The 56979-nt window shown below is 72.4% G+C and carries 48 protein-coding genes (1 of these 48 running past the window's edge); 21 read left to right on the top strand and 27 right to left on the bottom strand.

The annotated features are described in order from the left end of the window. From ACFWJW_RS17880 to ACFWJW_RS17855, 6 genes are all read right to left on the bottom strand, one after another. Window positions 1–1170, bottom strand: the 5' portion of a protein-coding gene (locus ACFWJW_RS17880) for an SDR family NAD(P)-dependent oxidoreductase (RefSeq protein WP_387241629.1). It extends 6003 nt beyond the left edge of the window; the window shows 1170 of its 7173 coding nt (coding positions 1–1170); it begins with the start codon at window positions 1168–1170; its stop codon lies off the left edge, out of view. Between the two features lie 485 nt (window positions 1171–1655). Beyond that, window positions 1656–2699, bottom strand: a complete 1044-nt coding sequence (locus ACFWJW_RS17875; protein ID WP_387241626.1) for a 2-hydroxyacid dehydrogenase — start codon at window positions 2697–2699, stop codon at window positions 1656–1658. Window positions 2700–2737: 38 nt separating this feature from the next. Continuing rightward, the gene (locus tag ACFWJW_RS17870) at window positions 2738–3364 is read right to left on the bottom strand and encodes a histidine phosphatase family protein (protein WP_387241623.1); all 627 of its coding nucleotides are present in this window, start codon (window positions 3362–3364) and stop codon (window positions 2738–2740) included. Then, complete coding sequence (locus tag ACFWJW_RS17865; protein WP_387241621.1) at window positions 3361–4869, bottom strand: FGGY-family carbohydrate kinase; 1509 nt, start codon at window positions 4867–4869, stop codon at window positions 3361–3363. The genes ACFWJW_RS17870 and ACFWJW_RS17865 overlap by 4 nt, the downstream gene beginning before the upstream one ends. Further along, window positions 4862–6433 carry an FGGY family carbohydrate kinase gene (locus tag ACFWJW_RS17860; protein WP_387241617.1) on the bottom strand — a complete coding sequence of 524 codons (1572 nt, stop codon included), beginning with the start codon at window positions 6431–6433 and terminating at the stop codon, window positions 4862–4864. The genes ACFWJW_RS17865 and ACFWJW_RS17860 overlap by 8 nt, the downstream gene beginning before the upstream one ends. A gap of 13 nt (window positions 6434–6446) precedes the next feature. Continuing rightward, the gene (locus ACFWJW_RS17855) at window positions 6447–7772 is read right to left on the bottom strand and encodes an MFS transporter (RefSeq protein ID WP_387241614.1); all 1326 of its coding nucleotides are present in this window, start codon (window positions 7770–7772) and stop codon (window positions 6447–6449) included. A 277-nt stretch (window positions 7773–8049) separates the two neighbouring features. Here ACFWJW_RS17855 and ACFWJW_RS17850 point away from each other — a divergent pair, with 277 nt between their 5' ends. Then, window positions 8050–8835, top strand: coding sequence for a DeoR/GlpR family DNA-binding transcription regulator (locus ACFWJW_RS17850; protein WP_387241611.1), 786 nt, complete (start codon window positions 8050–8052; stop codon window positions 8833–8835). A 68-nt stretch (window positions 8836–8903) separates the two neighbouring features. Here ACFWJW_RS17850 and ACFWJW_RS17845 read toward each other — a convergent pair whose 3' ends face one another. Then, window positions 8904–9752, bottom strand: coding sequence for a helix-turn-helix transcriptional regulator (locus ACFWJW_RS17845; RefSeq protein WP_387241608.1), 849 nt, complete (start codon window positions 9750–9752; stop codon window positions 8904–8906). A gap of 150 nt (window positions 9753–9902) precedes the next feature. Here ACFWJW_RS17845 and ACFWJW_RS17840 point away from each other — a divergent pair, with 150 nt between their 5' ends. Beyond that, window positions 9903–10664, top strand: a complete 762-nt coding sequence (locus tag ACFWJW_RS17840) for an SDR family oxidoreductase (protein ID WP_387241605.1) — start codon at window positions 9903–9905, stop codon at window positions 10662–10664. Between the two features lie 76 nt (window positions 10665–10740). On the opposite strand, the gene ACFWJW_RS17835 is transcribed toward ACFWJW_RS17840, so the two are convergent. The 5 genes from ACFWJW_RS17835 to ACFWJW_RS17815 form a co-directional block, all read right to left on the bottom strand. Continuing rightward, window positions 10741–11463: a hypothetical protein gene (locus ACFWJW_RS17835; RefSeq protein ID WP_387241602.1), complete on the bottom strand. Its 723-nt coding sequence runs from the start codon at window positions 11461–11463 to the stop codon at window positions 10741–10743. Further along, window positions 11460–12611 carry an FAD-dependent monooxygenase gene (locus ACFWJW_RS17830; RefSeq protein ID WP_387241599.1) on the bottom strand — a complete coding sequence of 384 codons (1152 nt, stop codon included), beginning with the start codon at window positions 12609–12611 and terminating at the stop codon, window positions 11460–11462. The genes ACFWJW_RS17835 and ACFWJW_RS17830 overlap by 4 nt, the downstream gene beginning before the upstream one ends. After that, complete coding sequence (locus ACFWJW_RS17825; protein ID WP_387241596.1) at window positions 12608–14629, bottom strand: LodA/GoxA family CTQ-dependent oxidase; 2022 nt, start codon at window positions 14627–14629, stop codon at window positions 12608–12610. The genes ACFWJW_RS17830 and ACFWJW_RS17825 overlap by 4 nt, the downstream gene beginning before the upstream one ends. A 175-nt stretch (window positions 14630–14804) precedes the next feature. Beyond that, the gene (locus tag ACFWJW_RS17820; protein WP_387241593.1) at window positions 14805–15272 is read right to left on the bottom strand and encodes an acyl-CoA thioesterase; all 468 of its coding nucleotides are present in this window, start codon (window positions 15270–15272) and stop codon (window positions 14805–14807) included. A gap of 191 nt (window positions 15273–15463) precedes the next feature. Beyond that, complete coding sequence (locus tag ACFWJW_RS17815) at window positions 15464–16693, bottom strand: S1 family peptidase (RefSeq protein WP_387241590.1); 1230 nt, start codon at window positions 16691–16693, stop codon at window positions 15464–15466. Between the two features lie 103 nt (window positions 16694–16796). Here ACFWJW_RS17815 and ACFWJW_RS17810 point away from each other — a divergent pair, with 103 nt between their 5' ends. Further along, window positions 16797–17339 (top strand): cell wall hydrolase, encoded by a 543-nt coding sequence (locus ACFWJW_RS17810; protein WP_387241587.1) that lies wholly within the window; start codon window positions 16797–16799, stop codon window positions 17337–17339. Between the two features lie 60 nt (window positions 17340–17399). On the opposite strand, the gene ACFWJW_RS17805 is transcribed toward ACFWJW_RS17810, so the two are convergent. Next, a complete protein-coding gene (locus tag ACFWJW_RS17805) occupies window positions 17400–18758 on the bottom strand; it encodes a hypothetical protein (RefSeq protein WP_387241584.1) in 1359 nt (452 codons plus the stop codon). Window positions 18759–18960: 202 nt separating this feature from the next. Between ACFWJW_RS17805 and ACFWJW_RS17800 the strand changes: the two genes are divergently transcribed. Then, entirely contained in the window at window positions 18961–19500 is a 540-nt protein-coding gene (locus ACFWJW_RS17800; RefSeq protein WP_387241581.1) for a hypothetical protein, read from the top strand. Window positions 19501–19540: 40 nt separating this feature from the next. Here ACFWJW_RS17800 and ACFWJW_RS17795 read toward each other — a convergent pair whose 3' ends face one another. From ACFWJW_RS17795 to ACFWJW_RS17770, 6 genes are all read right to left on the bottom strand, one after another. After that, the gene (locus tag ACFWJW_RS17795) at window positions 19541–20701 is read right to left on the bottom strand and encodes an acyl-CoA dehydrogenase family protein (protein ID WP_387241578.1); all 1161 of its coding nucleotides are present in this window, start codon (window positions 20699–20701) and stop codon (window positions 19541–19543) included. Beyond that, window positions 20698–21972, bottom strand: a complete 1275-nt coding sequence (locus tag ACFWJW_RS17790; RefSeq protein WP_387241575.1) for an acyl-CoA dehydrogenase family protein — start codon at window positions 21970–21972, stop codon at window positions 20698–20700. The genes ACFWJW_RS17795 and ACFWJW_RS17790 overlap by 4 nt, the downstream gene beginning before the upstream one ends. Continuing rightward, window positions 21969–22967: an NADPH:quinone oxidoreductase family protein gene (locus ACFWJW_RS17785; protein WP_387241572.1), complete on the bottom strand. Its 999-nt coding sequence runs from the start codon at window positions 22965–22967 to the stop codon at window positions 21969–21971. The genes ACFWJW_RS17790 and ACFWJW_RS17785 overlap by 4 nt, the downstream gene beginning before the upstream one ends. A 179-nt stretch (window positions 22968–23146) precedes the next feature. Further along, window positions 23147–24217 (bottom strand): glycosyl hydrolase family 18 protein, encoded by a 1071-nt coding sequence (locus ACFWJW_RS17780; RefSeq protein ID WP_387241569.1) that lies wholly within the window; start codon window positions 24215–24217, stop codon window positions 23147–23149. Between the two features lie 102 nt (window positions 24218–24319). Then, on the bottom strand, window positions 24320–24802 hold the full coding sequence (locus ACFWJW_RS17775; RefSeq protein ID WP_387241566.1) for a hypothetical protein: 483 nt from the start codon (window positions 24800–24802) through the stop codon (window positions 24320–24322). Beyond that, window positions 24799–25473, bottom strand: a complete 675-nt coding sequence (locus ACFWJW_RS17770) for a winged helix-turn-helix transcriptional regulator (protein ID WP_387241563.1) — start codon at window positions 25471–25473, stop codon at window positions 24799–24801. The genes ACFWJW_RS17775 and ACFWJW_RS17770 overlap by 4 nt, the downstream gene beginning before the upstream one ends. Window positions 25474–25587: 114 nt before the next feature. Between ACFWJW_RS17770 and ACFWJW_RS17765 the strand changes: the two genes are divergently transcribed. From ACFWJW_RS17765 to ACFWJW_RS17735, 7 genes are all read left to right on the top strand, one after another. After that, the gene (locus ACFWJW_RS17765; RefSeq protein ID WP_387241560.1) at window positions 25588–26799 is read left to right on the top strand and encodes a pyridoxal phosphate-dependent aminotransferase; all 1212 of its coding nucleotides are present in this window, start codon (window positions 25588–25590) and stop codon (window positions 26797–26799) included. 348 nt (window positions 26800–27147) lie between these two features. Next, window positions 27148–28425 (top strand): ergothioneine biosynthesis glutamate--cysteine ligase EgtA, encoded by a 1278-nt coding sequence (gene egtA / locus ACFWJW_RS17760; protein ID WP_387241557.1) that lies wholly within the window; start codon window positions 27148–27150, stop codon window positions 28423–28425. After that, entirely contained in the window at window positions 28422–29744 is a 1323-nt protein-coding gene (gene egtB / locus ACFWJW_RS17755) for an ergothioneine biosynthesis protein EgtB (protein WP_387241554.1), read from the top strand. Before egtA ends, egtB begins: the two co-directional genes overlap by 4 nt. Window positions 29745–29781: 37 nt before the next feature. Further along, the gene (gene egtC, locus ACFWJW_RS17750; protein ID WP_387241551.1) at window positions 29782–30537 is read left to right on the top strand and encodes an ergothioneine biosynthesis protein EgtC; all 756 of its coding nucleotides are present in this window, start codon (window positions 29782–29784) and stop codon (window positions 30535–30537) included. Then, entirely contained in the window at window positions 30534–31496 is a 963-nt protein-coding gene (egtD, locus tag ACFWJW_RS17745; protein WP_387241548.1) for an L-histidine N(alpha)-methyltransferase, read from the top strand. The genes egtC and egtD overlap by 4 nt, the downstream gene beginning before the upstream one ends. 148 nt (window positions 31497–31644) lie before the next feature. Continuing rightward, complete coding sequence (locus ACFWJW_RS17740) at window positions 31645–32580, top strand: phosphatidylinositol-specific phospholipase C (protein WP_387241545.1); 936 nt, start codon at window positions 31645–31647, stop codon at window positions 32578–32580. Between the two features lie 301 nt (window positions 32581–32881). After that, window positions 32882–34009 carry a trypsin-like serine peptidase gene (locus ACFWJW_RS17735; RefSeq protein ID WP_387241542.1) on the top strand — a complete coding sequence of 376 codons (1128 nt, stop codon included), beginning with the start codon at window positions 32882–32884 and terminating at the stop codon, window positions 34007–34009. On the opposite strand, the gene ACFWJW_RS17730 is transcribed toward ACFWJW_RS17735, so the two are convergent. Further along, window positions 33981–35015 (bottom strand): phosphatidylinositol-specific phospholipase C domain-containing protein, encoded by a 1035-nt coding sequence (locus ACFWJW_RS17730; RefSeq protein ID WP_387241539.1) that lies wholly within the window; start codon window positions 35013–35015, stop codon window positions 33981–33983. The two genes, ACFWJW_RS17735 and ACFWJW_RS17730, sit on opposite strands and share 29 nt — an antisense overlap. Window positions 35016–35189: 174 nt before the next feature. Here ACFWJW_RS17730 and ACFWJW_RS17725 point away from each other — a divergent pair, with 174 nt between their 5' ends. Next, window positions 35190–35753 carry a DUF2165 domain-containing protein gene (locus ACFWJW_RS17725; RefSeq protein ID WP_387241536.1) on the top strand — a complete coding sequence of 188 codons (564 nt, stop codon included), beginning with the start codon at window positions 35190–35192 and terminating at the stop codon, window positions 35751–35753. 49 nt (window positions 35754–35802) lie between these two features. Here the strand turns inward: ACFWJW_RS17725 and ACFWJW_RS17720 are convergent, their stop codons facing one another. Further along, the gene (locus tag ACFWJW_RS17720; protein ID WP_387241533.1) at window positions 35803–36402 is read right to left on the bottom strand and encodes an SUKH-4 family immunity protein; all 600 of its coding nucleotides are present in this window, start codon (window positions 36400–36402) and stop codon (window positions 35803–35805) included. 173 nt (window positions 36403–36575) lie between these two features. After that, window positions 36576–39764, bottom strand: coding sequence for a cytochrome P450 (locus ACFWJW_RS17715; RefSeq protein ID WP_387241529.1), 3189 nt, complete (start codon window positions 39762–39764; stop codon window positions 36576–36578). A gap of 105 nt (window positions 39765–39869) precedes the next feature. On the opposite strand from ACFWJW_RS17715, the gene ACFWJW_RS17710 reads away from it, so the two are divergent. The 4 genes from ACFWJW_RS17710 (at window position 39870) to ACFWJW_RS17695 (ending at window position 43007) form a co-directional block, all read left to right on the top strand. Then, window positions 39870–40577: a PAS domain-containing protein gene (locus ACFWJW_RS17710; protein WP_387241526.1), complete on the top strand. Its 708-nt coding sequence runs from the start codon at window positions 39870–39872 to the stop codon at window positions 40575–40577. Between the two features lie 77 nt (window positions 40578–40654). After that, the gene (locus tag ACFWJW_RS17705; protein ID WP_387241523.1) at window positions 40655–41116 is read left to right on the top strand and encodes a universal stress protein; all 462 of its coding nucleotides are present in this window, start codon (window positions 40655–40657) and stop codon (window positions 41114–41116) included. A gap of 98 nt (window positions 41117–41214) precedes the next feature. Continuing rightward, window positions 41215–41430 (top strand): dodecin, encoded by a 216-nt coding sequence (locus tag ACFWJW_RS17700; RefSeq protein ID WP_387241520.1) that lies wholly within the window; start codon window positions 41215–41217, stop codon window positions 41428–41430. A 125-nt stretch (window positions 41431–41555) separates the two neighbouring features. Further along, window positions 41556–43007, top strand: coding sequence for an amino acid permease (locus ACFWJW_RS17695; protein ID WP_387241644.1), 1452 nt, complete (start codon window positions 41556–41558; stop codon window positions 43005–43007). A gap of 75 nt (window positions 43008–43082) precedes the next feature. On the opposite strand, the gene ACFWJW_RS17690 is transcribed toward ACFWJW_RS17695, so the two are convergent. Both ACFWJW_RS17690 and ACFWJW_RS17685 read right to left on the bottom strand, forming a co-directional pair. Further along, window positions 43083–43559 carry a hypothetical protein gene (locus ACFWJW_RS17690; RefSeq protein WP_387241517.1) on the bottom strand — a complete coding sequence of 159 codons (477 nt, stop codon included), beginning with the start codon at window positions 43557–43559 and terminating at the stop codon, window positions 43083–43085. Between the two features lie 250 nt (window positions 43560–43809). Beyond that, window positions 43810–44811: an ArsR/SmtB family transcription factor gene (locus ACFWJW_RS17685; protein ID WP_387241514.1), complete on the bottom strand. Its 1002-nt coding sequence runs from the start codon at window positions 44809–44811 to the stop codon at window positions 43810–43812. A gap of 100 nt (window positions 44812–44911) precedes the next feature. Here ACFWJW_RS17685 and ACFWJW_RS17680 point away from each other — a divergent pair, with 100 nt between their 5' ends. Continuing rightward, the gene (locus ACFWJW_RS17680; RefSeq protein WP_387241511.1) at window positions 44912–46081 is read left to right on the top strand and encodes an MFS transporter; all 1170 of its coding nucleotides are present in this window, start codon (window positions 44912–44914) and stop codon (window positions 46079–46081) included. 56 nt (window positions 46082–46137) lie between these two features. Here ACFWJW_RS17680 and ACFWJW_RS17675 read toward each other — a convergent pair whose 3' ends face one another. Beyond that, on the bottom strand, window positions 46138–50055 hold the full coding sequence (locus ACFWJW_RS17675) for a leucine-rich repeat domain-containing protein (RefSeq protein ID WP_387241508.1): 3918 nt from the start codon (window positions 50053–50055) through the stop codon (window positions 46138–46140). Window positions 50056–50382: 327 nt separating this feature from the next. Between ACFWJW_RS17675 and ACFWJW_RS17670 the strand changes: the two genes are divergently transcribed. Next, the gene (locus ACFWJW_RS17670; RefSeq protein WP_387241505.1) at window positions 50383–51120 is read left to right on the top strand and encodes a class I SAM-dependent methyltransferase; all 738 of its coding nucleotides are present in this window, start codon (window positions 50383–50385) and stop codon (window positions 51118–51120) included. Window positions 51121–51167: 47 nt separating this feature from the next. Here ACFWJW_RS17670 and ACFWJW_RS17665 read toward each other — a convergent pair whose 3' ends face one another. After that, entirely contained in the window at window positions 51168–52109 is a 942-nt protein-coding gene (locus ACFWJW_RS17665) for a LysR family transcriptional regulator (RefSeq protein WP_387241502.1), read from the bottom strand. A gap of 119 nt (window positions 52110–52228) precedes the next feature. On the opposite strand from ACFWJW_RS17665, the gene ACFWJW_RS17660 reads away from it, so the two are divergent. Next, entirely contained in the window at window positions 52229–52669 is a 441-nt protein-coding gene (locus tag ACFWJW_RS17660; RefSeq protein WP_387241499.1) for a 4-oxalocrotonate tautomerase family protein, read from the top strand. A 242-nt stretch (window positions 52670–52911) separates the two neighbouring features. Beyond that, a complete protein-coding gene (locus ACFWJW_RS17655; RefSeq protein ID WP_387241496.1) occupies window positions 52912–55296 on the top strand; it encodes a GH92 family glycosyl hydrolase in 2385 nt (794 codons plus the stop codon). On the opposite strand, the gene ACFWJW_RS17650 is transcribed toward ACFWJW_RS17655, so the two are convergent. Beyond that, window positions 55261–55899: a LysE family transporter gene (locus tag ACFWJW_RS17650; protein ID WP_387241493.1), complete on the bottom strand. Its 639-nt coding sequence runs from the start codon at window positions 55897–55899 to the stop codon at window positions 55261–55263. The two genes, ACFWJW_RS17655 and ACFWJW_RS17650, sit on opposite strands and share 36 nt — an antisense overlap. Window positions 55900–56012: 113 nt before the next feature. Here ACFWJW_RS17650 and ACFWJW_RS17645 point away from each other — a divergent pair, with 113 nt between their 5' ends. Beyond that, on the top strand, window positions 56013–56975 hold the full coding sequence (locus ACFWJW_RS17645; RefSeq protein WP_387241490.1) for a LysR family transcriptional regulator: 963 nt from the start codon (window positions 56013–56015) through the stop codon (window positions 56973–56975). Window positions 56976–56979 lie beyond the last annotated feature (4 nt).

Below are 56979 nucleotides of genomic sequence, written 5' to 3'. Positions count from 1 at the left end.
CTCGGCGGTCTCGGCCAGCAGTCGGCGGACCCGTGTCCCGTCCATGACGGCGAGCGCGAGAAAGGGCAGCCCGCCCTCGGCGGCCACGGCCGCGGCGAACGCGGCCTCGTCGCTGACCCGGGTCATCGGCCCCTGGGCCACCGGGAGATGGCGGGCGCCGGGGCGGGGGGCGAGCGGGCGGAGGCGTGCCGCGGCGTCGAGATGACCGGTGAGGGCGGCCCGTACGGCCTGCACGATGCCGCCGGTGGTGCGGTGGCGGGCGGCGAGCCGGGCGGCGAACGCACCGTCCTGCCCGATGGGGAGCAGCTGGGTCCGCAGGTTCCGGGCGCCGAGGCGGGCGGCGATCCGGGCGGGGTCGGGGGCCGGGTCGGGGTCAGGGTCGTGGGCGGGGTCGTGGCCGGTGGTTCCGGCCTCCGCTCCCCCGCCGTCCGCTTCCCCGTCCTGAGCTTCCCCGTCCTGCGCCCCGGCTTCGGCGTCCACCGCGGGCGGACGGAGGTCCGGGCGGGAGAGGACCCGGTGGCCCGCGACGAGGGTGGTCTCGCTGCCGTCCATGGCGCGGATCGCGGCGGCGACCGCCCGGGGCAGCCGCTCCTTGCCCTCGGTGGTGAGCGCGAGCTGGGAGTCGAGCAGCACTCCGGCCGCCCCGCCGGCCACGGCCGCGGCGGCGGAGTGCGGGCCGATGCCTCCGGCGGCGAGGACGGGGACGGTCACGGCCGGGTCGGCCAGCAGACGCTGGAGCAGGACACAGGTGGTGAGTTCGCCCACCCGGCCGCCCGACTCGTGGCCGCGGGCGACGAGCGCGGAGACCCCGGCGGCACAGGCCGCGGCGGCCTCCTCCGGGGTGGTGACCTCGGCCCAGACGCGGCGGCGCCCGCGATCGGCCCAGTCCGCCGGCCGCCCGGGCGCCGGGCCGTGGGCGGCCTCCGGCCCGGCGGCGGCCCAGGCCCGTGGGTCGGCGAGCAGCACGGTGTCCACCGCCATGGGCAGATCGGCGGGCGTCAGCGGGCACCCCACCGGTATCCGCACGCCGTGGGAGAGCCCTTCGAGCCGGGCGAGCGCGGCGCGCGCCGGGCCGGGGTCCCGGCCGAGGTCCAGCAGGCCCAGCGCGCCCGCGCGGGCGGCCGCGAGGACGATCCGCTCGCCCGGTTCCTCGAACGGCGAGAGCGCCACGACGAGATCGCGGCCGGCGGACCCGGGGCGGGCGGGCCCGGCGGGGGCGGACCCGGGGTGTGCGGCACCGGCGGTCCGGGCGGCAGCGGCGGGCCCGGAGCCGGAAGGCCCGCCGGACCCTGGACCGTTGGGCGGAACGTCCGTGCCGGTAGATCTGGAAAGGGGGGTGCCGGGGAACGGGGGCCGGGGGACCACGGGCGCTCCTTCTGCCGGGGGCGAACACGCTGACCACTGCCACCTGCGGTAACCAGCGGTAGCCACCGCTGATGCCGCGTTGCATCGTGAGGCCACCCCCGTGCACTGTCAACGCAACTGCAACAGGCAGTGGTTGAATGCGCCAAGGTCACGACGGCGGCCCCCGGACCGCCCCGTGCCCCCGCCGCCCCCGCGCTGACCTGCGCTTCGCCGCCCCGCGCCGGCCGCGTACCGGGCCCGCCGGGCCGCTCCGCCGCCGCGGCGGCGACCGAAACCCGACCCCCGGTGGCTCAACCCGCCCGCAGCACCCCGGGGTTGGCGCAGTGGACCAGCGGCTCACCGCGCAGATAGCGGCCGACGTCCGCGGCGACGATCCGGGCGGCCTTGTGCGCGACCTCCTGGCTGCCGCCCGCGATATGCGGGGTGAGGACGACACCGGGGGCGGTCAGCAGCCGGGAGCCGGCGGGCAGCGGCTCCTCGGGGAAGACGTCGAAGCCGGCGCCGGACAGCTGCCCGGAGTCCAGCGCGTCGCAGACCGCGTCGTAGTCGAGGAGCGCGCCGCGGGCGCAGTTGACCAGGACCGCGCCGCGGGGCATCGCGGCGATCTCCCGGCGTCCGATCATGCCGGTGGTCTCCTCGGTGACCCGGGCGTGCAGGGAGACGATGCGGGAGCGGGTCAGCAGCTCGTCGAGGGAGACCTGTTCGGCGAGGCCGGCCAGTGCCTCGGGGCGGACGTAGGGGTCGTGGACGAGGACCTGGGCGCCCATGGCGGCGAGGACCTTGGCGACCCGGCTGCCGATGGCGCCGAAGCCGATCAGGCCGACGGTGGCGCCGTCGATCTCGATGCCGCAGTGGTCGTAGTCGTAGTAGTCGCCGCGCCAGACGCCCCGGCGGAGGTCGGTGTGGGTATCGCCGACCCCGCGGGCGGCGGCCAGCAGCAGGGTGAGGGTGTGTTCCGCGGTGGCGGTGGCGTTCCGGCCGGGGGCGTAACAGACCGCGACGCCGTGCCGGGTGGCGGCGTCGACGTTGGCGTTGACCGGGCCGCCGCGGCTGGTGCAGAACAGCTTCAGCTCGGGGCAGTGGGCGAGGATCCGCTCGGTGAGCGGGCCGTGCTCGGTGACACAGATCTCGGCACCGCGGAGGGCCTCGATCATCTCGTCCTCGCTGCCGCTGGCCTCGATGACCTCGGCCACCGGCCCGAACGGGGTGTGCGGCCAGTCGAATTGGATCTCGCGTACGTCCAGCGGGGTGTCCCCGGCGGCCGCCCGCACGGCCCGGGTGAACAGCTCCGGGCGGATGAAGTGGTTGCCGGCGGCGAGGACGGTGGTGCTCATGCGGGGCTGCTCCTGAGGGCGGGTGCGGGGCGGGCGGGTCAGTGGAGGGCGGCAGTCCGGGCCGCGGCCGGGGCGTTGAAGCTGAGCAGCGCGGTCTGCCCGTTCTCGATGCGGAGCTCGGTGCGGGCGCCGTTGTCCAGCCGGGGGAAGACCCGGCGGTAGTCGGCGAGCGGGATGCCCAGCAGATGGCAGAGCAGGACCCGGACGAGCGTGGAGTGCGCGACGAGCAGGATCCGGCCGTGCGGCTGTGCGCGGGCGAGATCGGCGAGGCAGTCGGCGGCGCGCTCGGCGGCCCGGCGCGGATCTTCGCCGTCGGGCAGATGGTGTGCGACCGGGTCGGCGAGGAAGGCGGCCAGCCGTTCCGGGAAGCGCCGGTGCATCTCGTCCCTGGTCAGGCCCTCGCCCTGGCCGAAGTCGAGCTCGTAGAGCCGCTCGTCGACCTGGGCGGTCAGACCGCAGGCCGCGGCGGCGGGGGCCGCGGTGAGCCGGGCGCGGGAGAGCGGTGAGCTCCAGACGGCGGTCAGTCCGGCGGTGGCGGCCCAGGTGGCGAGGGCGGCGGCCTGCTCGCGGCCGTGGTCGGTCAGCGGCACGTCGGTGCGGCCTGCGTAGCGGTTCTCCGCGTGCCAGACGGTTTCGCCATGGCGTACGAGGATGAAGTCGGTCACGGTGCTGCCCTCCTGCGGGCGTGGTCGGCCACGGTCCGGCCGAGCCAGCCACGGCGGGTGAGTTCGTCGATGAAGCGGAGATGGACGGGGAGGTAGCGGGCGGTGCGGTCCGGTCTCGGGGCGATCTCCCGGGCGGTGCGGACCATGGCGGCGGCGGCTTCCTGGAGGCCGGTGCCGGAGGAGGTGGCGGCGAGTACGGCCATGCCGACGGCGCCCTCGGCCTGTTGGGGCAGCCGTACGGGGCGGCCGAGGACGTCGGCGCGCAGTTGGCACCAGTAGGCGTTGCGGGCGCCGCCGCCGGTGAGGGTGAGCGGTCCGTCGACCGGCGCGCCGAGCTGGTCGAGGTAGTCGAAGCAGAGCCGTTCCAGGCAGGCGACGCCGAGGAGGCAGGCGTGGAACTCGGCGGCGGGGGTGGGGGCGTGGCCGAGGAGGAAGGGTGTGGCTCCGGGGGCGCGGAAGGGGAAGCGTTCGCCGCCGCCGGCGACGAGCGGGTAGGCGACCGCGTCCGGGTCCAGGGCGGCGGCCTGTGTGGTGAGGGCGTCCAGGTCCGCGCCGGGGAAGCGCTGGGAGAGGACGCCCGCGCCGCTGCTGGAGGCGCCGCCCGGCAGCCAGGTCCCGCCGGGTCCGCGGTGGCAGTAGACGACGCCCGCCGGGTCGCGGACCAGGTGCGGGCTGCTGCCCTTGAGGACGAGGGTGGTGCCGAGCACCGAGTTCCAGGCGCCCGGCGCGAGCGCTCCGGCGCCGATCTGGGCGGCGCAGCCGTCGGTCATCCCCGCGACGATGGTGGTCCCTTCGGGGATGCCGGTGGCCTCGGCGGCCGCGGCGCAGACCGTGCCGAGCGGGCTGCCGGGGCGGACGACCTCGGGCAACATCCCCTCGGGCACGCCGAGTTCGGCCATCACCTCGTGCGGCCAGCGCTCCTCGACGAGGTGGTAGCCGGTCTTGAGGGCGTGGCTGGCGTCGCTCGCGAGCTGCCGGCCGGCCAGCCGCCAGGAGATCAGGTCGACTTGGTGCAGCAGCCGGGAGCCGGTGCGGAGCCCGGGGTCGTCCTCCAGCAGCGCGACGAGCTTGGGCAGCGCCCAGGACGGCTGCATGCTGCGGTAGCCCAGCTCCTGCCAGACCTGCTCCCCGGCGGCGTTGACCGCGGCGGCCGGTGCGGCGGCCCGCCCGTCGTCGTACATCAGGCCGGGGGTGCGCGGGGTGCCGCGGTGGTCGGCGAGCAGGATCGTGCCGGAGGTCCCGTCGATGGCCAGACCGCGGATGCGGTGGGTGTCGAGGCCGTCCAGGGCCTCCCGGCAGGCGGCGCCGAGGGCGCGCCACCACTCCTCGGGGTCCTGCTCATGGCGGTTGCCGTCGCGCCGGCCGGTCAGCGGGCGGGCGGCGGTGGCCAGGACCTGTCCGGTGCCGTCGACGGCGACACAGCGCGCGCTCTGGGTGCCGAGGTCGAGGCCGAGCCAGATGCCGTCGAGGGCGGGGGCGGCGCCGGTGTGGCGCGGGTCAGACACGGGGTCCTCCAGGGGTGGTGGCGGTGCTGCCGGGGGCCTCGGTCGGCCGGCCGGGGGCCTCGGCGGGGCGGCCGGCGCTCCCCCGCCAGACGGCGCCGCCGCGCCAGCCCGCCTCCCGGGCGCGCGTCCGCCAGTCGAGGAAGTCTTCGTAGAGCCCGGCATAGAACTCCGCACGCTCCGGCTCGGGCTGCCAACTCCGCTGCATCCGGACGTACTTGGCGGCCGCGCTGTGCATGCTGGTCTCGGCGCCGGTGCGGACCAGGCCGGTGAGGAAGGCGCCCTTGGCGCCGAGTTCGGTGTCGCCGGAGCGGGCGGTGGGCACCCCGGTGGCATCGGCGATCAGGGCGCACCAGGCGTCGCTGTTGGCGCCGCCGCCGCACAGCCGCAGCTCGCTGATGTCGGTGCGGGCGGCGGCCAGTGAGTCCCGCAGGACCAGCGAGAGCCCGTCGAAGACGGCGCGCGCCAGATCGGCGGGCGTGTGCTCCAGGGACAGGCCCCAGAAGGAGCCGCGGGCGCCGGTGTCGAGGAAGGGGGCGCGCTCGCCGGCCGGGGAGAGATACGGCAGGAACATCAGCCCGCGGGCGCCCGGCTCCGACTCGAAGGCCAGCTGCGCCAGTTCCGGCGGTCCGGGCAGATGCAGCAGCCGGGCCGCCCAGCTCAGCACCTCTGCGCCGTTGAGCGTCGGGAAGGCCCGCAGCACCCGTTCCCGGCCGCGGTAGGCGATATGGATGCCGGACGGTTCGCCGCCGGTGTCGATGCCGGTGCGGACGATCTCGGTGCACAGCGTGGTGCCCAGGATGCTGCATGCCTGGCCGGGGTTGACGACGCCGACGCCGCGGGCGGTGGCGGCGATGTCGTACGGGGACATCACGACCGGCAGGCCCGCCGGGAGGCCCAGCTCCGCCGCGGCCCCGGTGGTGATTTCGGCGATCCGCTGCGACTCCCCGAGGACGGTGGGCAGCAGCCGTTCGCAGGCACCGAGGCCGAACAGCTCGATGATGGCGGGGTCGTAGTCGCCGGTGGTGTGGTCGAGGAACGGGGCGGAGGCATCGGACTCATCGCTCGCCCGGACGCCGGTGAAGCGCAGGAAGAGCCAGCCGGCGGCGGTGAGCGAGGTGGCGGAGCGGGCCAGCCGGTCCGGGTCGTGGGCGGCGAGCCAGCTGAAGAGGGCGTTGGGCATCCCGGCGCAGGTCAGCGAGCCGTTGCGGCGGAAGGCGGCCTCCAGGACGCCGTCCCGTTGCCAGCGGGTGAGCAGGTCCCCGGCGCGGCCGTCGGACCACAGGATGGCGGGTCCGGTGGGGCGGCCGCGGTCGTCGACGAGCCAGGCACCGTCGCCCTGGGCGGTGAAGGACACCAGCCACACCGGGTCGGTCAGCCCGTCGAGGACCGTGCGGACGGTGTGCACGACGGCGTGCCAGACGGCGTCCATGTCCTGTTCCGCCCAGCCGGGGTGCGGGCGCAGGACCTCGGTGGCCCGGCGGGCGACGGCGATCTCGGTGCCCTGGTCGTCGAAGACGACGGACTTGATCACCGTGGTGCCGACGTCGATGGTCAGTACGGACATCAGTGGGGTCCTCTCACGCCGGTGACGGGGCGGCGGTGGACGCGGTGCCGTCCGGGGCGTCGCCGCGCCGGGCGCCGGCCTCGGCGCCGTCGGCCGTACCGGGCGCGGCCGGCAGCTTCAGGAAGTGGGCGAGCAGGCAGCTCACCGCATACATCCCCGCGAAGATCCAGACCACCCCTTCGACGCCGAGCGGTCCGACGAAGACGGCGACGACGGCGGGGCCGACGAAGGTGCTGGCCCCCGCGCCCAGGTTGAGGGCGGCCAGGGCCTGGCCCTGGTGCTTCGGCTCCAGGGTGGGCACCAGCGCCGACAGCGGTACATAACCTGCCAGCGTAGCCCCGTAGAACGCGGCGACCAGGAGGGCGAGCGGGAAGTTCGCGCCCACCGCGTCCGGGACGTAGAAGAGCAGCAGCGTGCTGAGCGTGCAGCCGGCGCCGCCGAACCAGGCGATGGTGCGGCGCCAGCCGAGCCGGTCACCGACCACGCCGAACAGCAGGTTGGCGAAGATATTGGTCGCGAACATCGCGCTGAGCAGATGCAGCCACTGGGTGAGGCTGAAGCCGACCGTCCTGGTGAAGTGGATCGGCAGGATGACGAAGAAGCCGAACTGCGAGGCCGTGTTGATCACCCGGACGACCGAGCCGACCCCGACCCGGGGGTTGCGCCACAGGACCGTGATGCTGCCGAGCAGGGTGGCCATCGGGCCCTCCCCCGCGCCGGGGGCCCGGCGCACCCCCCGGTCGTCACGGACCAGCAGCAGGGCGATCAGTCCGCCCGCGGCCACCAGCACCAGCGCGGCCCACAGGGTGGCGTAGGCGCCGATGTGCGGGATGAGCCCGCCGGCCACCAGCGAGCCGAGGGTGGGCAGCCCGCCGGTGAAGGCGAACCAGAACCAGCCCATGGCCGTGCCGAGCCGGGCGCGCGGGGCCACTCCGGCGATCCAGACGAGGAACCCGTAGGCGAACAGCGGATATCCCAGGCCGCGCAGCCCGTAGGCCAGCATCATCAGCGGATAGCTGGTCAGCGGGATGGCGGCGAGGAGGAAGAGCAACTGGAAGACGGCCCAGACGGCCAGGCCGGCCCACATGACGCGGCGCGGCCCCCACAGGTCGGACAGCACCCCGGAGAGCCAGGCGGCGATCCCGGCGGCGACGCCGTAGACGGTGAACAGCAGCGCGACCCGGGATTCGGAGAAGCCCTGGTCGAGGAGGTAGGGCGAGAGATAGCCGGACTCGACCCCGTCTCCGATCATGAAGAGGAGGAGTCCGAGGTATCCCCAGGCGAGCGTCGGCGGGATGCCCAGGCGTGTGATCAGCGAACCCGGAGGAGAATTCTTCATTGATTCTCCCTTTCTGCGGCGGCGGGGCAGGAGGGTGGACGCAGTGATGGAACCGCCGGGCGGAAACAGGCGTCAATGGCCGCCGGAATCTTCGCATCGGGCCCGCGACCTGCCATGTTGTGTCGTACCGGAGCCGCATGTGGCGGCCCCCGCGGCCGCGCGCGCCATGTGAAATCCGTGCGAACATAACGCGGCGTCGTCACACGGCGGAGCCCGTGAACGGTGTGGGCCGCACCGGCTCACCGCACGCACAACCGGGACCGGAGGGAGCGGAGCGATGGACCGGGTCGAGGCGCAGGAGGACCGGCGGCGCCGTATGCGGGACACCGTCATCGCCCGCGGGTTCGTGCGCACCGCGGACCTCGCCGACGAGTTCGGCATCAGCCTGATGACCGCCCACCGCGATCTGGACGCCCTTCAGACGCAGGGGTGGCTGCGCAAGGTGCGCGGCGGTGCGACGGGGCTGCCGTCGGCGCAGTTCCACGGCAGTGTCGCGGAGCGGATGGCCACCATGGCGCAGACCAAGCAGCAGCTCGCACGGGCCGCCGCCACGCTGCTGGTCCCCGGGCAGACGGTGCTGCTCGACGACAGCACGACCTGTCTGCTGCTGGCGCACCAGCTCACCGGGCACACCCCACTGACGGTGATCACCAACTCGCTGCCGGCCCTGACCACGCTCGCCAAGGAGCCCGGCATCTCCCTGATCACGCCGGGCGGCGCGTACTTCCCGGCGTATGACGCCTTCATGGGCCCGCACACCGCGGAGGCGGTCCGGGCCTTCCGCGCCGATGTGCTGTTCCTGTCCACCACGGCCGTCACCAACGGCCGCTGCTACCACACCTCACCGGAGACCGTGCAGGTCAAGCGGGCCATGATGGAGAGCGCCGGCCGCCGGGTACTGGTCGCCGACCACACCAAGTTCACCAAGGGCGGCCTCTACGCCCTGGCCCCGCTGACCGACTTCGATCTGCTGATCGTCGACGACGGGCTGGCGGCGGAGCAGGTCCGGGCCGTGCGGGCGGCCGGCACCGAGGTCATGGTGGTGCCGGGGCGGGGCCGCTGACCCGGGTCGGCGTGCGGTGCGGGCGGTCGCCCCGGCACGGAACCGGTCTTCCCGTACGGCGCCGTCCCTCAGCCCGCCGGGCTCGCCGCCCAGCTGGCCAGGAGGGCCAGGCGGTCCGCCGTACGGGAACCCGGTTCGGGCGTGTAGACCACCAGCATCTGGTCCGGCTCCCCGGGCACCGTCAACGTCTCGTACGGCAGGGTGAGTTCACCCACCACGGGGTGCCGCATCCGCTTCGCCCCGTACGTCTTCTCCTTGACCTGGTGGTCCGCCCACAGCCGGCGGAAGTCCGCGCTGCCCAGCGAGAGTTCGCCCACCAGGGTCGCCAGCTGTCTGTCCCGTGGATGGTTGCCCGCGTCCAGGCGCAGATAGGCGACCGTCTCGGCGGCCACAGCGGGCCAGTCCGGATAGAGCTCGGGTGCCTGGGGGTTGAGGAACACCTGGCGCGGCATGTTGCGCTCCCCGGCCGGCATCTGTGCGAAGCCGGCGACGGCGTCGCCCAGCGCGTTCCACGCGAGCACATCCATCCGGCGGCCGAGCACGAACGCGGGTGTCTTCTCCATGGTGTCCAGGAGGAGGCGCAGACCGGGGCGGACTCTTTGGGGCGCGGGAGCGGCGGCGGCGCCGCGGCGGGCGGTGGGCCTGGCCACCGTGCGCAGATACTGCTGCTCGGTGTCGTCGAGGCGCAGGACGCGCCCGATGGCGTCGAGTACGGCGTCCGAGACGGAGGGGCCGCGGCCCTGTTCGAGGCGGATGTAGTAGTCGACGCTGACGCCCGCCAGTTGGGCGACCTCCTCGCGGCGCAGGCCCGGCACCCGCCGTCGGCCGTGCCCCGGCAGCCCGACCTCCTCGGGCCGGATGCGGGCGCGCCGGGAACGCAGGAAGTCGCCGGGTTCCCCCGTCAGGGATATGTCCATGCGCTGATCCTAGGAGGTGTCGGCGCTCCCATCCTGGTACTGCCGGACCCAGGAAAACGGCAGCCCTGGGTAAGTGCGGTGGCCGGGCGCAGGGTGGTGATCGCCCCGGGAGACGCCCGGCGGCGCTCACCACCAGTCCAGGAGTTCCCCATGTCGTACGAGACCCTCGCCGGCCGCACCGCTGTCGTCACCGGAGCCGCCAGCGGTATGGGCGAGGCCACCGCCCGGCTGCTCGCCTCGCACGGTGTGCGGGTGGCGCTGCTCGCCCGCCGGGCCGAGCGGCTGACGGAGCTGGCCGCCACGATCGGGAAGACCGGCGGACAGGCCCTGGCGGTCGCCGCCGATGTCACCGACGCCGCCTCCGTGGACGCGGCGGCCGAGCGGGTGCACCGCGCCTACGGTCAGGTCGACCTGGTGGTCAACGCGGCGGGCGTGATGCTGCCGAACCCGGTCACCGACGGCCGCGCCGACGAGTGGCAGCGCATGCTGGACACCAATGTGGCCGGCGCGCTGCGGGTGCTCCGCGCGTTCACCCCGGACCTGATCGCGGTGGCGGAGGCGGGCCGGACCGCGGACCTGGTGAACATCTCCTCGATCGGCGCGCACATCGCGTTCCCCCACTACGCGGTGTACGGCGCGACGAAGGCCGCGCTGACGTACCTCTCGCAGTCGCTGCGCACGGAGCTGGGCCCGCGCGATGTCCGCGTCACCAATATCGAGCCGGGTCTCACGGACACCGAGTTGGGTGACCACATCGACAACGCGGAACTGGCCGGTCAGCTGGGCGGCATGTTCGACGCGCTGACCGCTCTGGCGGCGGACGACATCGCGGACCTGATCGCCTACACGACGAGCCGCGCCCGCCATGTGAACCTGCGCCAGGCGATCGTGCTCCCGACGCGGCAGGCGTGAGGCACGGCCCGGCCGGACCGGTCCGCGGCGGTGTCGCGGACCGGGCCCGGCCGGGCCGGCAACGGGCTGCGGTGGCTCAGCCGTTGAGGCTGGTGTGGTTCCACCAGCCCTGGCGGCCGACGGTGAAGTCGACGGCCGGACCGGACCCGTCGATCTTGCCCTGGTACTGCTGCCCCTTCTTCAGCGGGCTCTCGATCAGCTTGTCGTGGGCGTCCCTGATCGAGTCGATGACGAGGGTCGGGACCTTCTTCAGCAGCGCCGGGTCGACCGGCTGCGCGGCGGCGACGGTGATGGCCTCGTCCCAGTTGGGGCGCTCCGCGAGCTGGTGGGCCAGGTGGATCTCGTCGCCTGCGCCGAACACCAGGTAGGTGAGGTATTCGGGGTAGGGCAGATTGCCCAGCTTGCGGAAGGAGAGCACGTTTTCCGGCTTGCAGTCCACCATGGTCTCGGCCGTGGTCATCTGCTGGAAGTCGCGGCTGCCGTCCGGCTTCACGACGACCCGCTCCAGATGGACCCCGAACTCCTTGCCCTGCTGGAGCTCGGGGAGTTCGAAGTGGTGCGGGCAGCGCAGGGAGTAGAAGACCCGCTCGTTCTCGTGCTGCGCCAGATCCTTCAGGTACATGTCCCGCAGCTCGCCGTTGTCCTTGATGGAGAAGTCGAAGACCGCCTGGAAGTTGTGGCCGGACTGGGGGTTGTACAGCGCCAGGTGGTAGAAGAACAGGTTCTTCTTGCCCAGCAGCAGGAAGCGGTGGATGTGCTCGTGGGCGTGCGTGGAGTCGGATGCGGGGGTGGGGGTCATGAGGGGGTCTCGCCTTTCGTGGGTGGGGGGTTGTGGTGGAAGCTCCGCTGCCGCCGGGACCAGAAGGGCCGGTCGGGCCAGCGGGTTTCCTGCGCGTGCACGGCGCGGTGGCCGTGCAGGTAGGCGGTACGGGCGGTGCTGACCTTGGCCGCGTAGTCGGCCAGGGCCCCCCGCTCGCCGTGCAGCCGGGCGTCGACCGCCCGGCCCGCGCTCAGCCCGGTGTAGAGGGCGGTGAGGATGCCCTGGGAGCTGAGCGGGTCGAAGGCGGCCGCCGCGTCCCCGGCGGCCGTCCAGCCGTCGCCGTGCACCCGGTCCAGATGTGCGCTGTGGGCGGCGGCCCGGCGGGGCGGGCGCAGGGTGGTGAGCCCGTGCGGGCGGACCTGGCGGGAGATGTGCCGGGTGGCCAGCAGCCGTTGGCGGAACCGCTCGGCACCGCGCCCGGCGGCGACGGGCAGGTCGGGGTCGGTGAAGTAGGCGACCAGCCGCTGCCGGGAGGGCAGCAGCGCGGTGTACCACCAGCCGTCCTGGTCGGACTCGACCAGCGAACGGCCGTCGAGGGGGGCCTGCGGGGCCGGATCGAGGGTGAGGTGGAGGGCGGTCAGCTGGTCGCCGGTGCGCCGCCGGGCGCCGGAGCGGACGGCGATCGCGGCGCCGCGCCCGGTGGCGTCCACCACCCAGCGGCAGCGCACCGTACGGTCCCCGGCCCGGCCGGCCCGGTCGCGCAGGGCGAGCCGCCAGGTGCCGTCCGACTGCCGGGAGGGGCTCCGTACGGCGGTGTGCTCGGCGACCTCGGCGCCCGCCGCACCGGCGGCGGCGCGCAGCCGGCGGTCGAAGAGCGGGCGGTCAAGGTGCCAGCCGTGGCCGTAGGGGTCGTGGAGGAAGTCCACGGCGTGCAGTTCCGGCGAACCCCAGGCGGACAGGTTGCCGTGGCAGGGCAGATGGCCGCTGCCCAGGACCGGTTCGGCGACGCCGAGGTCGGCGAGCAGCAGCCGGCCCATGGACACCAGCGCCTCACCGGCCTTGGGCGGCCCGGTGCCGGCGTCGGCCAGCAGGACCGTCCGGCCGGCGTGGACGAGGGTGAGCGCGGCGGCACAGCCGGCCGGGCCACCGCCCGCGACCACGACGTCGTAGGCGGGGGCGGGGGTCACGGGGTGCCGTGGAGGGGATCGAGCTTCTCCAGGTATCCGGCGGCGATCTCCGTCTCGTCCCGGCCGGTCGCCTCCACGACTTCCTGGATGGCCTGTTGGACGAGCATGGCCTCGACGGTCTCGGCCGGTACCTCGCCGGTCCAGGCGTCGGCCACACCCGCCAGTTGGGGCGCGCCCGCCTCGGGCACCTGGATGTTCACGAGGTTGGCGTGGTCGAGGGCCGGCGGATAGCCCGGCTCGGACTCCACCTGGATGTGCTGCGGGAACTTGCCGTCGCCCACGGTGTATTCATGCGTCTCGACGATGCCGAACTTGTACCAGTCGTCGATCATCTGCCGGCGCTGCTTGTTGAAGTCGGTGCCCTTCAGGCCGCGCAGCCAGACCGCCCGGTTCTCGAAGGCCCTCTCCCTGACGCTGTCGTCGGAGCCGCTCGGCGGGGTGTTGACGGTCGCGAAGTCGGACTGCTTGAGCACATGGTTGGGCACCTGGGCGGGCCAGAAGGTCGGCAGGTAGGGGCTGTAGCGGGGGCCGAGCCCGGACCGTACCTGGTATCCGGAGCGGCAGCTCGCGGCGTCGCACTGCCAGGGGGCGGCCATCCAGCGGGTGAGGTCGCCCGGCCCCTGCGCGTGCAGCGGGCCGTTCTTGCCCAGGGCCTCCTGGACGCTGAGCGCGTCTCCGTAGTCGGGTTCCGGGTTCTCCGGGGTGCGGTGCAGGATGCGGAAGGGCTCGGAGTACATGGTCTTGTGCCGCATCGGCCAGGTGACCTCGCAGCCCGGGTGGAAGGCGTCGGCGGCACAGTTCTCCAGGGCGCCCCGGTCCAGCAGACCCGGCTGCGCGGCGACCGGCGCCGTGTCCACGTCCGGGTGGCCCGTACGGGGCGGGCCGGTGGTGAAGTGGCCGTCGGCCCATTGGGCCAGCATCCGGTCCTGCTCACCGGAGATCTTGATGTGCTGCCGGACGGAGGTGGGTTTGCCGCTGGCCATGGCGTCGCCGTAGAGCCAGGGCCAGGGCAGGGGGGAGGTCCCGTCCCGGCAGTAGTCACGCATCTGGACATAGATCTGCCGGCGGAGTTCCCGGCTGGCCTCGCCCGGGTCGGCGAGCCGCTTGCGCAGCGCCGGGTCGCGGAAGTCGTACGGGCCGGACCGGCCGAACTGGGTGGCGAAGCCATGGTTGACCCACTGGAGCTGGCAGAACCGGTCCAGCATCGGTTCGATGTGGTCCGGGTACGAGATCTGCTGCACGGCGGGCAGCGTGTGCTCGGTGACGAACACGTCGTACAGCACGTCGTAGAGGGTGCGGACGGTCTTCACACCGGGCGCGAAGTGCGGTGGGGCGACCACGGCCCAGGCCGGGCTCGCGCGCTTGGTGACGCCCTCGATGGTGACCTCCGCCGTGACCGGGCCGTCGGACACGTCGTCGTACCAGGTGTCGTTGTTGGCGACACCGGAGATCGGCTTCTCCGGAGTGGCGTAGGAGGCCGACTTGCCGACGCCGCCGACGACCAGCAGCCGGCCGTCGGTCTGGGTGGTGATCGATCCCAGGGGGACCGCCCGGTTCATGATCTTCCCGGCGAGGGCGGCGTTCTCGTGCAGGGAGGCGCGGATCTCCTTGCGGCCGGCGTCGATGACGAGTTTCTTCCGGTCGGCTCCCCGGACGTCGAAGTTCCGGCGGCGCAGCTGGGTCTCCTGAAGACCGCCGGCCTCATCGATGTCGAGCGCGAGATGGAACTGGTACCAGGCGGCCTTCTTGTTGGCCAGGTGCACCGACCACTTGATCTCGGTCACCCCCGCCTCGCCCAGCTTGAGTTCCCGGACGGCTTCCCCGGCCTGGTTGTAGCCGTAGACCCGGAACCGGGCGGCCTGCCGGAGGACCTTCCCCGAGCTGTCCTTGTACGAGCCGGGCGGCAGCGGCGGCTGGTCCGGGGATTCCGGGCCGATGAAGGGCGGTTTGTCGCTGTTGCCGACCCGGGCTATGCCGATGGCGGGATGGATCTTGACCTGGACTATCTGGGTGTCCATCGAGGAGCCTTTCGCTGGGCTGGTGTGGCGCCCCCCGACGGCTCAAACGTGGATCAGCCCGCTGCCCGCCGTGACCTCCAGGCATCGCAATGGATGAACGGGTTCACCCTTTCGTGTCGGCGGCCCGGCCCGCTGCGGCCGTACCGAGCGGGCGCGGCGCCGCGGACCGCCCTCGTCAGGCGTCGGCGAGGCCCAGCAGCGCGGGCTTGTCGGCCAGGTCACGGAAGGCCGCCCGCGGGTCCTGGAGCAGCTTGCGCTCGGTGAGGTCGAGCAGCCCGCAGACGGCGCTCACCTCGGCGGCCACCGTGCCGTCCGTCGTGCGGACGGTCTGCTCGATCCGGAAGGTCTTGCCCTCGCCCCAGACGAACGCACAGCTGACCTCGACCTCGTCACCGGCCCGCAGCTCCCGCCGATAGCGGATGGTGGTCTCGACGGTCACCGGGCCGACCCGGCGGTCCACCATGGTGCTCTGGCGGATGCCGCTCGCCTGGAGCAGCGACCAGCGCGCGTGCTCGGCGTACTGAAGGTAGACGCTCTGGTTGAGATGGCCCTGGGTGTCCGTCTCATAGCCGCGCACCGTGATCCCGACGGCGAACGGCTCCGCCGTGTCCGTACCGGCTGCCGGCTCCGCTGCTTCTGCCATGCGCGCTCTCCCGTTCCCCCCTCGGCGCCGGTCCGCCACATGGGCCCCCGGTGCCTCATTGGCCACTGGCTTCACATCGTAGGTGTGGTGGTCAAGGGGCCGGGGGCCTTCCCCGGGGCCGGTCCCCGGCCCGGTGTGCGGCGGCCGGGGAGGCGGTGGCGGCAGGGGCGGGCGCGTCAACGGCGGGCGGGTCAGGGGCTGCCCGTCTTCAGCCGCAGGTTCCACCTGTCCAGGATCTCGCCCACCGGCTGGAAGATGGTGAGGGTGGCACCGCCGAAGGTCCCGCAGCCGGCGGCGCCGCCGCCCGAGTGCACGCCCAGGGCCTTCGGAGCGCTGGGCTGGGTGACATAGGAACCGCCCGAATCGCCGGGCGCCGAGCAGGCGTTGGTGAACGACAGGCCCTCGATGACCGTGTTGCCGTAGTCCACGGTCTGGTCGACCCGGGTGATCTCCCCGCAGTGCCAGCCGCTGCTCTGACCGGAGTGGCACAGCGACATACCGGCCAGGCCCTCCTGCGCACCGGTGACGGTGACCGGCGTACCGCCCTGCCCGGCCACGTCCGCGCTGACCGTCCAGTCCGGCCGGTCGACCTCGACCAGCCCGAAGTCCCCCTCCCGGTCGTTGACGCTGTGCCCGCCGCCGGGGTTGGAGGTCCCCATCCGGCTGCCGTCCTTGCCGAACGCGGCCTGATCGGGGGTGAGCGTGCAGTGACCGGCCGTCAGAAAGCCCTGGAAACCGCCCGGTCCGGTCACCGAGAAGCCGATGGAACAGATGCCCTCGCTGCCGGGCATCCAGCGCTCACCGCCCACCACCGTGCCGCCCTGCTGACGCGGCGTCTGGTCGCTGCGCTCGACGGTGACGGGGATCCGCGACCGGGCCCCCAGCGCGCGGACGGACGTCTCGAAGGCGACGGTCCGGGCGGTGTGCCGGGTGCGGTCCATGCGGACCACCACACCATTGGCGCGCTCGTCGACGCCCCAGCCGGTGACACCGGGCACCCCGTCGCCGGCCCGGTCGGTGATCTGCCCCACCAGGGTCGTGAGCGCGGTGCGGCTGTGCGGCACCGTCTTGGGGACCGCCCCGGCGGCGCGCACCCGCTGGGCGTCGGCGGCGCCGGTGACCGCGACGACGAGTTTGCCGGTGGTCCTGTCGAACCACATCCCGGCGGGCGGGCTGCTCAGCGTCCGGCGCACCGCCGCCGCGGCACGGTGCGCATCGGTCTCCTGCGCGAGCCGGGTCCGCACCTGCACCGCGTTCAGCCCGAGGTCCCGGCGCATCGCGTCGAGCATGCCGCGCGGTGTGGGCTGGGGCGAGGGGTGGGGCCGGGGCACGCCGTGCGCCGGGCTGAACGGGCCGGCCGCCGCCACGACGGCGGCGGCGGCCACGCCCCAGAGGGCTGCCTTGTGAAAGCGGCGTTCCATCGGGGGTCTCCTCGCGGTGTCGAGTGCACGTCGGATCCGATGGGGTGAGCGTGCTCGACACCGCGGCGTGCGGCATGCGGGCGGTCCCCGGCATCATGTCCGGGTGTTCCGTGAATCCGGCCGTCAAGTCCCCACCGTCCACGGCGCGGTGGCGTTCCGGCAGCTTCCCGAGGCGCTGCGCAATGTGACCTACTCGGGTGCCCGCCATCCGGGAGCGACGACACCTGAATGCCCGTCATGCGCGGCGGACGGGGCGGCCGGTGCCCCCGGCCTCCGGGCCCCGGGCCCCTTCGACGACCTGGCCGGGGGCGCGAACTGCCAGCGCTACGCCTACGCCGTGCTGCGCCACTTCGGCCTGCTGATACCGCCGTTGCGCTCGGCGGAACTCTGGGCCGACGAACGGGCGACCCACCGGGTGGACCGTCCGCGGCCGCTGGATCTGGTGCTGTTCGACGGCGGTCCGGCGGCGGGCCGGCCGCCGGGCTACGGCGCGCACGTGGGCGTGCACCTGGGCCCCGACCAGGTCCTGCATCTGTGCCGGGAGGCCGGCCGGCCCGCCGTTTGGCGCTATGCGGACTTCGCGGCGCGGCCGCGCTACGGGCGCTTCCTCGGCGTCAAGCGGGCGGGGCGGGCCGAGGGGTGCTGAGGGCTCCGGGCCGGCCGAAGGGCGCCGGCCGCCCCGGGCGGGGTCAGGGGCGCTGAGCCCTCAGAAGCCTCCGCCGTCGAAGCCGCCGCCACCGAAGCCCCCGCCGTCGCCGAAGCCCCCGCCGTCGCCGAAGCCGCCGCCGAAGTCGTCGCTGTTGAAGTCCGAGCCGGAGTAGTCACCGCCGTCGGCGCCCGCACCGCCGAAGTCGGCGCCGTAGGCGGCGGACGACATCATCATGTTGCCGAGCAGCGTGCCCACCAGGAGGCCGGGCAGCAGGCCGCCGCCGAAGTAGCCGCCCGCCCAGGGGCCGTAGGCCGGGCCCGCGTCCCAGTAGGGGCGGTCGCCGTGCGCGGTCCTGACCGTGCGGGCCAGTGGCTCCCGCCCGTCGTCCATCCGGCTCTTGTCCGCGGCACAGACCGGCACGGTGCGCTCGGCACCGCCCTCCGGGGCCCACCGGACGTCCACGACGGACGGACCGTGCCGTGGATCGAAGAAGCAGGGCAGCCGGCGCTCGGGCAGCGGCTCGCCCTCCCGTCGTGCGGCGAGGGTGGCCAGCGAGAACCGGCCGTCCTCCAGCGCCTGGGTCACCGCCTGGACGTCGCCGGGGTGCTGGGCCGACGCCATCGCCGACTTGGCGGTCTCGTAGGAGTCCAGCGCATGGCTGTAGTCCGCGCGCATCGCGTCATCGGCGCCGGGCTCAGCGGGGTTGAAGTCGAGCCGGTCCAGTTCCTCGCCGAAGGCGGTGATGTCCTCGTCGACGACGACCCGCAGATCCTCCAGCGCGGCCCGCTCCGCCTCGATCCGCCTTCTGCGGTTGCGGCGGGCGATCGCGTACGCGCCGCCGCCTCCGACGGCCACCAGGACCCCGAGCCCGATCGCCGTGCCGGTGTCGAAGCCGCTGCCGCCGGAGCCGCCCCAGGAGGCGGGGGCCTGGCCGTGTGCCGACCGTGCGGCCGTGTCGACGAAGCTGTTCAGCCGTTCGTTGACCGTCGGGTAGTCGGAGCTCTTGACCGATCCGACGAGGTTCTGCACCGAGTCGCGCGTCATCACCCGCGGGTCGGCGCCGGCGTTGAAGCCGTTGCCGAGCTCGACGGCGTAGACGCCGCTGATGCCGACCTTGGTGCGCAGGTCCCGCAGCAGGGTGCCGGGCTGGTACTCGGCGGCCCGTGGCAGCACGGCGACGAAGATCGGCTTGTCCGCGTCCTTGATTTTCTTCGCCAGCGCGTCCGCCTGGGCACGGGAGAACTGGTCCGTGGCGCGGGGATCGACGTAGACCGGGCCCTTCTCCAGGGCCGCCGCGGCCTGGTCCAGCCCCCCGGCGGCACGGGCCCCCGGTGCCATCGCGGCGGCCACCGCCAGCAGCGCGGCCACCAGCAGGAGGACTGGTCCGATCAGCGCACGACGAGTTGCGGTCTTCATGTGTTCGACGCTACCCGAACCGCACTTTCAGGACATCACCGGAGCCGGGATCAATTCCGTCCCGAGCGGTGGATTCTCCCTCCTGTCCAGGGGGCTGTCGCGCCGGAACTGTCCATCCAGGTGATCGCTCAGCGCGTCGTTTTTGATGCTCGGAGTGCCGGGGATGTTCGGCTCGCCCCTCCCCCGAGGAAACGAGGAGACGATGTGCAGGGCCACCTCGATGGCCACCACTCTGGCCGTCGCCGTCGCCACCACCGCCGTCGGCTGCATGCTGGTGATCTCGCTGGCGCCGTCGCGCCCGGACACCGGGAAGAGTGGTCCCGCGGCCGGCCGGGCGATGGCCGCCACGGCCGGCCATGCGGGCTCGGCCGCGCGGGCCGCCACCTCCGCCCTCGGCGCCCCCGCCGCCAGTGCCGACCCCGAGGAGTTCGCCTCGCCCGCGACGGGGCGGATCGAGGTGACCGCGCCGGAGCCGGGCGTCGACTACAAGGCGAACGGCAGTTTCGCGGTGACCTGGAACAACAGCACCGGCGAGGAGGTGGACGTCTGGCTGCGGACGGCGACCGGCCAGGGCCGGTCGGAGCGGGTGGCGCTGGTCGCGACCAAGGCCGGTGCCGGGCGGGCCGGCGAGGCACTCGTGACGCTGCCCCGGGTGCCGCCCGGCAAGCGCTACTTCCTGGAGGTGGCGACTGCCGACGGCGCGGTCAGCGGCTTCAGCCGGACCTTCGCCATCACCAACTGACCGGCGGCCACCGGCCACCACGGCCCACGACCCACGGCCCTCAGGGCGCGGCGATCCCGACCAGCCCCGCCAGGGCCTCCCGGTGCCGCCCCGGCGACCCGAGGGCGAGCTCATCGCTCTTGGCCCGCTTGAGGTACAGATGCGCCGGGTGCTCCCAGGTCATGCCGATGCCGCCGTGCAGCTGGACGCACTCCTCGGCGGCGCGTACCGCCACCGGCGCGCAGTACGCCTGGGCGACGGCCACCGCCACCGCGGCGTCCGGGCTGTCGGTGGCGAGGGCGTCGGCGGCGTTACGGGCGGCGGCGCGGGCCGAGGCCACGTCCAGCCAGAGGGCGGCCATCCGGTGCTTGAGCGCCTGGAACGAGCCGACGGGGCGGCCGAACTGGGTGCGCTCGGCGGTGTGCCGCACGGTTTCGGCCAGACACCATTCGGCGACGCCCAGCTGCTCCGAGGCGAGCAGTCCGGCGCCGGTGAGCAGGGCGCGGTCGACGGTGGCGCTGGCGCGGTCCCCGGTGGCCAGGAGGCGGCCGGGGGCACCGTCGAAGGTGAGGTGGCCCAGGGGGCGGGTGAGGTCGAGCGGGGTGACGGTGTCGGTGCGCACCCCGCCCGCCGACGGGTCCACCGCGTAGAGGGCCGGTCCGTCGGGTCCCTGGGCCGGGACGAGCAGGAGTTCGGCGGCCGCGGCATCGGCGACCGAGGTCACCCGGCCGGTCAGGGCACCGCCGGCATCGGCCCGTACGGACGCCGGACCGGACAGCCCGCCGGGGGCGGTGGGCAGCGGGACGGCGAGCACGCCGACGGTGCGGCCCTCGGCGAGCGCGGCGAGCGACGCGGCGACGTCCCCGCGGCCGTGCTCGCAGCCGAGCAGGGCGGTCACCGCGAGGACCGCGCTGGTCAGATAGGGGACGGGGGCGACGGCGCGGCCGATCTCCTCCAGCACCACGGCGGCTTCCCGGGCGGTCGCGCCCGCGCCGCCGAGCTTTTCGGGCACCAGCAGGCCCGCGGTGCCGATCTCCGCGGCGAGGGAGTGCCACAGGCCGGTGTCGTAGGCGACGTCCGACTCCAGGCCGGCGAGCACGGTGGCCGCATCGGCGCGGTCGGCGAGCAGCGACCGTACGGCGGCGCGCAGCGCGTCCTCGTCCTCGGAGTAGAGGAGGTCGGGGTCGGGCGCGGCGCCGGGCAGGGTGGTCCCGTCGTTCATCGGGGGAGGTCCTTCCACGCGACGTCCTTGTCGGTGCGCGGCTCGGGCGGCAGCCCCAGCACACGCTCGGCGACGATGTTGAGCAGCACTTCTGAGGTGCCCCCTTCGATGGAGTTCCCCTTGGCGCGCAGATAGCGGTAGCCGGCCTCGCGGCCGGTGAAGTCGACGCCGTCGGGCCGGCGCATCGTCCAGTCGTCGTAGGTCAGCCCCTCCTCGGCGAGGAACTCCACCTCCCAGCCGCTGATTTCCTGGGCGAGCCGGGCGAAGGCCAGCTTCATGCCGCTGCCCTCGGGGCCCGGCTGGCCCATGGGGGCACCTCCCGCTCGAACGGAGTTGAGAGTGGGGGACAGCTGCTGGCGCAGCCGCTCGCCGGTCAGCCGGGCGACCTCGGCGTCCACCCACAGCTTCAGCAGCCGCTGGTACAGGTCGTGGGTGCGCAGTTCGGGGCGGGCGCGCCAGTCTGCGGCGGCGACGCCGATCATGCCGCCCTCGCGGGGGATCCGGGCGCCGCCGATGGCGACCCGCTCGTTCATCAGCGTGGTCTGGGCGACCTTCCAGCCCTCGCCGACCGCGCCGAGACGGTGGGCGTCGGGGATCCGGACACCGGTGAGGAAGACCTCGTTGAACTCGGCCTCGCCGGTGATCTGCCGCAGCGGACGCACCTCGACGCCGGGGTCGGTCATATCGCACACGAAGTAGGTGATGCCGCGGTGCTTGGGGACGTCGGGGTCGGTGCGGGCGATCAGGATCGCCCAGCGGGCCAGATGGGCGCTGGACGTCCAGACCTTCTGGCCGTCGACGATCCAGTCACCCCCGCTGTCCGGTACCGCGCGGGTCGCCAGCGCCGCCAGGTCGGAGCCGGCCCCGGGCTCGCTGAACAGCTGGCACCACACCTCCTCGCCGGTCCACAGGGGGCGCAGGAACCGCTGCTTCTGCTCGTCGGTGCCGAAGCGCAGGATGGTGGGCGCGGCCATGCCCAGGCCGATGCCGATCCGGCCGGGGTCGTTGTCGGGGGCGCCGGTGCCCTCCAGCTCCGCGTCCACGACCGCTTGCAGGGAGCGCGGCGCGTCCAGCCCGCCGAGGCCCTGGGGGAAGTGGACCCAGGCGAGCCCGGCGTCGAAGCGGGCGCGCAGGAACTCCAGCCGGTCGGTGGCAGACCAGGGGTGCGGGCCCGCAGGGCCCTCGGTCTGGGGTGGTGGTGGGAGACGGGTGGGAGGGTGCTCGGCGAGCAGCTCGGCGGTGCGGCGGCGCAGGTCGTCGGCGTCGGTCATCGGGCCTCCTCCGCTCCGGGGACCACCACGAGCCGGCCGACGGAGGTACCGTCGGCGACCCGCTGGACGGCGTCGGCGGCCTCTTCCAGCGGGACGCGTCCGCCGATCAGCGGCTTGATGACGCCCCGGGCGGCGAGCTTGGTGAGCTCCTCGTGGCAGGCGTCGACGGCGGCCGGGTCCTTGGTGTTGTACAGGCCCCAATGGAGGCCCAGGATCGCGTAGTTCTTCACCAGCGCGTGGTTGAGCGCCGGGGTGGGGATGGCGCCGCCCGCGAAGCCGACGACGACGATCCGGCCCTCGAAGGCGATGCACTTGACGGACTTGGCGTACGCCTCGCCGCCCACCGGGTCGTAGACCACGTCCGCGCCACGGCCGCCGGTGGCTTCCTTCACGGCGGCGACGAGGTCGTCGGAGCGCCGGTCGAGGACGACATCACAGCCCAGTTCACGGGTGGTCCGGGCCTTGTCCGGGCCGCCCACCACGCCGATGACCGTCGCGCCCGCGGCCTTGCCGAGCTGGACGGCGGCGCTGCCGACGCCGCCCGCCGCGGCATGCACGAGCAGGGTCTCGCCCGCCTGGAGCCGGGCCCGGCGGTGCAGTCCGAACCAGCCGGTCTGGTAGCCGATGTGCAGCGCGGCGGCCTCGGCGTCGTCCAGGGCCTCGGGGGCCGGGCGTACCGTCGCCGCGTCGACGACCGCGAGTTCGGCGAAGCCGCCGTCCGGCAGCGGCGGCTGGGCCAGCACCCGCGCACCGGTCTCCCCGGTCGCGCCCTCCCCCACGGCGAGCACCTCGCCGCAGATCTCCACGCCCGGGGTGAACGGCAGCGGCGGCCGCACCTGGTACTGGCCGCGGCACAGCAGGGCGTCCGGGAAGTTGACGTTGGCGGCCCGCACCCGCAGCAGCAGCTGCCCCGGCCCCGGCTGCGGGTCCGGCACCTCCTCCAGCCGCATCACCGCACGCGGCTCACCGTTCGCGTGTACGCGCCATGCCTTCACCTGGTGCCTCCACAAACCTTGGATACGCGGTGGGGCGGAGGGCACGCCGGCCCCCTCGCCAGCGACATACTAAGCGGTCGGTATCCCGTAGGGAACAGTCTCCGCCACTCCATCGCGGCCCTCGCGCAGACCCCGGCGCACCGCGGGGCGGGGCACACCGCCCCGCGGCCGCCCCCCGGCTACCCCTCGCGGAGCGCGGACCAGAAGTCCGGGTCCTCGAAGCCGAGCGCCCACAGGCCGGTGCCGCGCACCCCGTACTTCCTCAGCAGCGGCAGCTGCGCACGGGCACCGCGGCCGTCCTGGTACCAGACCTCGTGCTCCACACCGTCCTTGCGATAGGTGAAGTGCGGGGTGCCGGACACCTCGTCGAAGAGGTATTCCGCGTCCTCCCGTTCACGCAGCGCCTCGGCCTCTTTCCAGGTCACATGGGCCGCATGGCCGGTGCCCCCGCTGATCCAGTCCCAGCCGTAGCCGGGGAAGGCCACCTCGATCTTGCGCCGGGGGACGGTGTCGGTGGCGTAGCGCAGGAACTCGTCGTACCAGTCCCTGGCGGACAGCGGGCCCGCGTCGCCACCGGACCAGTGCAGGTCGTAGCCCATGATGCGGAAGCGGTCGGCGTAGCGGCCGAGCCGCTCGTAGTCGAATGCCTGGCCACTGCCGCGGACCCGGGCCAGCACCGTGACCACGCACTGCTTGTCACGGTCGTGCAGCCGTGCGCACAGCTCCTTGACGAGCGCGTTGTAGCCGGTGCGCACCCGGTCGCGGTCCTCCCGGTCACCGCTGAGGGCCATCGCCTCGTAGTCCAGGTCGAGCCCGTCGTAGGAGCGGCTCTCGACCAGGTCCAGCAGCGTGTCGACATGGTCCCGCCGGCGCTGCGGATCGTGCATCAGCGCGGCCATCTTCGCGGCGCCGAGGGTCTCGGTCACGGTGGGCACGACCTCGATCCCGGCGTCGTGCAGTCCGTCGATGATGTCGCGCCGCCCGGCGCCCGGGTGCCCCGTGACGGTGGTGTCGGAGGAGGTCTCGTACCAGAAGGGGCTGACGGTGTGCAGCTGGCCGGCGTGCCGCAGCGCGTCGCGGTAGGCGGCGTCGACATCGCCCCAGTAGGGCAGCCAGGCCGAGCCGGTCCGCCGGGCGCCCCTCGGGTCGTGGGCCGCCGCGGCCGCCGGGGTCCAGAGCCCGCTGAGCAACGCCACGGTCAGCAGGAGCGCGAGCCCGGTGCGCGACCGGGTTCCTGATGCTTGATCCATTTACCGAGCGCTACCCGGTCCGATTGCTGACGTACCGTCAGTTCGACCGAACGGACGCGACCGGAGGGCGGGGCGGGTGGCGGGCGCCCTGCGGGACAGCCCTTAGGTGCGCCCGGCCCGCTGCTGGGCGTCCCGCAGCGTCTCGGACGGGGTGGCCCAGCGGGCCCGGATGACCCGGAAACCGGCCTCCTCGCAGGCGTCGCAGACGAGTTCGTCGTCGTCGACGACATGGCGGATCTCGCGGTCGCGGGCGATCCGCCGCAGGATCTCCAGCTTGGTGTGCCGCGCCGGGCGCCGGTCATGGTGGGGGCGCATCCACAACTTGCCCTCGGGCAGGCCGTGTTGGGCGAGCCAGGCCACGGTGTCCCGGCGGCAGCGCTCCGGACGGCCCGTCAGATAGACGACCTCGCAGTCCTCGGTACTGCGCAGTGCCAGGGCCACCCCCTCGGCGAGAGGAGGATCCTCGGTGGCCGCCGCGAAGAAGGCCCGCCAGTCGCGCGGGGTGCGCCGCAGCAGATGCTGGCGGTGACCGGCGTCCGCGAGCGTGCCGTCCAGATCGAAGACCGCCAGGGGGCGCGTCGTCATGCCGTTGTCGTCCTCTTCCGTCGCTGCCGGCCACCGGACCCCTCGGGCGAGGTGACCCCGATCCGGCCGGATTCGATTCCCCGTGCGAGGGAGAGGCGATCGTACGCGATATCGGCACAGGTCGCGGTGTCCATCCGCAGCCGGATGTCGGGGCGCTCGGCCGGGCCGTCCGCGTATCCGGGCCCGCCGTCCGGGCCGCCGGCCACCGGCCCGTCGCCACCGAGGACGACATGGAACTCGCCCTCGTCGAGGGCGATATCGATGACCTCGGTGCCGTCCGTGAAGTGCCGGGCCAGCCTCGCCATGAGGGGCACCGCGAACCAGTGGGCCCGCAGCGCGTCCGTCGGGCGCCGCTCGTCGAGCGCGGGGGCGCCCCAGTCGGCGAGGGCGGTGAGCGCGGGCAGCAGGGCGCGCCCGCGGGCGGTGAGCGCGTAGACGAAGGCGGCGCCGGGCGGGGCGAGTCGGCGGCGGGTGACCAGGCCGTCCCGTTCCATGTCCTTGAGCCGGGAGGCGAGCATGTCGGTGCTGACGCCCGGCAGGTCGGCGTGCAGATCGGTGTAGCGCCGGGGGCCGCCCAGCAGTTCGCGGACGATCAGGAGCGTCCAGCGGTCACCGACGGCGTCCAGGGCCCGGGCGACGGCGCAGTACTGGTCATAGCTTCGGCGCGGCATGACACCAAGCATAGACAGAGGTTGGACTTTCCAAGTACCGGCTTGGTAAAACCAAGTACGTCGTCACGAATGCTGCCGCGCCGCGCGGTGAGCGAGGGACCGGGAGGCCGCCGCATGCAGTTCAAGCAGTCCAGCAAGATGGCCGACGTCTGCTACGAGATCCGCGGGCCGGTGATCGAGCACGCGGACGCGCTGGAGGAGGCGGGCCACAGCGTGCTGCGGCTGAACACCGGCAATCCGGCGCTGTTCGGCTTCGAGTGCCCCGAAGAGATCCTTCAGGACGTGATGCGCAATCTGTCCCGCGCGCACGGCTACACGGAGTCCCGCGGCATCCTCTCGGCCCGCCGCGCGGTCGCCCAGCACTACCAGCAGAACGGGATGCCCGACGTCGGCGTGGACGACATCTACCTCGGCAACGGCGTGTCCGAACTCGTCTCGATGGCGGTGCAGGCCCTGCTCGACGACGGTGACGAGGTCCTCATCCCGGCCCCCGACTTCCCGCTCTGGACGGCGGTCACCTCGCTCGCCGGCGGCAAGCCCGTGCACTATCTCTGCGACGAGTCCGCGGACTGGCTGCCGGACCTCGACGACCTCGCCTCGAAGATCACCGACCGGACCCGGGCGATGGTCATCATCAACCCCAACAATCCGACCGGCGCCGTCTATCCGCGCGAGCTGCTCGACGGCATGCTCGATCTCGCCCGGCGCCACGGGCTGATGGTCTTCGCCGACGAGATCTACGACCGGATCCTGTACGACGGCGCGGTGCACCACCACGCCGCGGTCCTCGCTCCCGACCTGGTCTGTCTGACGTTCAGCGGACTGTCCAAGTCCTCCCGCGTGGCCGGATTCCGCTCCGGCTGGCTGGTGGTCACGGGCCCCAAGCAGCACGCGGCCGACTATCTGGAGGGCCTGGGCACCCTCGCCTCCATGCGGCTGTGCCCGAACGCCCCCGCGCAGTACGCCATCCAGGCCGCGCTCGGCGGCCGGCAGACCATCCAGGACTTGGTGCTGCCGGGCGGCCGGCTGCACGAGCAGCGCGACCGGGCCTGGGAGCGGCTGAACGAGATCCCGGGCGTCTCCTGCGTCAAGCCCAAGGGCGCGCTCTACGCCTTCCCCCGCCTCGACCCGGCCGTGCACAAGATCCACGACGACGAGAAGTTCGTCCTCGACCTGCTGCTGCGGGAGAAGATCCAGGTCGTCCAGGGCACCGGCTTCAACTGGCCGCGCCCGGACCACTTCCGCATCCTCACCCTCCCGCACGCCGATGACCTGGACGCGGCGATCAGCCGGATCGGACGCTTCCTGGCGGGCTACCGCCAGTGACACCGGGCGGCCGCCCGCACCGGGCCGCCGGACCGTTCGGGCCGCCGGGCCGCCGGGGTGACAAACCGCACCCCGCCCCGCACTCACTCGAACGGCCGTACCCCTCCCCGGGCCCCGTCCACCGCCCGCCGATACGGTCCCCGGCCCGTGCGGCGGGCAGGAAGGCCGTCCTGACGCCGAGGAGGCGCCGCGGCACCTCGGGTGGTCTCCGGGCCCCGGCCCTCCCCCTCGCCCGGTGGGCGTCCGCTCCGCCGTCCGCTGACCGAACGCGCTCTTGAGCGCATCGCCCGCAGCAGATTAGGTGGAGGGCGGCAATCCTGCCGTCACCCCACAAGGGAGAGGGATTCGATGCCCGTACGACCTGCGGTATCGGAAGCGGAACTGGAAGCGCACCTGCGCGGAATATGCTTCAAGACGGGCCCGCCGCGCCGTATCGGCGTCGAGATCGAATGGCTGGTCCATGATGCGCGCAACCCCCGATGTCCGGTCGAACCGGCCCGGCTGAAGAGCGCGGTCACCGCCCTGCGCGCGCTCCCCCTCACCTCTCTGCTGACCTTCGAACCCGGCGGCCAGCTGGAACTCAGCTCACAGCCCGCCACCTCCCTCACCGACTGCATCGAGGCCGTCACCGCCGACCTCGCGCAGGTCCGGCCCGCCATGCTGGCCATGGGCCTGGGCCTGGCCGGCCACGGCCACAATCCGTGGCACCCCCCGCGGCGGGTACTGACCGACCCCCGCTACAACGCCATGGAGACGTACTTCGACCGCTGGGGCTCCGCCGGGCGGTCCATGATGTGCGCCACCGCGTCCGTGCAGGTGTGTGTGGACGCCGGCCACGAGGAGCCCGGACCGCTCGGATACAGCCGGCGCTGGCTGCTGGCCCATCTGCTGGGCGCCGTACTGGCCGCGGCGTTCGCCAACTCACCGATCAGCGAGACCTGCCCGACGGGCTACCGCACCACCCGCCAGGTCATCTGGTCGCAGCTCGACCCGGCCCGTACGCTCGCCCCGCCCCCGGGACCGGATCCACGCACCGCCTGGGCGCGCTACGTCCTCGACGCTCCGGTCATGTGCATCCGCTCCGACGACGGCCACTGGGACGCTCCGGAGGGGCTCACCTTCCGCGAGTGGATCCGTACCGGCGTCCCCAGGCCGCCCACCCAGGAGGATCTGGACTACCACGTCACCACGCTCTTCCCGCCGGTACGGCCGCGCGGCCATCTGGAGCTGCGCATGATCGACGCGCAGTCGGGCGACGCCGGCTGGATCGTGCCGCTGGCCGTCACCGCCGCGCTGTTCGACGACCCGGAGGCCACCGAGCGGGCGTACCGCATCGTCAAACCCCTGGCGGAGACGGCCGGTTCCCGCCCCGCGCCGCGCAATCCGCTGTGGCGGCACGCCGCCCGCGCCGCGCTGACCGACCCGGAGCTGCACACCGCCGCGGTGGCCTGTTTCGCCGCCGCGCAGGAAGCCCTGCCGCGCCTCGGGGCCTCGCCCGAGGTGCGCGCGGCGGTCGCGGCGTTCACCGAACGCTATGTGACACGCGGCCGCTGCCCCGCGGACGACCATCTCGACGCCCTGTACGCCGCGGAGGGCGATCTCATCGTTGGGAAGGACAGCCAGTGACCCTCGATCCCGAGCTCCTGCGTGAGCGCGCGGCCTCGGCGCTGCTCGCCGCCCGCGACCGTACCCGTCTGCTGACCACCTGCGTCGAGCATCCCGACCTCGTCGCCCAGCACTCCCCGCTGATGTCCCCGCTCGTCTGGGACCTGGCACACATAGGCAACCAGGAGGAGCAGTGGCTGCTGCGCACCGTCGGCGGCCGTGACGCGCTGCGCCCCGACATCGACTCCGTCTACGACGCCTTCGAGCACCCCCGGTCCGAGCGCCCCTCGCTGCCGCTGCTGGCCCCCGACGAGGCACACGGCTATGTCGCCGAGGTCCGCGGCCGGGTGCTGGACATCCTGGAGAGCGCCCCGCTGCACGGCGGTCCGCTGCTCGACGCCGGTTTCGCCTTCGGCATGATCGCGCAGCACGAGCAGCAGCACGACGAGACCATGCTCATCACGCACCAATTGCGCACCGGCCCGGCCGTGCTCACCGCGCCCGAGCCGCCGCCCGCCCCCGACGACCTCCTGCCGGCCGAAGTCCTGGTCCCCGGCGGCCCGTTCACCATGGGCACCTCCACCGAACCCTGGGCGCTGGACAACGAACGGCCCGCCCACCGCCGGCTGGTGCCCGCCTTCCTGATCGACACCACGCCCGTCAGCAACGGCGCCTACCAGCGGTTCATCGAGGCCGGCGGCTACGAGGAGCAACGCTGGTGGGCCGAGGCCGGCTGGGCGATGGTGCAGGAGCACAAGCTGCGCGCCCCGCTCTTCTGGAAACGGGACGGCGGTCAGTGGCTGCGCCGCAGGTTCGGGGTGACCGAGCCGGTGCCGCCGGACGAGCCGGTGCTGCATGTGAGCTGGTACGAGGCGGACGCCTACGCACGCTGGGCCGGCCGGCGGCTGCCGACCGAGGCCGAGTGGGAGAAGGCCGCCCGCCATGACCCGGCGACCGGGCGGGCCCGGCGCTACCCCTGGGGCGACGAGGACCCCACCCCGGCGCATGCCAACCTCGGCCAGCGGCATCTGCGGCCCGCGCCCGTCGGCAGCTACCCGGACGGCCAGTCGCCGCTCGGTGTCCGGCAGTTGATCGGCGATGTGTGGGAGTGGACGGCGAGCGACTTCCTGCCGTATCCGGGCTTCGCCGCCTTCCCCTACCGGGAGTACTCCGAGGTGTTCTTCGGCGACGGCCACAAGGTGCTGCGCGGCGGTTCGTTCGGGGTCGACCCGGTCGCCTGCCGGGGCACCTTCCGCAACTGGGACCTGCCGGTCCGCCGGCAGATCTTCGCCGGGTTCCGGACCGCGCGGGACGCCGACCCGGCGGCGGTGGACGCATGAGGCCCGCGGCCCCGCCACGTGGGGAGGCCGGTGCCTGATGTGCCGACACCTTGCCTACCTGGGACCGGAGCGGCCCTTCGGGCAGATACTGCTCGCCCCGCCGCACGGCCTCTACCGGCAGTCATGGGCGCCGCGCCGCCAGCGGCACGGCACGGTCAACGCCGACGGGTTCGGCGTCGGCTGGTACGCGCCCGGCGACCCGGTGCCCGCGCGCTACCGGCGGGCCGGGCCGATCTGGGGCGACGATCTGCTGCCCGACCTGGCGCGGGTGGTACGCACCGGCGCGCTGCTGGCCGCCGTGCGGGACGCCACCGTGGCCGGGGCGGACGCCGAGGCCGCGGCCGCGCCGTATGCGACCGGCCGCTATCTGTTCAGCCACAACGGGGCGGTGGCCGGCTGGCCGGACGCGCTCGCCCCGCTGGCCGCCGAGCTGCCGCCGGAGGAGCTGCTGCGGCTGCCGGCCCGCTGTGACGCGGCGTTCCTGTGGGCGCTGGTGCTGCACCGGCTGGCGCGCGGCGACGAGCTCGGCGACGCGCTGGCCGGTACCGTCGCGGCGGTCGCCGGGGCCGCGCCCGGGTCCCGGCTCAATCTGCTGCTCACCGACGGCACCACCATCGCCGCCACCGCCTGGGGCGACACACTGTGCCATCGGTCCCTTCCCGAAGGCGGCACGGTCGTCGCCTCCGAACCGTACGACGATTCCCCCCACTGGACCGAGGTCCCCGACCGCACGCTGCTGCGCGCCACCCGGACCGAGGTCCACCTCACCCCGCTCAAGGAGCCCGCGACGTGAGCCCGCTCAGCATCACCCGCACCCTCCCTGCCGACGCCACCGCGGCCGCACTGCGCGCCGATGTCGCCCAGGGCCTGTCCCGTACACCCAAGCAGCTGCCGCCGAAGTGGTTCTACGACGCCCGTGGCAGCGAGCTGTTCGAGGACATCACCAAGCTGCCCGACTACTACCCGACCCGGGCCGAGCGGGAGATCCTGCTCACCCGCGCCGATCACATCGCCACCGCCACCCAGGCCCGTACGCTGATCGAGCTGGGTTCCGGCTCCTCCGACAAGACCCGCCATCTCCTCGGCGCGCTGACCGGACTGCACACCTATCTGCCGATCGACGTCAGCGAATCCGCGCTGGCCGCGGCGGGCGAGGCGCTGCTCACCGAGCACCCCGGGCTGACCGTGCACGCGCTGGTCGCCGACTTCCAGCAGGGCATGGAACTCCCCGGGACGCCCGGCCCGCGGCTGCTCGCCTTCCTCGGCGGCACCATCGGCAATCTGCTCCCCGAGGAGCGCTCGGCGTTCCTGCACTCCGTGCACGCCATGCTGTCCCCGGGCGATGCCCTGCTGCTCGGTACCGACCTGGTCAAGGACGAGGCGACCCTGGTCACCGCCTACGACGATCCGCAGGGGGTCACGGCCGCGTTCAACAAGAACGTCCTGGAGGTCATCAACCGCGAGCTGGGCGGCGACTTCGACCCGGCGGACTTCGACCATGTCGCCCTGTGGAACGCCGGACAGGAGTGGATCGAGATGCGGCTGCGGGCCCGTAAGGACCTGACCGTCAAGATCCCCGGAGTGGACCTGGCGGTGACCTTCGCGGCCGGCGAGGAGGTGCGCACCGAGGTCTCGGCCAAGTTCCGCCAGGAGGGCGTGCGCGCCGAACTCGCGGAGGCGGGGCTGGAGTTGAAGAACTGGTGGACGGACAGCGCGGACCGCTTCGCGCTGTCCCTGTCCTTCCGGATCTGACAGCGGCGGCTGCCCGGCCGGCGTGCCCCTCGGGTCCGCCGGCCGGGTGCCGTGTTCGCCCACGATGTGGTTCGATGCCCCCCGACCGCGGGCTCGCACCGGACGGCCGGTGCGCACGCACGCAGACTCGACGGGCAGGGGAAGCGGCATGGGGCTGGGACCGGGGCTGGATCGACGGGGATTCCTCAGGGGCGCGGCCGGACTGTCGGCCGCCGGGGTGCTGGCGGGCGCCGGCAGCGGGCAGTTCACAGCCGGTGCCGCGGAACGCCAGGCGCCCGCGGTGTCCGTGGCGGACTGGATGGCGGCGCTCGGCGACGGCACCCCGGTCCAGCGGCTGACGATCCCCGGCACCCATGACTCCGGGGCCCGGCTGGGCGGCCCCTGGGTGGCCTGCCAGAACACCACCATCGACGCCCAACTCGCCTCCGGCATACGCTTCCTGGACGTCCGCTGCCGGGCCGTCGACAACGTCTTCGCCATCCATCATGGCGCGTTCTACCAGGAGCTGATGTTCGGCGATGTGCTCAACGCCTGCCGGGCGTTCCTCCGGGCGCACCCCTCCGAAACGGTGCTGATGCGGGTCAAGCAGGAGTACTCGGAGGTCTCCGCCGAGGAGTTCCGCCGGATCTTCGGCATCTATCTGGACGACAAGGGCTATCGGTCGCTGTTCCGGCTGGACGCCGGGCTGCCGACGCTGGGTCAGGCCCGTGGCCGGGTCGTGCTGCTGGCGGACTCCGAGGGCCTGGGCGGGGTCCGCTACGCCGATCCGCAGCTGTTCGACATCCAGGACGACTACATGGCGGAGCCGTTCGGGAAGTACCCGAAGATCGAGGCCCAGTTCCGCAAGGCCGTCACCCAGCCCGGCAAGCTGTTCGTCAACTACGTCAGCACCGCCGCCCTGCTCCCGCCCCGCTCCACCGCGGACCGCCTCAACCCGCAGGTCAAGAGGCTGCTGACGGGCTCGGAAGGGAGCGGCTGGACCGGCCTGGGCATCGTGCCGATGGACTTCCCGAACGAGGCCGGCCTGGCCGAGACGCTGATCGGGCACAACCTCGCGGGGCGGCGGCTGCGGCGCGCGGCCTGAGGGCGGCGGCCGGCGGGCTCGGCGGCCGCCCACGGGTCACCCGACCGGCCTAAGGAGCGGCGGCCGGGCGGCGGCGTCACCACGCCCGGTGCGACCGGCCCGCCCGGCCCACGGATTCCGCTTCCGCCGGGTGCCCCGGTGCGGGTTTTCCCGGTTCCCCGCGCCGCTCGTGCGGAATGAGGCGGCCGGGTGACCCAACCACAGCGGCCACCCCTGCATCAGACTGGGTGAAATGTCTGGATCCGGTGCCGCCCCTGCGTCCAAGGGGGTGTCGCCGGCTGATGCGGGGAGGCGGCGGCTGGTGGAGACGAGCGAACGCGGGACCGTGCCGGCGGACAGCGCCGGCGGGGCGGCCGAGGACGCCGGGGGGCCGGCGGCCGAGGTCTGCCCGGGTCCCGGCGAGGCGGCGTGCACCGGCCGTGGCCGGGACGGCGTTCCGCTGCGGGTGACCCTGGCGCTCGGCGTGCTGACCGTGGTCGTGGGCAGCACGGTCCTGGCGCTGGGCTCCCCGTCCCGCGATCCGTTCCTGGCCCCCGGGGACATCGCCACCGGCTCGTACTTGGCGAACCGGGCCGACGGGGACCACGCCGCCGCCGCGGTGCTCGCCGGGCCCTACCAGGAGCGGCCCGGCCCGGCGGTGGCCGCCGCACGGCACGACAGCGTCATGGCGTCCCCGCTGTCCCGGTCCCGGCCGCTGCTGGCCGCCCCGGCGGCGCCCTCGCCGGCGATCGGCGCGCTCTTCTCCCCCGACGACGAGGGCAGACCGGTCCACCACTGCACGGCCAGCGTGGTGCAGTCCCCGGCGGGCGATCTGATCGCCACCGCGGCGCACTGTGTGCACGACGACGGCTTCCGCACCCGGCTGGTGTTCGCGCCCGGTCTGCACGACGGCATAGCGCCGTACGGCCTGTGGGTGCCCACCCGGATCCATGTCGATCCGCGCTGGATCCGTGACCGGGACCCCGACCACGATGTGGCGTTCCTGCGGGTGCGCCGGGCGGGCCGGGCCGGCGGCCGGATAGCGGACGTCACCGGCGCCGAACGCATCCGCTTCGACACACCGGCCGGGCGCCCGGCACAGCTGACCGGCTACCCCGAGGACCGGGACGTACCGGTCAGCTGCCGGCACACGGCGGACGCCCAGGGCCCGGCGCAACTCCGTTTCTCCTGCCCGGGTTTCCCGAACGGGACCAGCGGCGGGCCGATGCTCACCGACCTCGATCCGGCCACCGGGACCGGTGCGCTGATCGGTGTGATCGGCGGTCGCGACGAGGGCGGTGACGACCTCGTCTCGTACAGCAGCCGGTTCGGCCCGGACGTGGCCGCGCTCTACCGGCGGGCGACCGCACAGCCGGGACCGCGGCCCCCGCGGGCCGCCGCCCGGGCCGCCGCGTCCGGCGTCAGGCCCCGCGCGGCACCACGGTCTTGAGGACGGACGGCAGCGGATACCAGTCCGCGGTGGCGAAGCTCGCGTGAGCGGCGGCGAGTTGCCGGACCCGGGCCAGCGCCTGGGCCTCGGTCGGACGGGTGCCGTCGATGGCCGGCGGCACGTTGTGGGCGTCGGTCATGATCAGCAGGTAGTGCCGGGTGTCGTACCAGGCGGTGTCGATACTGCCGTTCAGATAGGTCGCGGCGTCACCGTCGAAGACCACGAACCAGGGGCGCAGCGCCGGGTCCGCATAGCGCTCGCGGGGGTCGCCGGGGGCGGCGCCGTGCACCGCGGGGAAGGCCGTCGACCGGGCCAGTTTCCCTTGTGCCGCGAGGTTCTTGAGGTGTCCGGCGTACTCCACGTCCGTCCACAGCTTGTCGAACGGGTTCTTCTCCTCGACGGTGCCGGGTATCAGCTCGATCAGGAACTTGCCGGCCAGGTCGGCACGGGAGGGCCAGCCGCCGGCCCGCACCGCCTCGTCGGGGGTGGCGTGCCCGGCGGTGAGATCGCCGGGGCCGTAGACGGCGTCGCCCAGCTTCTCGCGCACCAGCGCGTCGAACTCGGCGGGGCCGCGGCCGCCCTTGGCGTTGAAGCCGTCCTTCATCTCGATCTTGAAGAGGATCGGACGGTGGCCGGGGTGCGCGTCGTGCCAGGCCCGCACATCGGCGAGACATCCGGCGAAGTCCTGGTTGCGGTCCTTGGTGCGCAGCTCCGAGGGGTTCGCGGCGCCCTCGCAGTTGCTGTTGTTGCCCAGTGGGTTGCTGTGCGAGACCCGGAAGGACCGGCCCAGGCCATTGGTCCAGAGGTCGAGTTCGAGCAGTGCGGCGCCGGAGTCCAGGGCATCCGCGAAGTACGGGTACTTCTCCTTCTCATAGGCGTTGTGAACGCCCACGGACGTGCTGGTGCCGTATGTCGTGCCGGCCGGCTCGGCGCCCGCCGGCACGGTCGTCGCGAGCACCGCCGCCGCCGCGACGGCGACCGTTCCCACACACCGCTTTCCGTTCATGTGCCCCGCTTCCCCTAGGTGTCCGGCCGTCCGGCCACGCGCCCAACGGCCGATCGACCGGTCGGTCACCCGGTCGATCGGGGAGCAGCGTACGGGAGTTGAGGGACAGGGGGCGCACGGGGTGGCTGACGGATAAGCAAAGATCAGACCACGCAACCGACTCGAGGAGGACCCATGTCCGACAAAAGCTCCACCAACCGGATACCGCACACCGGACTGCCGCTCGCGGCCGCCACCCTCACGGGCATCGTCGCGCTCTACATCGCCCTCGTCGCCTTCGGAAACATCACCGACTTCGGCACCAATCAGGAGTTCGTCCGGCATGTCCTGGCCATGGACACCACGTTCAAGGATCCGGACCTGATGGGCCGGGCCATCACCTCACGCACCTGGCAGGACGCCGCCTACCTCGGCATCATCGCCTGGGAGACGCTCGCCGCCCTGGTACTGATCGTGGCGACCGGGCTGTGGGCGCGGGGCATGCGACGCCGGGACGGTCTCGCCCGGGCGCGGCTGGTCAGCACCGTCGGCCTGCTGATGCTCCTGCTCCTCTTCGGTGCGGGCTTCCTCGCCATCGGCGGCGAGTGGTTCTCCATGTGGCAGTCCAAGACCTGGAACGGCCTGGAGGCGGCCACCCGCAATGTGACCCTCGCCGGGATCGCCCTGCTGGTCGTCCACCTCCCGGGGGCGGCCGGACGGGGCAGCACCGAGATCGAGGCGGGCGGAGAAGCCTCCTAAGGGCATGTCCCGGGGGCGTCTCCGCACCAGGGAGGCGGCGTGCGGCTCCTCAGTCCGCCCGGTACCAGAACGCCGTGTGCCAGAAGGGCGATTCCCCGACCGCCGTGTCATGACCGCACATCAGCTCGCGCAGCGCCGCCACGGCGGCGCGCGCCGTGGCCCGGTCGTCCGCGGTCAGCTCGTCGCTGCGCTCGGCTATCAGTCCCAGGAGGACGGCCAGACCGGGCAGCGACGAGGCCGCGGCGCCCTGGTGTCCGGCACCGTGGTCCCAGCCGCTGGGGTCGTAGTGGTCGATGCCGCCGTATTCACCGTCGAGCATCAGCAGCTGTTCGCCGCAGCTGCCGACCGAGAAGCAGAAGTTGACCGGGGGTGAGTCGTCGTCCGGGTAGCGCTCGCCGTACAGCTCGTCGGCGTCGAAGGCGTGCAGCGCATCGCCGTCGTCCGTCCGCAGATGCGTCGCGTCGAAGCCGATGGCGGCGATCCGGACCGCGGGGAATCCGACCGTGGTCAGGAACTCCCGCGACCGCTGGTGGGTGAGCTCCGCCGGCAGCTCGTCCTCGGCGGGCCGCCAGAGGGATCCGGTACCGAACCGCTCCTCCAGCCAGGCCGTGTCCGGTACCCGGGGGATCTTCTCGGCAGTCGTGGTCATGGTGCCTTCCCGCATTCCGACCGGCGCGCCGCCGGTCTCCTGTCTCCAGCAGACCACAGGGGTCTGACAACGCGTTCACCACGCGATGCGAGAGCCCGTCAGCCGCTGATCGCCATCGGCGGAAGCCCCACGCGGGGCGGCGGAAGCGCCGCCCCGCGGTCCCGCGACGGCCCTCAGCCCGCCGCGTACACATCCTCGATGTAGCGGCCGGAGGCGGTCAGTTCGCGGAGCCATGCCTCGGATTCCTGCGGGGAGGCGCCGGTGCGGGCGCCGTGCAGTTCGCGGAAGGCGGCGCGTACGCCGGGGGCCATCCGGCTGCCGTCCCCGCAGACGTACACCCGCGCGCCGGCCTTCAGCAGCTCCCACACCTCGGTGGCCTCGGCGGCGATCCGGTGCTGGACGAAGCGGTGGCCGTTTTCGGGGCGCTCGCTGAAGACGGGGCGTACGGAGATGACGCCGGCGGCTTCGGCCGCGGTGAACTCCGCGGCGTGCAGGAAGTCGGCGGTGGGGTCGTCACAGCCGAAGTAGAGCCGGGCGGGGGACCGCTGTCCCGCGGCGACCCGGTCGGCCACGGCGCCGCGGAAGGGCGCGAGGCCGGTGCCCGCAGCGACCAGGATGACGGGGGTGTCATCGGCCGGGTCGAGGCGGAATGCCTCGCGGCAGGGCTGGACGCGGGCCAGTACGGTGTCGCCGGGCCGCACACCGTGCAGATACGTCGAGCCGGTGCCGCCGGGCAGCAGCGAGACCATCAGATCGGCGTGCCGGGCGTCGGTGGCGGGCGAGGACGACAGCGAGTAATGCCGGGTGCGCAGCGGCGGCAGCAGCTCCAGCAGCACCGGCCAGGGCAGCGCCCCGCGCAGCGCCGGGTGGTCCTCGATCAGCTCGATCAGGGTGCGCGGGTCGTCCTCGGCGAGGGTCTCCAGGGCCTGGCGCTCGGGCGGGCAGGGGTTGTGGGCGGCGAGCACGGCGGCCTGTCCGGGCGTCGGCCGCATCCCCAGCTCCAGGTGGTGGGTGAGCAGCTGCCGCACCGTCAGGGGACGGTCGACCGGCAGGGTGTCGCGTCCGGCGCGGCCGCCGGAGTGCAGCGCGAGGACGGTGTCCGGGTCGGCGCCCAGGGCCCGGGCGGCCCGCTCGACCGCCGCCGGGGCGTTGGCCGGCAGCACCGCGAGGTGGTCGGCCGTGCGGTAGGTGACGCCGTCCGGCAGGGCGATCCGCAGGAAGCGCTTGGGCCGCGGCCGGCCCTCGGCGGTGAGGTCATGGGCCTCGGTGACGGTCATCGGGACGAGGTCATGGCGGGCGGCGAGGGCGTCCAGCGGACCGCCGGTGATCTCGGTGACGGTGTAGCCGGTGTCCTGCCCGGCCGGCGCGGCGGCGCCGGTGGTGGCCGGGTCGCCGTACCGCGTCAGCAGCTCGGCGCGCAGTGCCGCGGCGAACTCCTTGACGGTGCCGCCGAGGTCGCCGGAGGCATCGGCCTCGGCACGCGGCAGCAGCCGGTGGGCGCCGAGCGCGGCGAGCCGGTCGTCGATCAGGGTGGGTATGTGCTGGTAGGTGGCGGCCCAGTTGCGGTCGCCGACGCCGAGCACGGCGAACGGCAGGTCCGCGGCGGCGCCGTCCTGCGCGGTGTTCAGCCACTGGACGAAGGCGGCCGCGTCATCGGTGGGCCGGCCGTTGTAGGAGGCGGCGACGATGACGACCGGGCGGTCGGCGGGCAGCGCACCGGCCCAGGCGTCCAGCGGCGCCACATCGGCGGCGAAGCCGAGCCCGGTGGCCTCGTCGGCGAGCCGCTCGGCGAACTCGCGGCAGGTGCCGTAGTTGCTGCCGTGCAACAGCAGCAGTCCGGTGCCCTGGGGGACGCGGGTCGGCAGCCCCTCGTCGGTGGCCGCGTCGTTCCCGGTGCCCTCGGCGCCGCCGGGGAGCACGGCCAGCGCGGCGCGGACCGCGGCCCGGTCGGCGGGCGTCCGGGCGGCCAGGGTGAGGGTGAATCCGTCGGGCTTGAGGGTCAGCGTCTCCTTGATGCGCAGCCGGTAGTCGCCGTGGTCGATCAGACGGTAGCGGTGGGCCAGGAGGGCGAGCAGCATGGTCGCCTCGTGGAGGGCGAACTGCCGCCCGATGCAGGCGCGTTCACCGGTACCGAAGGGCTTGTACGCGTGCGGGGAGCGGGCCGCCTCGGCCTCCGGGCTGAAGCGGGAGGGGTCGAACAGCTCGGGGTTGTCGCCCCAGGCGGGGTCGCGGTGCAGCATCGGGGTGAGCACCGTGATCAGCTCCCCCGCCTTCACCGGGTAGCGGCCGCCGAGCAGGGTGTCCTCATGGGCCTGCCGGGTGAAGGCGGCGGCGGTGGGCCACAGCCGCAGCGCCTCGTTGAGGACCTGCCGGGTGAACGGCAGCCGTCCGATGTCCTCGAACGAGGGGTCGGGGTCGGCCTGGTCGCCCCACAGCTCGTCGGCCTCACGCTGGACCATGCGCAGCGCGAGCGGGTCCTTGAGCAGGTGGTAGAGGGCGAAGGAGAGCGCGCCCGAGGTGGTCTCGTGGCCGGCGATCAGGAAGGTGATGACCTGGTTGCGGATGTTGGCGAGGTCCAGTGTGGGGCCGTCGCCCGCCGCGCCGCCCTTCTTTCCCCGGGCACCGAGCATCAGGCCGAGCAGATCGTCGTCGCCGCTCTCGCCGCTCGCCGTGCGGGCGGCGATGACCTCGTCGACGACGGAGGCGAGATAGTCGGCGTCCGCCTGGAAGGCCGCGTCCGCCGCGGAGTGGTCGGCGTCGGGGTCACGGGAGAACTTCGCACCGCTCCATTGGAGGCAGCGCACCATGGCCTCGACGAACGGGTGCGGGGTGTCACCTCGGGAGAACGACTCGAAGTCGAAGCCGAAGCCGGCCAGTCCGATGGTGTCCAGCGTCATCCGGGTCATGTCCTCGGCGACCTGGACGGGCGTGCCGTCGGCGGCCCGCCGGTCCCAGGCGGCCATGACCCGGCGGGCGACCTTGAGCATCGCCGGGTGGTAGGTGCGCATCGAGCCGAGCGCGAAGGCCGGCATCAGGACCTCGTGTGCCTTGGCCCAGTTCGGCTCGTCGTTGTAGGCGGTGAACAGACCGTCACCGGCGAACTCTCTGACGTTCTCCAGGATGACCGACACACCCTTGCTGAAGCGGGACTCGTCGGCGACCTCGGTGACCAGGTCGAGCGCGGAGACGAACAGCGTCTCCCGCTCGCCGAGCTTGCGCTTGAAGACGGGGCCGTGGATCCGAGCGAGGTCCATGGACTGCTGGAGGGGCGTGTGGGTGAGCCCGGTGTCCGTCAGGTCGGCCACCGGAATGCCGTCATCGGCGGCGCGTTCGTCGCTGTGGAGCGCGATGGTGTCGGTCATGTCTCCAGCGTGCGGGCCCCCATGCGCAGGTGACGCCCGGACAACTGCATGATTGTGCAGTGGTTTTTCGCTGCTCGCTCTTGCGCGCGGACCGGAGAAGAGGCAATGGACAACGGGACTGCCGGCGGTACACGGGGCGCCGAGGCCGACGGCGCGGGCAAGCCGTCCTGTGACAGCGCGGAGATCGACCCGGCCGGGCCGTACGCGGACGGCCCCTGGCGCAATTACTTCCTGATCCTGCTGGACCGTATCCCCACCCCGATCGCGGTGTGCCGGGCCGACGGCACGGTGCTGATCGCCAACCCGGCGATGGCCGCCCAGTGGGGCGCGGCACCGGGACGGCTCCGCGGCCGCAATCTGCTGGATCTCTTCGAGCCCCGGGCGAAGGCACAGCTCGACCGGCTGACCGAGGCGCTGCGCATGGGGCGCCGGTCGCGCTATCCGGTGGAGGTGCGCTGGCGGGACGGGTCCGACGGCAGTACACGGGAAGGGGAGCTGACGATCGATCCGGTGGGCGATCCGTCGGTGCACCCGCCCGCCCTGCTGGCGCTGCTGCGGGTCGGCGAGCCCGCTCCGGCGCCGGCGCCGCGCGCCCCGGCGAGCCCGGTGGAGGCCCGCATCCTGGCGCTTGCCGCGGGCGGCGCGACCACGGCGTCGATCGGTACGGCGCTCGGCCTGACGGTCGACGGGGTGAACTACCACCTCACCCGGCTGGCCCGCCGCTGGCGGGTGCAGGGCCGTACGGCGCTGGTGGCCAGGGCGTATGTGCTGGGCGTGCTGTCGGCGGACAGCTGGCCGCCGGCGCCCGCCTGACCGGGCGGGGCGGGCCCCGGGGACGGCGGGGCGGCCCGGCGGCCCGGGGGCACGTGTGTGCGGATAACCTCCGTGGTGTGGAGGAGAACGCAGCCGCGCAGTTCGAGCGCGGAACGGACGGCCCGAAGGTCATCGTCGTCGGGATCGACGGCTCCGACTCGTCGTGGCGCGCCGCCGCCTACGCGGCGGGACTGGCCAGGCGCCAGGGCTCGAAGCTCGCCCTGGTCTATGTCCAGCCGGTGCTGCCGGCCGGCGCGGCGATGGGGGCCCCGGTGGTGGATGCCACGAACGAGGTGGCCGAGGAGCTGATGGCCGAGATCCGCCGCGCGACCGAGCGGCTCCAGGGGATATACCAGGTGCGCTGGGAGTTCCACACCCTGCGGGGCGACCCGTACAACGGCATGGTGCAGATGGCCGACGAGCTGACGGCGGACGCGGTGGTGGTCGGCGCCTCGGAGTCGGCCGGGCACCGCATCATGGGCTCGGTCGCGGTGCGGCTGGTGAAGGCCGGCCGCTGGCCGGTCACCGTCGTGCCGTAGGCCCCCGGGCCGCCCGCCGCTCCGCTGGTGGGGTGCGGCGCCCTGATGCACGGTGGAAAGTGGACGGGCGGAGCGCCGCCCCGGCGAGGGAGACCACCGTGACCGACCGCACCTATCGCGTGACCGAGATCGTCGGTACGTCCCAGCAGAGCATGGACGCCGCGGTCAGAAATGGCATCAAGCGCGCCGCGGACACCCTGCGCAATCTCGACTGGTTCGAGATCACCCAGGTCCGCGGGCATATCGTCAACGGCGAGATCGACCATTACCAGGTCGGCCTGAAGGTCGGATTCCGGCTGGAGGACGCCGATTGAACACCTCTCCCGTGTACGTCTCCCGGCGAGTCCCGGCAGTACTAGGGAGTCGCCTTCCTTAGTCGCCCCCGAGGGTCCATGATGATCCGCCGTCGGACCACGACGGAGCTGACGGAGGGATGACGATGGGCCTGCGCGCGGGACAGGGCGTATTGCGCCGTAAACCGATCGAACACATTGAAGAGGCGGAAGGCACCGCGAGCCAGCAGCTCACCCGGGCGCTCGGCCTGTGGCAGCTGACCGCCATCGGCGTCGGCGGCATCATCGGCGCGGGGATCTTCACACTGGCCGGCACCGTCGCGAACGAGAAGGCCGGACCGGCGGTGCTGATCTCCTTTCTCATCGCGGGGATCGCGAGCGCCGCGGCGGCGTTCTCCTACGCGGAGTTCGCCGGGCTGATCCCGAAGGCGGGCTCGGCCTACACCTATGGCTACGCGGTCCTCGGTGAGGTGGCGGGCTGGTTCATCGGCTGGGACCTGCTGCTGGAGTACACCGCGATCGTGGCGGTGGTCGCGATCGGCATCTCCGGCTACTTCGGCTTTCTGCTCGGCGAAATGGGCGTCCATGTGCCCGCCTGGATGCTGGGCGCGCCGGGAACGGGGCCGGGGCACCGGGTGGACCTCTTCGCCGCGGTGCTCTGTCTGCTGATCGCCTATCTGCTGACCCTGGGCATCAAGAACGCCGCACGCTTCGAGACGATCGTGGTGGGCCTGAAGGTCCTGGTGGTCGTCGTGGTGATCGCGGTCGGCTTCTTCCACATCAACACCGCGAACTACCACCCGTTCTTCCCGTTCGGGGTGACCGGCGCCTTCACGGGCGCGGCCACCGTCTTCTTCGCCGTCTTCGGCTATGACGCGATGAGCACCGCGGCCGAGGAGTCCAAGGACGCCCAGCGCCATATGCCGAAGGCGATCATGTATTCGCTGGCGGTCTCGATGGTGCTGTACGTCCTGGCCTGCCTGGTGCTGACGGGTATGCAGAACTACAAGGACATCGACCCGGAGAGCGGTTTCTCGTCGGCGTTCAAGTCGGTGGGCCTGAGCAGCCTCGCGGATGTCATCGCGGTCGGCGCGATCATCGGCATTCTGACCGTCATGTTCACCTTCATGCTCGGGGTGACCCGGGTGTGGTTCTCGATGAGCCGTGACGGTCTGCTGCCGAAGTGGTTCGCCAAGACGAGCCCGAAGCACCATGTGCCGACCCGGGTGACCTGGATCGTCGGCTTCGCCTCCGCGGCCATCGCGGGTTTCCTGCCGATCGGTGAGGCCGCCGAGCTGACGAACATCGGCATCCTGCTGGCGTTCGTGGTGGTCTGCATCGCGGTGATCGTGCTCCGCTACAAGCGTCCCGACCTGCCGCGGACGTTCCGTACGCCGGGCATGCCGGTGGTGCCGGCGATCGGGGTGTGCTTCTCGATCTGGCTGATCACGTTCCTGGCGTGGCAGACCTGGGTCCGGTTCGCGGTGTGGTTCCTGGTCGGCATGGTCATCTACTTCGCCTACTCCTACCGCCGCTCGAATCTGGCACGGGCGGAACGGGAGGCTTCCGGTGCGGGGAACGGCCCGGGGAAGCTGTGAGCCGCGCCCGCTGACCGGGCGGCGGCCGTGCGGCGGGGACCGGCGGGCGTGGGTCCGCCGGCCCCCGCCCGTCTCTCAGAAGACGAACGGTCCGGGCGACTGCTTGGACGTGGCCTTGCAGGTGGCCGTGATGCCGAACACCACGACCTTCAGGGAGGTGGCCTCCAGGCGGTCGCCCGCGGCGACCGTACCGCTGAGCGGTCCGGTGGAGACCGGGCTGCCGGCCGGGATCGCCGGGTTGGCCTTGCCGCTGAACTGCGTGGTCCCGGAGCCGTTCTTGGTGAGCGTGAGGGTGGACGCCACCGAGTTCGCGCCGATGGCTATGGGTGAGGTGATCGCCGAGGTGGAGAGGCTGATGGTCGCGGCCGTGCCGTTCTGGGTCGCGGTGAGCGTCCCCGTACCGGAACCGTAGAAGCCGCAGTCGAAGGAGAGGGTGGCGGTGCCGGGGGTCACCGCGGGGGCGGCAGGTGCCATCGCGAGGGTGCCCGCGGTGGCGACGGCGACGACAAGTGCCGTACGGAGGCCGAATCTGCCGGGTCTGAGGTGCTTCATAGGGGGGTTACCGCCTTCGTGAGGGGGGTGCAGGTCCATGGCACCGGCCGTCGAGGGGTGCGGGAGGAACGACAGGCAGCCACCCGGGGGCCGCGGTCGGACCCCGTGCCGACGCACCGTCCAGATCTGACGGTTGGTCAGCGACCTGAATCGCTGCCCATTGAGGCACGCGCCCCTGAAGAGAGCAAGGCAGAACCCCATGATTTTCCGGGCACCCGGCCGACGGAACGACCCGGCCGGAACACCCTGCTCATCCGTCACACTGTGCTGCCACCAGCACCTCGCCGGCCGCCGTCCGGAAATAGAGCACGGACCGCCCGGCCCGGCGGCGGCCGATCAGCCGGGCGTCGAGCAGCACCTTGAGGTGGCGGCCCACCGACCCCAGGCCCTGTCCGGTCAGCGCCACCAACTGGGTGGTGGTCTTGGGCGAGCCGAGGAGGACGAGTACGCCCGCCCGCGCGGCGCCCAGCAACGCGCCCAGCGCCTCGGGCACAGCCACCTGTCCGGTCTCGGCCAGCACCCCCGAGCACGGATACACCACGGCGGACCGCTGTCGGCCCGGGGCCGGGCGGACGTCCCACGAGAGCCAGCTCTGCTGCGGTGTGACGGGGACGAACAGCAGCCGCGCCCCATCGAGTTCGCGCGGCGGATGGTCGTCCGCCGTGATCTGTAGCCGGTTCGCCCCCAGCCAGCGCATACCGGGACGCATCCCGGCCAGCGCCGCGGTCCAGCCGCCCCGGCTCAGCTGCGCGCTGCGGGTGAGGACATCGGCCTCCAGGACCCGGCGGCGTCGCGCCCAGTACGGCAGCACCGCTTCCTGCCACACCCACTCCAGCAGCCCGGCGGTGCGCTCGGGCAGGTCATCGGAGCGACGCAGCGGGCCGGGGAGCGGCCGGCCCCCCAGGGAAACAGCAAGATCGGCGCGGACGGTGGCGGAGGAGGTTGCCCGGACAGGCGCCAACTCCTCGGCGAGGGAGGGAAGTTCCGCTACCGGGTCACCGGTCGGCGTGGGCGTCAGAAAGGTCGCGTTCCAGCGGTGTCCGAGAGCGGCCCGGACCAGCGCGGCGGTGACCGGGTCGTCGGCCAGCCGCCGGCGGTAGGCGGGCAGATGACGTTCGAGCCAGGACCGCTCCCCCGGATGCGCGGCCGCGCCCCGGTGCAGGGTCTTCAGTGTGGCGAGGGTCTCGGCCAGCGGGGAGATCGCGAAACGGCTTCCGGCTAGGGTGTCCGCGCTCACTTCCCACCAGCCCATCTCCCCTCCCCCGCTTCCCCGCTCCGCGCCGTTCGCCGTGGTTTCGCCGACCCGCGAAACAGTAACGCCCCGCCCGCGCGGCCCCCGAGACTCCGGGACCGTGCGCACCTACCGACAGCTCCTCCGTACACCGGAGTTCACTCCCTTCTTCCTGACCTCCGCCCTACAGGTGGGGGCGCAGACCATGAGCGGACTGGCCCTGGGCCACCGGGTCTACGCCGCGACCGGCTCTGCGCTGCTCTCCGCCCTGGCCATGTTCGGCCCGGCCCTCGCCCAGGTGATCGGCGCGGCGACCCTGCTGTCGGCGGCCGACCGGCTCCCGCCGCGCGCCGCACTGACCGGCCTGGCGCTCCTCCTCGTCCTGGGCACCGCCGTCCAGGCCCTCCCGGGGCTGCCCGTGTGGGCGGCCTTCGCCGTCCTCCTGGCGCTCGGGCCGGTCTCCTCGCTGAGCGGTGGAGTGCGCTACGGGCTGCTCCACGAGATCCTGGCCCGCGAGGGCTACCTGCTGGGCCGCTCGGTGCTCAACATGTCCGCCGGTCTGCTACAGATCTGCGGATTCGCGGCCGGCGGTGTCCTCGTGACCGTCCTGTCGGCGCGAGGCACCCTGCTCGCCGGGGCAGGGCTGTACGCCGCCGCCGCGGCCGTCGCCCGGTGCGGTCTCGGACGGCGGCCACCGCGCTCCGCGGGCCGGCCGTCGGTGGCCGACACCTGGCGCAACAACGCCCGTCTGTGGTCCGCCGGCCCCCGCCGCACCGTCTACCTCGCCCTGTGGGTGCCCAACGGGCTGATCGTCGGCTGTGAGTCCCTCTATGTGCCCTACGCGCCCCGGCACGCGGGACTCCTCTTCGCCTGCGGCGCCCTCGGCATGCTGACCGGGGACATCCTGATCGGCAGATGCGTCCCCCGGCGGTGGCGGCCACGGCTCTGTGTCCCACTGTGTCTGCTGCTCGCCGTGCCGTATCTGCTGTTCGCCGTCCGCCCGGCGCTCCCCCTCGCACTGGCCGCCGTACTGCTCGCCACCGTCGGCTATGCAGCGAACCTCCCCTTGCAGGAGCGCCTGATCTCACTGACCCCGGACGAACTGAGCGGACACGCCCTGGGGTTGCACTCCTCCGGCATGCTGGCCCTTCAGGGTGTGGGCGCCGCACTGGCCGGCGCCGTGGCCGAGCGCACCTCGCCCGCGACCGCGATGGCGACGGTGGCGGCCGCGTCGGTGGTGGTCACGGTTGTGCTGGCGCCCGGTCTGCGAATCTCGCGGCCGGTCGGGTGAGAGCTTCCCTCGCGACACGTGTGGTCGATGACGGTTGACTCAGCTACACCTCTGCATCAGCTCAGTCGGTGGATTTGGTACGGGTGGCGTGCGCTTTCGGGCCCGGGGAGTGGCGAGGGGGAAGCCGGCTCGATCGGTGGCATCGATGGCCGGTAGGTCTGGGCGTGCTCGCGACACAACCAGTACGTGTGACCTTCGGGTGTCGTGATCTTGTTCAGGCCACCCCACACCTCGGCGGGGTCAAGCTCCTTGAGGAGTTGGTACATGCGGCGGTGTTCAGCATGGTCCTCTGCCCTGACCATGGACTGCACTTGACCGTCACTCATCCGAGTGCCGGCTTCCTCGGGCAGCCCATCGAGCAGGGACTTCATCAGCTCGATGTCGTCTTTCAAGAGCTTCTCCAGATCTTCCGAGGCCATTCCCAGTCCGGCGCCGAAAACTGGAACCACGTATTTCAGGACCGAGAGTGTGCGCTGCACATAGGGCAACAGCACGGTATTGGTGAACTCGGACGCCGCAGACACCTCATAGGGCTCGACATCCGCCAACAAGTGCCATTCGCCCGGCGCCTCGCAGCAGAGGTGCAGCTGGAACATCTCGCCCGGCAGCAAGCCCGCAGCACGACGCCGGCCCCGCCGCCGAACCCATACAAGGCTCGGACACAGCACTTCATTTCGCGAATGCTCGCGCCTGAGCGCTGTGAGGAATCCGCGCTGCTGCTCGGCCAGCACAGCAGAAACCTCTGCGCGAGTCCGCCCCAGCTCTTCGGTGAAAATCGTGGTGGCCTGGTCGAACCGACCCCGGACTTCTTCGTGGTGCTCCTGCACGTTCCGCTGCATCTGATCGAGTTTGGCGAGCGCCTCAGCTGCCAGCGCCTCCGAGCGGCGGGCAGTCGGCGGTTCGATTCCCTGAAGCAGCATACGCACGTCCAGGTCTTCCAGATGTTCGGGGCATTCGATGCTTTCGCGGGGCGGCTTACGGGCGAGTCGAGCCACCAGCTGGGTGTGGGGGAACTCGTGAGCACAAGAATTGCCGTTCTCATCCTTGTACGGGCAGGGAACCGACCGGGTGATGTCGAGGCCGGGGTAGCGCTGCAAGGTCTGCTCGAAGCCGTCCTTGAGCACCGCGAAGAAATCGTGGGGGTATGTCCCGCGAACGCGGATTTCCGCTGCCTTGGCATGCCGGTCCACCACCACCAGGCCGAAGTGCTCGCCATCTGGATGTCGCAGCAAGGCACCCGAACGCCAGCGCAGTCCAGCGGAGAACCGGTGCTCCCGAGCGATGAACCAGGTAGGAATTCCCGGCGGCACGGTGTGCATCCGGTACCGCAGCCGCAACTCGCGCTGCTCGTCGCTCAGCAACGCGTCCCACCGCTCCTGGTAGGGCGGCGGGTCCCAAGGGAGAAGTTCCACCACAAGACTGCTCATGCGGTCTTCGGTGCGGTAGGACAGGTCGAAATTCTCCATCATTCTGATGAAGTGCCGGCGCATGGCTCGTTCAACGTCCCGCCAGATTTCATTACCCAGATTGTGGTCGAACAGCCCGCCGTTCTCCAGGACTTTCTCCGAGTCCAGGACCCGACTTATGTAGGCGGTCAGCCATTGCGGGCGCAGGACCACCAAGTCGCACAGCTCCTCGTCCTCCGGGTAGAAGAGCAAGTCGCCCAGGCTGTGCAGGGCGGCGGTCAACGCCTGCTGGTGGGCTTCCTCCGTCACTCCGTGCTTGGCCATCAAGGCGTACAGTTGCTCGGGTTCGACATGCTTGGCCTCGGCTGCCCGAACCGCATCGGCGGCCTCGAGCCATCGGCGGGGCCAAGTCGCCCCCATCAAAGGGAGACGCGCGGCTTCGAAACGGATGAACTCCCGCACCTCGTCGAGACCTTCACGGGTTTCACTGTCTGCGGCGAGACTCGCCACAATGAGCCCTGGATAGGTTTCCTTGAGTTCGGTGAGTGGCAGGTCCGGAGGCCGAGGCCCCAAGTGGGTAGCTACCAATACCACTGGGGCATGTGGGGCACGCGCCTTAATCATGTCAAGCCAATAGTGAAGCTTGCTCCCCTCCCAACCGATCTGTGCATCCCAGAGCAGCAGGAACAGGGAACGGTCGGTCAAGAAGAACTGATGAGTCGCATGGTAAATTTCCTGGCCGCCGAAATCCCAGGTGCTCAGGCGCATGATCACATCCTCACCCCTCGGGGGGTTCGGATGGGCCAGATCGAGGCTGTCGACCGTGAGCCCATGTGTGCTGGCCTCGTGAGGGTTATGAGGTTCTCCTCGAAGAGAACGCAGCAGCGACGTCTTGCCTACTCGCCCCTCACCCACCACCACAACTTTTGAAGCCCATTGACTGACCGGGTCGCGCCCCATCTCGGCAAGAAAGGACACCACTGCCTGAGCGCCGGCAGAAATGATCTCTGGCGGTGGGGTCGTCAGCTGGTTGCCGCTCAGGGAGAGCGTGGTGAGTTGGGTGAGGTTGCCCAGAGTCTCGGGGAGGGACGTCAGCTGGTTGTCACTGAGGCTGACCTCGATGAGGTGGGTGAGCTTGCCCAGGCTCTCCGGGACGGCCGTCAGCTGGTTGCCGTTCAGGTTGAGATCCACGAGTTGGGTGAGGTCACCCAAGCTCTCCGGGACCGACCTCAGCTGGTTGCCGCTCAAGTCGAGCCAGGCAAGTTCCGTGAGGTTGCCCAGCCCCTCCGGGACGGACATGAGCTGGTTGTCGCTCAGGTTGAGCGAGTTGAGTTGGGTGAGGTCACCCAGGCTCTCCGGGAGAGACGTCAGCCGATTTGCGAACAAGTAGAGCTCGGTTACGCGGGTGAGGTTACCCAGGCTCTCCGGGAGAGACGTCAGGCAGTTGTTGTCCAGGTCAAGACGGTCAAGGTGAGTGAGGCCGCCCAGCGACTCCGGAATGACAGTCAACTGATTGATGTCGAGACGGAGCATTTCGAGTTGGGTGAGGTTACCCAGGCTCTCCGGGACGGCCGTCAGCTGGTTCCCGTACAGATTGAGCTCGGTGAGACGGGTGAGGTTACCCAGGCTCTCCGGGACGGCCGTCAGCTCGTTCTCGTACAGATTGAGCCGGGTGAGACGGGTGAGGTTACCCAGGCTCTCCGGCACAGACGTCAGCGAATTGCCACCCAGGCTGAGCTCGGTGAGTTGGGTGAGGTTCCTCAGCGACTGCGGGACAGCCGTCAGCCGGTTGTTGCTCAGGTCGAGCTCGGTGAGTTGGGTGAGGTTCCTCAGCGACTGCGGGACAGCCGTCAGCCGGTTGTTGCTCAGGTTGAGCTCGGTGAGTTGGGTGAGGTTCCTCAGCAGCTCCGGCACACTCGTCAGCCGGTTGCTGCTCAGGTAGAGCGTACTGAGTTGGGTGAGGTCACCCAGGCACTCCGGCACCGTGGTCAGCTGATTGCCGGCGAGATAGAGCTCGGTGAGTTGGGTGAGGTTGCCCAGCGACTCCGGCACAGACGTCAGCCGGTTGGTCGTCAGGTAGAGCGTGGCAAGTTGGGTGAGGTTGCCCAGCGACTCCGGCACAGACGTCAGCCGGTTGTTGTCCAGAGAGAGCTCGGTGAGTTGGGCGAGGTTGCCCAGGCTCTCCGGGACAGACGTCAGCCGGTTGCTCCCCAGGTTGAGCACGGTGAGTTGACCGAGATTGCCCAACCACTCCGGGACGGTAGTGAGGTCGTTGTTGTCCAGATCGAGACACCAGAGGCGGGTGAGGTTGCCCAGGCTCTCCGGCACAGTCGTCAGCAAGTTGCTACTCAGGTCGAGCCAGGTGAGTCGAGTGAGGCTGCTCAGGCTCTCCGGGACGGTCGTCAGCCGGTTGCCACCTAAGTTGAGCGTGGTGAGTTGAGTGAGCTCCGCCATCGACTCAGGCAACGTATTCAGGGCCAGCCCTGAGAGATCCAGCTCATGCGCTCCGGCCTGCCGGCAGATGTCGACGAGCGTTTCAGCAGCTGCCAGCTCATCCCGTGGTTCCACTAGCCCACCCCATCCCATTGCTTTGTGGATGATGCTCTCGCGCCGTGCCAGTCAGGCGCGAGTGAATCCATAAAGTCGATCGCGGCGCTCGCTCACGCTACGGCGCCGTCCGACAGATTCGGAAACTCGGCCCGGCGCGGCGGGAATTACCCCCTTCAGGGCCTTCGGCGAGGGCCTGAGCGGCGCTCCACCCCGAGTCGCTGGTGGCACCCTCCCCTTCCCCGTCCCGGCCCCGCACGCAACTGGTCACAGTGTCCGCACATCCACCCTGATCTGGGCTTTTGCGCCCGCCGACCCTACGATCACTGGAGGGGAAGGGGGGACCGGATGGACCGGAACATCCGCACCGTGGACGACGTACTCAGGCTGCTGGACGGCCTGTTCGCGCCGGAGGCCGACCGATGGACGAGCGAGGGGGCCGCGTGGTGGGACGGCTTCTACGCGGACCGCGACCGGGCGGTGCCGTTCTTCGTGGCGAAGCCGGACGAGCACCTGGTCTCGTACGTCGAGCGCGGGCTGATCGCCCCGGGCCGGGCGCTCGACCTGGGCTGCGGGCCGGGCCGCAATGCGCTGTACCTCGCCTCGCAGGGCTTCGCGGTGGACGCCGTCGACCTCTCCCCGGCGGCCGTCGCCTGGGCCGAGGACCGCGCCCGGGAGGCGGGCGCCCAGGTCGCCTTCCACTGCGGCGATGCCTTCGCACTGGCCGGTGACGCACTCGACGGTCCGTACGACCTCATCCACGACTCCGGCTGCTTCCACCATCTGCCGCCGCACCGCCGCATCAGCTACCTCGCCCTCCTCGACCGGCTGCTCGCGCCCGGCGGCCATCTCGCGCTCACCTGCTTCGCGGCCGGCGCGATGGGCTCCGAACTCCCCGACGGCGACTTCTACCGGCAGTCCCGCCTCCACGGCGGTCTCGCTTACGACCCCGAGTCGCTGCGCCGGATCTTCTCGGACCTGACGGAGGTCGAACTGCGCCGTATGCACGACGAGCCGCCGGAGTCCCCGTACTTCGGCGAGGCATTCCTCTGGACCGCGCTGTTCCGCCGCGACGCCCGGTCATGACCTCCACGGGCCATGGGGGCGCAACCGGCCGCGGCGCCCCGGAGTGTTCAGCGGCTGCCGCTGGGCAGGGGGTGGCCCTCCGCCGGCCGGGCGGCGGTGTGCGCCAGATGACCGGCGGCCGACTCCGCCAGGGCGCGCAGCGCCGGGTGCCAGGGGCGGTCCCGCGGTCCGGTCAGTACGAGGCGGCGCGAGGTCTGCGGTTTCAGCGGCAGCAGGACCAGGTCGGCGGGGATCAGCGAGCGGGAGACCTCGGACAGGACGGTCACACCGATCCCGGCCTGCACCATGCGGATCAGCGTCGCCAGGTCCCGCACCCGGTGCGTGGGGGAGAAACGCAGCCCGGCCCGGCGGTGGAGCGTACGGACCCGGGCCTCGCAGCCGTTGGGTGAGATCAGGAACGGGTCGTCCTCCAGGTCGCGGAGGTCGACACCGGGCTCCTCCGCGAGCGGGTGGTCCCGGGGCAGCAGGGCCCGGTACTCGTCCGTGGCGAGCTGGATGCCGTGATCGGCGTGGGGGGGCTTCCCGGCGGATGCCGGGGGCGGATCGACCAGGACGGCGGCATCGGCCGTCCCGTCCTCCAGCCAGGCCGCGACCTCGCCGCTGTCGCCCTCGAAGACCCGCACGGTGATCCGGGGCTGATCCTCGCGCCAGTGCCGGAGCAGGCCGGGGACCAGCCCCTGGCAGACCGTCGGTGTGGCGGCCAGCCGCAGGGTGCCGGTCATGGTCCCGGTGGCCTCGGCCGCGATCTGCGCCACGGACCGGGCCGCCGACAGCGCCATCCGCGCGTGCGGCAGGACCCGCTCACCGAGCACGGTCGTCCGCACGGGGTGGGCACGGATCAGCAGCGGTGCGGCCAACTCGCGTTCCAGGGAGGCGACGGCGTGTGACACCGCGGACTGGCTCATGCCCAGTTCGTCGGCGGCCGCGCTGAACCCGCCCGCGTCGATGACGGCGAGAAAGGCCCTCAGCTGGGGGAGGTTCAGGGTCATGCGTGGGCCTCATATCCCTATGACGGCTATGCGTTGGCTCCATGATGCCCGGTTCGGTGAGGCTGGCTCCCTGCCGCCGGTTCCGGCGGCGGACCCCCGAGCGCATACCGAGGAGAGCCATGCCGTATTTCCGGGTCACCGTTCCCGACCCCGATCTCCCCACCGACGTCCAGCGCGCCCTCGCCGAGGGGCTGACGCGGCTGGCGGTCACGGTGCTGGGCAAGTCCGGCGCGCGCACCATCGTCCATCTCAACCTGGTGCCGCCCGGCCGCTATTACGTCGACAGCGCGCCCCTGACCGACGGCCGTGACGCGCATGTCGAGGCGAGCCTCACCGCGGGCACCAACAGCGCCGCGGAGAAGGCCGCCTTCATCGCCGCCGCCGATGAGCTGCTGACGGACCTCCTCGGTCCACTCCCCCGCTCCGGTGTCGCGCTGCACGAACTGCACCCGGAGAGCTACGGCTACAACGGGGTGACGCAACTCGACTACTACCGGCGGGCGGTGGCCGCACCGGGCACTCCGGAGGCCACCGCCGCACCCGTCGCCGCCGTCCGCTGAGCCTTCTCGCCGGTTGCGCGCCGGCTGTCCGGTGCGCCCCGTCCGCCCCCAGGAGGCTGCGCCCGGCTCCTCGACGAGGGCCGGGCGCACCGGAGTTACTCCCGCGGGGCCTCTTGACGCGCACGGGGCCGCCGCCAAGAATGAGCGCGCTCTGACAACGTTGTCGGCCGCGCAGGCCGTGTGTGCTCGTCCGCACGGGCCGGCCGGCAGTCCGGCGACCCAACCCCCGGAGGTCCGGATCCATGCCATGGCTCAGTCGTACCCGGCTGCGTACCGCGGGCGCGGTGCTGGCGGCCGCGCTCATCGGGAGCGCGCTCGCGGTCCCCGCCGCGCGGGCCGAGCCGCCCGGCGGCCCGCTCACCGACCTGGTCAATCCGTTCATCGGCAGCCAGAAGGACGGCAACACCTACCCGGGCGCCGCCGTACCGTTCGGCATGGTCCAACTCTCCCCCGACACCGGACACTTCACCGGCTACGGCTACGACGACGACCACATCCGCGGCTTCAGTTCGGTGCACGTCTCGGGGGTGGGCTGCGGGCTCGGCGGTGATCTGCCGGTGCTGCCCACCACGGGCGACATCACCGAGACCGACTATGCGAAGTACGCGGCCGGCTACCGGCACGACGACGAGTCGGCCCGGCCCGGCTATTACCGCGTCGGCCTGACGTCCTACGGCGGGATCACCGCCGAGCTCACCGCGACCGCCCGCACCGGGAAGCAGCGCTACACCTTCCCGGCCACCGACAAGGCCAATGTGCTGCTCAATACGGGCCAGTCGCTGCACAAGACGGTCTCGACCCGGGTCGAGGTGCTGGACTCCCGCACCATCCGCACCGCCCTCACCGGCCGCGGTTTCTGCCAGGACACCAAGCCGTACACCGTTTACACGATCACCCGCTTCGACCGGCCGTTCACCTCGTACGGGACCTGGGACGGCGACACGGTGACGGCCGGGTCCAAGCAGTCCACCGCCACCGGCCGGCACGGTGCCTACGCCCGCTTCGACACCCGCTCGGACCGAACCGTCGAGGCGACCACGGCCCTCAGCTATGTGGACGCGGCGGGCGCGGCCCGCAATCTGCGGGCCGAGGGCGGCAGTTCCTTCGACGGTACGAAGGCCGCGGCCGACCGGGCCTGGGAACGGCGGCTGGGCCTGGTGAAGGCCCGGGGCGGCGATCGGGCACTGCGCCGGACCTTCTACTCCTCGCTCTACCGGTCCTTCCTCGCGCCGAACATCGGCAGCGACGTGGACGGCCGCTATACGGGCTGGGACCAGCGGACCCATCGCGCCAAGGGCTTCACCTATTACCAGAACTGGTCGTTGTGGGACACCTATCGCACCCAGGCGCAGCTGCTGGCGCTGCTGGCGCCGGGTGAGTCCCGCGATATGGCGCTGTCGGTGCTGCGGATCGCCAAGGAGAGCGGCTGGCTGCCCAAGTGGGGCTACGGAACGGTCGAGACGAACATCATGACCGGCGATCCGGTCACCCCGTTCCTGACCAACGCCTATCAGCAGGGGCTGTTGCGGGGCCATGAGGAGGAGGCGTACGCGGCGCTGAAGAAGAACGCCGACGGAGTGCCCCCGGCGGATTCGCCGGCGGTGGGCCGGGAGGCCAACGCGCCCTATCTGAAGGACGGCTTCGCCCCGTACGTCAAGGGCCGTCCGCACACCAAGCCCGGCGACTCCGACTTCGACCACGGCGCCTCGGCGACCCTCGAATACGCCCTGTCGGATGCGATGCTGGCCCAGATGGCGCGCGATCTGGGGCACGACGAGGACGCCGGCCGGTATGCGGCCCGCGCCCAGAACTACCGCAAGATCTTCGACGGTTCGACCGGCTTCTTCCGGGCCCGCGACGTACAGGGCGCCTTCACCGGTCCGGCCGACCCCGCCAAGAGCGAGGGCTTCCACGAGGGCACGTCCTGGCAGTACCAGTGGCTGGTGCCCCAGGACCTGCCGGGGATGCTGCGGCTGATCGGCGGCAAGGACAAGGCCGATGAGCGCCTGGATGCGTTCTTCGCCTACCAGAAGCTGCTGACGGACCCGGAGAAGACGGCCCGCGAGGTGTGGGTCAACGGCCCCTATGACTACTACAACGCCGACAAGTACAACCCGCAGAACGAGCCGGATCTGATCGCGCCGTACACCTATCTCTCGACCGGCCGCCCCTGGAAGACGACGGATGTGGTGCACGCGGCGCTGACCCTGTTCACCGACGCGCCGTCCGGGATGACCGGCAACGACGATCTGGGCACGATGTCGGCGTGGATGGTGCTCTCCTCGATCGGGGTGTTCCCGGTACAGCCGGGCACCGACAGCTGGGGGCTGAGCACCCCGGTCTTCGACCGGGTGGATCTGACGCTGGACCGGCGCTTCTACCCGTCGGGGCACTTCACGGTCACGGCGCCCGGCACCTCCGCCGCCGACCGCTATGTGCGGTCGGTCCGGCTGGACGGCGCCGCCCACGACCGGACCTACCTCACCACCGACGAGCTGCGCTCGGGTCGCGAACTGGCCTTCACCGTGGGCCCGAAGCCGTCCAGTTGGGGCACCGGCGACCAGGCCGCACCGCCGCCGGTGGGCACCGCCTCAGCCGCGCAGCAGCAGTACGGCCGCCAGGGCTGAGATCACCACGGCGGAGAGCAGCGCGGTGACGGTCCGCCCCCGTGGGCCGGTCAGCGTCCGGCCCAGCACGGCTCCGCCGGCGGCCAGGAACAGCTGCCAGCTCACGGAGGCGGTGATCACGGCCGCCACGAAGGCGGCGGGGCCGGCGGCACTGTCCCCCAAGGCCCCGGCACCACCGGCCAGCACCAGCGCGGAGAAGTAGAGGACCGCCCAGGGGTTGATCAACGTCAGCCCCAGGAAGGCGAGATAGGCCCGGCCGGGGCGTCCCAGGACGTCCCGTTCCGGGCCTTCCGCCGTGTCCCGGTGGCGCAGTGCCCGTACGGCGGTGCGGAGCGCCATGCCGAGCAGGACGACGGCGGCGAGCGCGCGCAGCGGGCCCGCGACCGGGGCGAGGGCGCGTGAGAGGGCGGCGCCGCCGGCCACCGCGGCCAGCGCGTAGAGGCCGTCGGCGGTCGCCACCCCGAGCGCCGCCGAGGCACCGACCCGGAACGAGGTCCGGGCGGTCACGCTCACCAGCAGCACGGCCAGCGCGCCCACGGGAACGGCCAGCGCATAGCCCGCCCACAGGCCCGGCAGAAAGGCATCGGTCAGGATCTCGGTCATGCCGTCCACCTTCGGACGGGCCCATGTGGTGGGTCCATCGAAAGTTTCCGCAGGGAACCGTGTGGCATCTCCGCACGGTTGGGGCGGGGCCGGTGGGTCTACGCTGTCCCCGCATGATCGATCCCCGGTTACAGACCCTGCGCGTCCTGCATCAGCGGGGCACCGTCACCGCGACCGCCGAGGCGCTGCATCTGACCCCGTCGACGGTCTCCCAGCAGCTGCGGCAGCTGTCGGCCCGGCTGGGGCTGGAGCTCCTGGAGCCGGCGGGCCGCAACGTCCGGCTGACTCCGGCGGCGTTGGCGCTGGTCGAGCACGCCGATGCGCTGTTCGTGCGCTGGGAGGAGGCGCGGGCGGATCTCGCGGGGTACGCGGACGGGGTGGCCGGGCGGCTGCGGATCACGGGGGTGGCGACGGCGATCGCCGGGGTGATCGCACCGGCGGTGGCGCGGCTGCGCGCGGAGCTGCCCCGGCTGGCGGTGGAGATCGGCGAGGACCCGGGCGAGAACCGCTTCGAGCTGCTGCTGGCCGGCCGGGCGGATATCGCCGTGGTGATTCCGGCGCCGGGTGGTGCTCCCCCGAACTCGCGGCTCCACTCCAGCGGGGAACTCCCCCCGCCGGACGATGCGCGCTTCACCCAGCGGCCGGTTCTGGAGGAGCCGCAGGACCTGTTGGTGCCGGCCGGGCACCGGTTCGCCGGGCGGGTGGCGCGGGGCGTGACGCTGGCGGAGGCGGCCGGGGAGAGCTGGATCCGCGCCGGGGATCCGGCCGATCAGCATCAGCTGCTGCTGACCGCCTGTGCCACGGCGGGCTTCACCCCGCGGGTGCGCCATGACGCGGTGGACTGGTACGCGGTCGCCGCCCTGGTCGCGCACGGTTTCGGGGTCTGTCTGATACCGAGGCTGGCACCGGTGCCGGAGCACTGTCCGGTCGTACGGGTGCCGCTGCGCGGGGAGCCGCTCCCGGTGCGGCGGTTCCTGGCGGCCGTGCGGCGCGGCAGTGAGCGCCGGCCGCCGGTCGCCCGCGGGCTGGCGGCGCTGCGCGCGGCCGCGGGCGAACGGGAGGCGAAGGGGGTGTGAGCGG

Origin of the sequence: Streptomyces sp. NPDC127097, assembly GCF_042724075.1 — a bacterium.
In the GTDB taxonomy this organism is placed as follows: Bacteria; Actinomycetota; Actinomycetes; order Streptomycetales; family Streptomycetaceae; genus Streptomyces.
The sequence above is the reverse complement of the archived record's forward strand: the minus strand, read 5'-3'. Positions and strand labels throughout refer to the sequence as shown.

Coding starts and splice junctions, on each gene's coding strand:
- ACFWJW_RS17715 (WP_387241529.1), bottom strand. CDS start 39,764: ATGACCGACACCATCGCGCTCCACAGCGACGAACGCGCCGCCGATGAC.
- ACFWJW_RS17695 (WP_387241644.1), top strand. CDS start 41,556: ATGGGCCTGCGCGCGGGACAGGGCGTATTGCGCCGTAAACCGATCGAA.
- ACFWJW_RS17850 (WP_387241611.1), top strand. CDS start 8,050: ATGGACCGGGTCGAGGCGCAGGAGGACCGGCGGCGCCGTATGCGGGAC.
- ACFWJW_RS17835 (WP_387241602.1), bottom strand. CDS start 11,463: ATGACCCCCACCCCCGCATCCGACTCCACGCACGCCCACGAGCACATC.
- ACFWJW_RS17795 (WP_387241578.1), bottom strand. CDS start 20,701: ATGAACGACGGGACCACCCTGCCCGGCGCCGCGCCCGACCCCGACCTC.
- ACFWJW_RS17710 (WP_387241526.1), top strand. CDS start 39,870: ATGGACAACGGGACTGCCGGCGGTACACGGGGCGCCGAGGCCGACGGC.
- egtA (WP_387241557.1), top strand. CDS start 27,148: ATGCCCGTACGACCTGCGGTATCGGAAGCGGAACTGGAAGCGCACCTG.
- ACFWJW_RS17860 (WP_387241617.1), bottom strand. CDS start 6,433: ATGTCCGTACTGACCATCGACGTCGGCACCACGGTGATCAAGTCCGTC.
- ACFWJW_RS17800 (WP_387241581.1), top strand. CDS start 18,961: ATGTGCAGGGCCACCTCGATGGCCACCACTCTGGCCGTCGCCGTCGCC.
- ACFWJW_RS17670 (WP_387241505.1), top strand. CDS start 50,383: ATGGACCGGAACATCCGCACCGTGGACGACGTACTCAGGCTGCTGGAC.
- ACFWJW_RS17780 (WP_387241569.1), bottom strand. CDS start 24,217: ATGGATCAAGCATCAGGAACCCGGTCGCGCACCGGGCTCGCGCTCCTG.
- ACFWJW_RS17645 (WP_387241490.1), top strand. CDS start 56,013: ATGATCGATCCCCGGTTACAGACCCTGCGCGTCCTGCATCAGCGGGGC.
- ACFWJW_RS17805 (WP_387241584.1), bottom strand. CDS start 18,758: ATGAAGACCGCAACTCGTCGTGCGCTGATCGGACCAGTCCTCCTGCTG.
- ACFWJW_RS17685 (WP_387241514.1), bottom strand. CDS start 44,811: ATGGGCTGGTGGGAAGTGAGCGCGGACACCCTAGCCGGAAGCCGTTTC.
- ACFWJW_RS17730 (WP_387241539.1), bottom strand. CDS start 35,015: ATGAACGGAAAGCGGTGTGTGGGAACGGTCGCCGTCGCGGCGGCGGCG.
- ACFWJW_RS17740 (WP_387241545.1), top strand. CDS start 31,645: ATGGGGCTGGGACCGGGGCTGGATCGACGGGGATTCCTCAGGGGCGCG.
- ACFWJW_RS17665 (WP_387241502.1), bottom strand. CDS start 52,109: ATGACCCTGAACCTCCCCCAGCTGAGGGCCTTTCTCGCCGTCATCGAC.
- ACFWJW_RS17770 (WP_387241563.1), bottom strand. CDS start 25,473: ATGCCGCGCCGAAGCTATGACCAGTACTGCGCCGTCGCCCGGGCCCTG.
- ACFWJW_RS17845 (WP_387241608.1), bottom strand. CDS start 9,752: ATGGACATATCCCTGACGGGGGAACCCGGCGACTTCCTGCGTTCCCGG.
- ACFWJW_RS17660 (WP_387241499.1), top strand. CDS start 52,229: ATGCCGTATTTCCGGGTCACCGTTCCCGACCCCGATCTCCCCACCGAC.
- ACFWJW_RS17655 (WP_387241496.1), top strand. CDS start 52,912: ATGCCATGGCTCAGTCGTACCCGGCTGCGTACCGCGGGCGCGGTGCTG.
- egtC (WP_387241551.1), top strand. CDS start 29,782: ATGTGCCGACACCTTGCCTACCTGGGACCGGAGCGGCCCTTCGGGCAG.
- ACFWJW_RS17690 (WP_387241517.1), bottom strand. CDS start 43,559: ATGAAGCACCTCAGACCCGGCAGATTCGGCCTCCGTACGGCACTTGTC.
- ACFWJW_RS17825 (WP_387241596.1), bottom strand. CDS start 14,629: ATGGACACCCAGATAGTCCAGGTCAAGATCCATCCCGCCATCGGCATA.
- ACFWJW_RS17790 (WP_387241575.1), bottom strand. CDS start 21,972: ATGACCGACGCCGACGACCTGCGCCGCCGCACCGCCGAGCTGCTCGCC.
- ACFWJW_RS17815 (WP_387241590.1), bottom strand. CDS start 16,693: ATGGAACGCCGCTTTCACAAGGCAGCCCTCTGGGGCGTGGCCGCCGCC.
- ACFWJW_RS17725 (WP_387241536.1), top strand. CDS start 35,190: ATGTCCGACAAAAGCTCCACCAACCGGATACCGCACACCGGACTGCCG.
- ACFWJW_RS17840 (WP_387241605.1), top strand. CDS start 9,903: ATGTCGTACGAGACCCTCGCCGGCCGCACCGCTGTCGTCACCGGAGCC.
- ACFWJW_RS17650 (WP_387241493.1), bottom strand. CDS start 55,899: ATGACCGAGATCCTGACCGATGCCTTTCTGCCGGGCCTGTGGGCGGGC.
- ACFWJW_RS17855 (WP_387241614.1), bottom strand. CDS start 7,772: ATGAAGAATTCTCCTCCGGGTTCGCTGATCACACGCCTGGGCATCCCG.
- ACFWJW_RS17765 (WP_387241560.1), top strand. CDS start 25,588: ATGCAGTTCAAGCAGTCCAGCAAGATGGCCGACGTCTGCTACGAGATC.
- ACFWJW_RS17875 (WP_387241626.1), bottom strand. CDS start 2,699: ATGAGCACCACCGTCCTCGCCGCCGGCAACCACTTCATCCGCCCGGAG.
- ACFWJW_RS17775 (WP_387241566.1), bottom strand. CDS start 24,802: ATGACGACGCGCCCCCTGGCGGTCTTCGATCTGGACGGCACGCTCGCG.
- ACFWJW_RS17720 (WP_387241533.1), bottom strand. CDS start 36,402: ATGACCACGACTGCCGAGAAGATCCCCCGGGTACCGGACACGGCCTGG.
- ACFWJW_RS17820 (WP_387241593.1), bottom strand. CDS start 15,272: ATGGCAGAAGCAGCGGAGCCGGCAGCCGGTACGGACACGGCGGAGCCG.